The sequence below is a fragment of the Escherichia sp. KTE114 genome (genome assembly GCF_000407765.1).
In the GTDB taxonomy this organism is placed as follows: domain Bacteria; phylum Pseudomonadota; class Gammaproteobacteria; order Enterobacterales; family Enterobacteriaceae; genus Escherichia; species Escherichia ruysiae.
In genome coordinates, this window is sequence record NZ_KE136626.1 from 863,567 (window position 1) to 919,354 (window position 55,788).

The following is a 55,788-nucleotide window of genomic DNA, read 5'->3' on the forward strand; positions in this document are numbered from 1 at the left end:
TCTTTTCCTTTCAGAGTTGCACCAGCAATTTACGTTTTTCTTCCGGCAGCAAATTCACCGCTTGCTGATACGACGCATCGACCAGATAATAGATTTGCGAATCCGGCAACGATCCGTCGAGATATACGGTACTCCAGTGCGCTTTATTCAGATGTCGGCTGGGACGTACATCGCTGTGCTGCTGACGCAGAAGATCCGCCAGTTCCGGGCTGGTTTTCAGCGAAACTGCCGGGCGATTTTCCACTTCTTTCACCATCGCAAACAGCACATCTTCCACTTTGATTTGCGTCGCTTTCCAGTCGCTGTGAACGCTCTGTTCAGCGCCAGGTTTTGCCATGCAATATTGTAGCAACTCCGATATGGTCATTTTTTACTCCCCTTGTAGTGTCGCGATGATGCGACGCGATCCGCCGTGGACACGATGTTCCCCCAGCCAGATACCCTGCCAGGTGCCGGTCTGAATACGTCCTTTATGCACTGGCAAAACAAGCGATACTCCCAGCATGGAAGATTTGATATGTGAAGGCATATCGTCTGCCCCTTCATAATCATGCTCATAGTTTCCGTTATCGGGAACAGTGCGGAGGAAAAAACGCTCCATGTCCTGGCGTACCGTGGGGTCGCAATTCTCATTAAGTGTCAGAGAGGCGGAAGTGTGTTGCAGCAACAGGTGCAGTAAACCGACATTAACACGCGGCATATCAGCCAGTTGATTCAGAATTTCATCCGTTACCAGATGAAACCCACGAGATTTGGCGCTAAGCGTGAGCGTCTTTTGATACCACATGTGCTGCTCCTTGATAAAACTCTCTTATTCAGTTTGCAGCAAGACAGCGAAAGGATAAAGGTGTGATTAAAAAAACAGCATTCGGGAGAGTGAAACACTCTCCCGCACTATCAGTATTCTGAATTAACGATCACCTCTTCACCAAAAGCACCCGCTTGTGGCAAGGGTTTGTAGGTAGAGTTGGAGGCACGCAGAATACGGATACCACGAATGCCGACATCACGCGCGGCAGTCATATCATTATCGGAATCGCCATAAAACATTCGGATATTTTTATCCTGCAACCACTGCGTTTTCGTGTTTTGTCCCGGTTTATCACCCGCAAAAATTACCGGATTCATACTGCTTGCTGGAATGTGGAAATCATCGGCTAATGTTTTCGAAACCGTTTCTGTTTTCGTTGGGCTACGGCCAGTCACAAAAAAGATGGTATCGCCACGGCGGACATGTATATCAATTAGCTGACGTGCGACCTCTTTTGGAATGCTGAATTCATCCCAACCGTTGTTCATCTTTTCCCAGAATGCTGGGTTTTTCAGATAATCTTCGCTTTCTGGTGAGAATATTTTCTTGCCGCGCCAGAATCCGGGGCTGGAAAACAAAACGGTATCATCGATATCAAATCCAACCGCCATCGGTGGGCGACCGGCAAGGCTATTTTCAATTTGTGCGACTGATACCCAATGGACAGGTGCCTGTTCAGCGAGTCTGGCAACATTAGTGCCGGGATTAAGCGGTGAAGGTGAAGAGGCCAACGCAACAGCAGAACTGTTTAGAGCGAACAATAAGCAAACGGCACTCAATGCCTGTGTGATCTTGCGCATATTTTTCCCTAAATAGTCAGTAAGTTGAAACTTTTTATTATGAAGTTTGTTGAAAAAGCCATTTGACCATAACGCCAGCAGCAAGGGAAAGGAAGGATTATCTGCGGCTTTTGTGAAGAAAGGGAGAAGGATCACATGAGACCAGCCCGTGTGTTGTGACTATTTAATAACTTAATATATTTCCAGAGTATAAAAATGTTCGGAAATAAAACGCCTATTTTATTCACTTTTATAAGAAATAAGTCTTCATCTCCTTCGTACTATTTGCCTGGATAATACATAGCCCCCCTTATTTATAATAGAGCAGGCGGCTTTTCAACCGCCTGCTGGTTAACCTTACATCACGGCAGCAAACGCCTTTGCAACGCGCTGCACGTTCGCAGAGTTAAGCCCGGCAACACACATACGACCGCTGGCGATCAGGTAAACGCCAAACTCCTCGCGCAGGCGATCGACCTGGGCGGCGCTTAAGCCGGTATAGCTGAACATGCCGCGTTGCTTAAGCAGGTAATCAAAATTGCGCTCCGGCATCTCAGTGCTCAACACCTGTACCAGTTGCTGCCGCATTGCCAGAATACGGGTCCGCATTTCTTCTACTTCCGCCAGCCAACTGGCTTTCAACGCCTCATCGTTCAGCACCGTTGCCACTACCTGCGCACCAAAATTCGGCGGGCTGGAGTAAATACGGCGCACAGTAGCTTTCAGTTGCCCCAGCACGCGACCTGCGGCTTCAGCATCTTCACACACCACCGAAAGACCGCCGACACGCTCGCCGTACAGGGAGAAAATTTTTGAGAATGAATTGCTTACCAGTGCAGGTAATCCGGCGCTGGCAATGGCACGAATGGCGTAGGCATCTTCATCCATACCGGCACCAAATCCTTGATAGGCGATATCGAGGAATGGGATAAGCTCGCGTGCTTTGAGAATTTCAATGACCGCGTCCCATTGGTCGTTGGTGAGATCGGCGCCCGTTGGGTTATGACAGCACGGATGCAGCAGCACAATACTGCGGGCAGGCAATGTTTTCAGCGTCGCCAACAGATCGTCAAAGCGCACACCGTTGGTCGTTTCATCATACCAGGGGTAAGTGCTCACTTCGAATCCAGCCCCGGCGAATATTGCTACGTGGTTTTCCCAGGTGGGATCGCTGACCCACACACCTGAATCCGGGAAGTAGCGTTTCAGGAAGTCAGCCCCCACTTTCAATGCCCCTGAACCGCCAAGCGTTTGAATAGTCGCCACGCGCTGTTGTTGTAACACCGGATGATTAGCGCCAAACAGCAGTGGTGCAATAGCATGACGATAGCTGTTAAGCCCTTCCATCGGCAGATAAAGTGAAGCGCCATGAGGCTGCGCATTCAGGCGCGCTTGCGCTTCTGCGACGGCTTTTAATTGTGGAATAATCCCGTCTTCGTTGTAGTACAGACCGATACTCAAATTCACTTTGTCGCTGCGAGGGTCTTCTTTAAAACGCTCCATAAGCGAAAGAATCGGGTCGCCAGCGTAGGCGTCAACTTTTTGAAACACGCGATGGTTCTCCAGGTTTACGGGCAGGTGGTTAAAACACAATAAACCGGAAGATGGGGAAGATCGAGAGGATGTTTAACAACGAGCGGCAATTAATAACACTGCGAGGCTGATAAAAAGCGCAAAATCTCTAAAGACAAGAACGACAAGAGTGTATCAATTTATTGAATTTACATAGCTTTGCAGGCCGGATAAGGTTTTCACACCGCATCCGGCACAGACAATCAACTATTGCAGAACGATTAATCCACGTACTTCATCGCCACCCTTGACGTCAGGCGCGTGATAAGTTCGTAAGCACTCACTTTCGTCATTTCTGCGATACGCTCTACGGGCAGACCTTCGCCCCATAAAATGACCTGATCCCCGGCTTTATCCTGCGCCTGTGGACCTAAATCTACGCAGATCATATCCATCGCGACTCGCCCAACAATCGGCACTTCGCGACCGTTCACCAGCACTGGCGTACCGGACGGCGCGGCGCGCGGGTAGCCATCGCCATAGCCCATCGCCACCACGCCAAGGCGGGTATCGCGCTCGCTAATCCAGGTGCCGCCATAGCCTACCGGTTCACCTGCTTTATGCTCACGCACGGCAATCAGGCTGGAGGTCAGTGACATCACTGGCTGGCAACCGAAATCGGCACCGGTGGAGCCATCTTCCAGCGGCGACACGCCATAAAGAATGATGCCTGGGCGCACCCAATCAAAATGCGACTGCGGCCATAACAAAATTCCGCCCGATGCGGCGATTGAACGCTTGCCAGGTCTGCCTTCGCAAAAGGTATTGAAGATATCGAGTTGTTTCTCAGTCGCACCACATTTTGGCTCATCGGCACGAGCAAAGTGGCTGACAATATTCACCGGCTGGCGAACATTTTTACATTGCGTAAGACGTTGATAAAACGCCTCAGCTTGTTCCGGTAACACGCCCAGCCGGTGCATACCGGTATCGAGTTTCATCCAGACGGTAACTGGCTCCTCCAGATTGGCCTCTTCCAGAGCAGCAAGCTGTTCTTCGTTATGCACGGCGGTATGCAGATGTTCAGCGGAGATCGTCGGCAGATCGTCAGCTTCAAAAAAGCCTTCCAGTAACAAAATAGGTTGCGTGATGCCCCCCGCCCTAAGCCGCAGGGCTTCTTCGAGACGGGCAACGCCAAAGGCGTCGGCATCGGGGAGCGTTCGCGCGGTCTCAATCAGACCGTGACCGTAGGCGTTCGCTTTCACCACCGCAACCAGTTTACTGGCAGGTGCCAGTTCACGCAGACGTTGCAGGTTGTGTCGCAGAGCGCGGCGGTTAATCACAACAGTTGCCGCTTGCATTTGTGTTCCTTGATAAGTGTTTGCTTTAATTACCTAATTCATAAAATAATTATTATTCGTCGTCGTACTGTGGTCCCGCGTAGTTGTCGAAACGCGACCATTGACCGTTAAAGGTCAGGCGTACCGTCCCGATTGGGCCGTTACGTTGTTTACCGATAATAATTTCCGCGATGCCTTTTAAGTCACTGTTTTCGTGATAAACCTCATCACGATAGATAAACATGATCAAGTCCGCATCCTGCTCGATGGAGCCGGATTCACGCAGGTCGGAGTTGACCGGGCGTTTGTCGGCACGTTGTTCCAGAGAACGGTTCAACTGAGACAGCGCCACCACCGGCACATTCAGTTCTTTCGCCAGGGCTTTTAGCGAGCGGGAGATTTCTGCAATTTCCAGCGTACGGTTGTCTGAAAGCGCCGGTACGCGCATCAATTGCAGGTAGTCGATCATGATGAGTCCGATGCCACCGTGTTCTCGGGCAATACGGCGTGCGCGGGAGCGCACTTCCGTTGGCGTCAGACCGGAGGAGTCATCAATATAGATATTTCGTTTTTCGAGCAAAATGCCCATCGTGCCGGAAATGCGCGCCCAGTCTTCATCATCCAGTTGCCCGGTACGGATTTTAGTCTGGTCAACGCGCGACAACGATGCCAGAGAACGCATCATAATCTGTTCCGATGGCATCTCCAGCGAGAAGATCAATACTGGTTTATCCTGCAACATCGCCGCATTTTCAACGAGGTTCATCGCAAATGTCGTTTTACCCATCGACGGACGCGCGGCGACGATGATCAAATCCGACGGCTGCAAGCCAGCGGTTTTTTTGTTGAGATCGTCATAGCCGGTATTTACCCCGGTAACGCCATCGTGTGGCTGCTGAAACAACTGCTCAATACGCGCCACCGTGGCGTCGAGCACATCGGCGATGTTCTTCGGCCCTTCGTCTTTATTGGCACGGCTTTCGGCAATTTTAAAGACACGGGATTCAGCAAGGTCGAGCAAGTCTTCGCTGGTGCGCCCTTGCGGATCAAAACCGGCTTCGGCAATCTCATTCGCAACAGAGATCATCTCGCGGACAACGGCACGTTCGCGCACGATGTCGGCATAGGCACTGATGTTCGCTGCACTTGGCGTATTTTTTGACAGCTCCGCCAGATAAGCAAAACCACCAACACTATCAAGTTGCCCCTGACGTTCCAGCGATTCCGCCAGGGTGATCAGGTCAATTGGGCTACCGCTTTCCTGCAAACGCGCCATTTCGGTAAAGATATGGCGGTGCGGACGGGTGTAGAAATCATCTGCCACCACTCGCTCGGCCACATCGTCCCAGCGTTCGTTATCCAGCATTAAACCGCCCAACACCGACTGCTCCGCTTCGATCGAGTGCGGAGGCACTTTCAGCCCGGCAACTTGTGGATCGCGATCGCGGGGTTCAGCCTGCTGTTTGTTGAAGGGTTTATTTCCTGCCATAGTGAATGGAGTTACCGAGATAAAGAATGGGTCGAAACTTTACCATATGAAGCAGACCCTGACGATACGTTCTGGAGGACACATGGCAACACGAATTGAATTTCACAAGCACGGTGGCCCGGAAGTACTTCAGACTGTGGAATTTACTCCTGCCGATCCGGCAGAGAATGAAGTCCAGGTCGAAAATAAAGCCATTGGCATCAATTTTATCGACACGTATATCCGCAGCGGCCTTTATCCGCCGCCATCGCTACCCAGCGGATTAGGCACCGAAGCGGCTGGCATTGTGAGCAAAGTCGGCAGCGGCGTGAAACATATTAAAGCAGGCGATCGTGTGGTTTATGCGCAGTCAACGTTAGGGGCTTACAGCTCTGTGCATAACGTCAATGCCGATAAAGCGGCAATTCTGCCAGCGGCGATCTCTTTTGAGCAAGCTGCCGCGTCGTTCCTGAAAGGCTTAACGGTTTATTATCTGCTGCGCAAAACGTATGAAATCAAACCTGACGAACAGTTCCTGTTCCATGCGGCTGCTGGCGGCGTGGGCTTAATTGCCTGCCAGTGGGCAAAAGCCTTAGGTGCAAAACTTATTGGCACTGTGGGCAGCGCGCAAAAAGCGCAAAGTGCATTAAAAGCGGGAGCGTGGCAGGTAATTAACTATCGCGACGAAAATCTGGTCGAGCGATTAAAAGAGATCACCGACGGCAAGAAAGTGCGCGTGGTGTACGATTCCGTAGGCAAAGATACCTGGGAACGGTCGCTGGATTGCCTGCAACGTCGCGGTTTAATGGTCAGTTTTGGTAATTCATCAGGCGCGGTGACGGGGGTGAACTTAGGCATTCTCAATCAGAAAGGCTCGCTGTATGTGACACGCCCTTCCCTGCAAGGCTATATCACCACGCGGGATGAGTTAACCGAAGCCAGTAACGAACTGTTTTCATTGATTGCCAGCGGCGTGATTAAGGTCGATGTCGCAGAGCAACAGAAATATCCGCTGAAGGATGCGCGGCGTGCGCATGAGATTCTGGAAAGCCGGGCGACGCAGGGTTCCAGCTTACTGATCCCATAAAGAAATTGGGCTTCCACCTGGGAAGCCCTTTCTTTTATAGTTCGGCTGTATGTAGGGTACAGCACGATGAATCTGTTAGAGGCGCAATAGTGACAGATTTGATAATCAATTCCTATTTTGTTCTAAGGATAAAACCTTAGGTTGTGATCATCCGCACAATCCCTTAGTAACGCCAGCGGTCATAACGCTGATATTTCGGCACTTTTGGTGCTTTAATCGCCTTTATTACCCACACTACTGCAATCGCCAATAGCAGCCACGGCAGCAACTTGATCATCAACGCCAGCATACCACCGAGGAACATAATGGCCGTCGCCACAACCAGCGCGGCGATAATGCCCAGCAACGAAACGCCGGTGACCATCAACATGACAAAAAAGCCAATCACAAAAAGTAGTTCCAGCATGATGTTCTCCCAAAAATGAAATCTCTTGCAGCCATTACAAGAATCATGCCAAAACCTAACTTTATGATTTATAAAAAAATATGCCCCGCGACGGTGCGCAGGGCATAGTGAATTTGACTACTTTGTGGTGAAAAATTAACGCTTATCCGCCACCAGTTTGAGCGCATGTTCCAGCACGTTAATGTCAGCACCCGCTTTATGAGCATTTTCACTTAAATAACGACGCCACTGCCGCGCACCAGGAATACCCTGGAACAGACCCAGCATATGCCGGGTAATATGACCGAGATATGTCCCCTGGCTAAGCTCACGCTCAATGTATGGGTACATAGCACGCACCACCGCCACCGGATCGGCATCGGTATCCGAGGAACCAAAGATCTCTCGATCTACCGCCGCCAGAATCCCCGGATTCTGGTACGCCTCGCGTCCGACCATCACACCGTCCATATGTTGCAAATGCGCTTTAGCCTCTTCCAGCGACTTGATGCCACCGTTAATCGACATCGTCAGATGCGGAAAGTCACGCTTCAGTTGATAGACGCGCGGGTAATCGAGCGGCGGGATTTCACGGTTTTCTTTCGGACTTAACCCAGAAAGCCAGGCTTTACGCGCGTGGATGATAAACATCTCACATTCGCCTTTACCGGAAACGGTGTTGATGAAATCACAAAGAAATTCATAGCTGTCCTGGTCGTCAATACCAATACGCGTTTTCACCGTGACTGGAATCGACACTACATCGCGCATCGCTTTCACGCAGTCGGCTACCAGTTGTGCATTACCCATCAGGCACGCGCCAAACATCCCGTTCTGTACCCGGTCAGACGGGCAGCCGACATTCAGGTTGATTTCATCGTACCCGCGCGCTTCCGCCAGCTTCGCACACTGCGCCAGCGCCGCTGGATCGCTTCCACCCAGTTGCAACGCCACCGGATGCTCTTCTTCACTGTACGCCAGGTAATCACCTTTACCGTGAATAATTGCCCCCGTGGTCACCATTTCGGTATAGAGAAGCGTATTACGGGAAAGCAGACGCAGGAAATAACGGCAGTGTCTGTCCGTCCAGTCGAGCATCGGGGCAATGGAGAAACGGTATGCGGGATAAGCGGTTTGTGATTCTGCTGACATGGCGTTTTTTTAAGCACCTGGTGAATTGGGGGCGCTACTATAGCATAACAAATATGCGATCAGGCAATGCGGCAGCTATGACGCCCTGTTCTCGGCGTTTAAGTGAGAACTATGGTAAAGTAAGGACATTCTTAACCCCACTTTGAGGTGCCCAATGGAAAAGACCACAACGCAGGAGTTATTAGCGCAGGCTGAAAAACTCTGTGCGCAGCGTAATGTGCGCCTGACCCCGCAGCGCCTTGAAGTGTTGCGCCTGATGAGTCTGCAGGAAGGGGCAATCAGCGCCTACGATCTGCTTGATTTACTCCGTGAAGCAGAGCCGCAGGCCAAGCCGCCAACGGTTTATCGCGCGCTCGATTTTCTGCTTGAGCAAGGGTTTGTGCATAAAGTTGAGTCCACCAACAGCTATGTGCTCTGTCACCTGTTCGATCAACCAACGCATACTTCAGCTATGTTTATTTGCGATCGCTGCGGCGCAGTGAAAGAAGAATGTGCGGAAGGTGTGGAAGACATCATGCATACGCTGGCGGCAAAAATGGGTTTTGCCCTGCGGCATAATGTGATTGAAGCGCATGGATTATGTTCAGCATGTGTAGAAGTAGAAGCGTGTCGTCATCCTGAACAGTGCCATCATGACCACTCTATTCAGGTGAAAAAGAAACCTCGTTAAGAGGGCGTACATCCTTGTACACGTCGGGCAGGTGGGATTAATTACCAGCGGTATTCATTGCGGGTTTCCCAGTCCACGACCTCTTTCTCTGCCTGATCTTTCTGGTAACCGTAACGTTCCTGGATTTTACCCACTAACTGATCACGTTTACCTTCAATGACCGTCATATCATCATCGGTCAGTTTGCCCCATTGCTCTTTCACTTTACCTTTGAACTGTTTCCAGTTACCGCCGACTTCGTCTTTATTCATATTCAAGTCCTCATCGTTAGGTGGTGAATGAGAGTACGCTCGCTTTTCTTCTGAACGTGGGATTAAGTGTAGTCAGGAATTTGGCTTGGGATTATTTATTCAGAATATTTAACCGTCACGCTCCGGCAAACCAGGTTCCGTTGCGCCAGTGACGCCGCCAGATAGCCGCCAGAGAAAGCCCGCGCAGCGCCAGAAAGACGGTTAACGCCAGCCACAAACCATGATTACCCAACCACGGCAGCGTGAGGAGCGTAAGAGCAAACCCTGCTGCTGCCACCGCCATACTGTTTCGCATTTCGGCGGCGCGCGTTGCACCTATAAACATGCCGTCCAGTAGATAACACCAGACACCAACCAGCGGTAAAATGACCTGCCAGATAAGATAGCCATCGGCCAGCTGCTGAATCTGGGTTAATGACGTCAGCAACGCAATAATGTGTTCCCCTGCCAGCAAATAACTCACAGAAAACAGCAACGCTACGATCCCCGACTGGCGGCACGCTGCGCGCCAGACATCCAGTAACTGGCTCCCGTCGCGCGCACCGTACGCCTGACCTGAATGCGCTTCAACCGCGTAGGCAAAACCATCCAGCGCATAGGCGGTAAAGGTGAGTAGTGTCATCAGAACCGCATTAACGGCGATTATGTCACTCCCCAGTCGCGCGCCAAGTACCGTTATTGCACCAAAACAGAGTTGCAACAGCAGTGAGCGCAGCATGATGTCGCGGTTAAGCGCCAGCAAGCGACGGAAGTTCCCCCGCCAGGCTGTTTTCAGCATTTCGCCGGAAATACCGCGTAGTTTGAGGATTTTACGCACCATTAGCAGACCGATCAGCAACGTCGCATATTCTGCGATGACCGTTGCCAGCGCCGCGCCCTGCACGTTCATATGCAGCCCCATCACCAGCCAGACATCCAGCACAATGTTGAGGATATTACCCACCACTAACAGGACAACCGGCGCACGGGCATATTGCACGCCGAGCAACCAGCCAAGTAATACCAGGTTTGCCAGTGACGCCGGTGCGCTTAGCCAGCGAATTTCAAGAAAGCGCCGCGCCTGTTCCAGCACGGCTTCGCTGCCACCAACAATATGCAGCGCCAGATCGATAATCGGTGTACGCAATAGCGCAATTAACGCCCCAGCCCCCAGCGCCAGCAGCAACGGCTGCACCAGCGCACGGGCTAATGCCTGAGGATTTTTGGCACCATACGCCTGCGCAGTAAGCCCGGTGGTGCTCATGCGCAAAAATAGCAACAGCATAAAGAGAAAGCTGGTCGCCGTTGCGCCAACCGCCACGCCGCCCAGATAAACCGGACTGTCAAGATGACCAATGACCGCCGTATCAACCAACCCCAGCAACGGAACGGTGATATTGGAGAAAATCATAGGTAAGGCTAGATGCCAGAGAGCTTTATCAGATGAAGTGAGGAATGCCATGCAGACAAGCCTGATGAAGAGAGATGAAAAACAAACCGCGACGCCAGGCGGCATCGCGGTATCAGAGATATGTTACAGCCAGTCGCCGTTGCGAATAACCCCAACCGCCAGCCCTTCAATGGTGAAGCTCTGCTGACGAAGGTCAACGACAATCGGTTTAAACTCGCTGTTTTCTGGCAATAATTCGACTTTATTGCCCTGTTTTTTCAGACGTTTAACGGTAACTTCGTCATCAATACGTGCGACAACGACCTGACCATTACGTACATCCTGAGTTTTATGCACTGCCAGCAAGTCGCCATCCATAATGCCGATATCTTTCATCGACATTCCGCTGACGCGCAGCAGGAAATCGGCATTCGGCTTGAACAAGGAAGGATCGACCTGATAATGACCTTCAATATGCTGCTGCGCCAGAAGCGGTTCACCGGCAGCCACACGACCTACTAATGGCAACCCTTCTTCCTCTTCCTGCAACAGACGAATCCCACGCGATGCGCCGGAAACAATTTCAATTACGCCTTTGCGTGCCAACGCTTTCAGATGTTCTTCAGCCGCGTTTGGGGAACGGAACCCCAAACGCTGCGCGATTTCCGCACGCGTCGGCGGCATACCTGTCTGGCTGATGTGATCACGGATGAGATCAAACACCTCTTGTTGCCTGGCCGTTAACGCTTTCATTCCGCCCCCTGGGTGTATATACAGTTATGCTGTGAGTATATACAGCAAAAGGCGATTTTGGAACCATAAACTACACAATAAACCAGAGATTTATCGAATTCTGGAAGGGTTATCCAAAATGTGACCATAACAGAATGACCCAGGTTGCCACAGCGACGATAATCGCGATCAGCACCGCTGCGGACCCCATATCTTTTGCCCGCCCGGAAAGCTCGTGGTATTCAGAGCCAATACGATCAACCACCGCTTCGATGGCGCTATTGAGAATTTCCACAATCATCACCAACATAACGGAGCTAATAAGCAGTACGCGGGTAATCGCGTCCACATCCAGCCAGCAAGCGATGACCACCGCCAACAATACCGCCACGCCTTCCTGACGGAATGCCGCTTCGTTGATCCATGCAGCGCGTAAACCTTTCCAGGAATAGCCAGCGGCTTTGATAATTCGAGTGAATCCAGTGGTATTATTGGCCATTGAAAGAACCTTTTTACATTATGAGCGTCAATATCAGTGTACCGTTGAATCCGATGATTCCGGTAGCGTAGCGCCGCGCGAAACATAAGCGGATACAACAGAATTTCCCATGACTTTCTGCTATCCTTCCCGCGCATTTGCATTATTAACCAGAGGCTTTACATCGTTTATGTCCGGCTGGCCACGAATTTACTACAAATTACTGAATTTACCATTAAGCATCCTGGTAAAAAGCAAGTCTATTCCGGCAGATCCTGCCCCGGAATTGGGGCTCGATACCTCTCGTCCAATTATGTACGTTTTACCGTACAACTCAAAAGCGGATTTGCTGACGTTGCGCGCCCAGTGTCTGGCGCATGACCTGCCTGATCCATTAGAGCCGCTGGAGGTAGACGGCACGCTACTGCCGCGCTATGTGTTTATTCATGGCGGGCCGCGTGTTTTCACCTATTACACGCCGAAAGAAGAGTCTATCAAGCTGTTCCACGACTATCTCGATCTGCACCGTAGCAACCCAAATCTGGATGTGCAGATGGTGCCGGTATCGGTGATGTTTGGTCGTGCGCCAGGACGTGAAAAAGGCGAAGTAAACCCGCCACTACGTATGCTCAACGGCGTACAGAAATTTTTCGCCGTACTGTGGCTTGGTCGCGATAGCTTTGTGCGTTTCTCGCCGTCAGTTTCGCTACGCCGCATGGCTGATGAACACGGCACAGATAAAACTATCGCCCAAAAACTGGCGCGTGTGGCGCGTATGCACTTTGCCCGTCAGCGTCTTGCTGCCGTGGGTCCACGCTTGCCTGCTCGTCAGGATTTGTTCAATAAGCTGCTCGCCTCGCGTGCAATTGCCAAAGCGGTAGAAGATGAAGCACGCAGCAAAAAAATCTCCCATGAAAAAGCGCAGCAGAACGCGATTGCGCTGATGGAAGAGATTGCGGCGAATTTCTCTTACGAGATGATCCGCCTGACTGACCGTATTCTGGGCTTCACCTGGAACCGGCTCTATCAGGGCATCAACGTCCATAATGCCGAACGCGTTCGCCAGCTGGCTCATGACGGTCATGAGCTGGTGTATGTGCCATGCCACCGTAGCCACATGGACTACCTGCTGCTCTCCTACGTGTTGTATCACCAGGGGCTGGTGCCACCGCATATCGCCGCCGGGATCAACCTGAACTTCTGGCCTGCCGGGCCGATTTTCCGCCGTCTGGGTGCGTTCTTTATTCGCCGTACTTTTAAAGGCAATAAACTCTACTCTACTGTCTTCCGTGAATATCTCGGCGAACTGTTCAGCCGTGGTTATTCCGTTGAGTACTTTGTGGAAGGCGGTCGTTCGCGTACAGGGCGTTTGCTTGATCCGAAAACCGGCACGCTGTCGATGACCATTCAGGCGATGCTGCGTGGCGGTACACGTCCGATTACGTTGATTCCGATCTACATCGGTTATGAGCACGTCATGGAAGTGGGTACTTACGCCAAAGAGCTGCGCGGCGCGACGAAAGAGAAAGAGAGCCTGCCGCAGATGCTGCGCGGTTTAAGCAAGCTGCGTAATCTCGGTCAGGGGTATGTCAACTTCGGTGAACCGATGCCGTTGATGACCTATCTCAACCAGCACGTGCCAGACTGGCGTGAATCTATTGATCCCATCGAAGCTGTACGCCCGGCCTGGTTAACGCCGACAGTCAATAACATTGCTGCCGATCTGATGGTGCGTATTAACAACGCAGGCGCGGCTAACGCCATGAACCTGTGCTGTACTGCGCTGCTGGCGTCACGTCAGCGTTCACTCACTCGCGAGCAATTGACTGAGCAGCTTAATTGTTATCTCGATTTGATGCGCAACGTGCCTTACTCCACGGACTCTACCGTTCCTTCAGCCAGCGCCGGTGAGCTGATTGATCACGCGCTGCAAATGAACAAGTTTGAAGTCGAGAAAGACACCATCGGCGACATTATCATTCTGCCGCGCGAGCAAGCGGTGCTGATGACCTACTATCGCAACAATATTGCGCATATGTTGGTTCTGCCTTCGCTGATGGCAGCAATTGTCACCCAGCATCGGCACATCTCCCACGAAGTGTTGATGGAGCACGTCAATGTGCTTTACCCAATGCTAAAAGCGGAGCTGTTCCTGCGCTGGGAGCGTGACGAGTTGCCGGGCGTTATTGATGCGCTGGCGAATGAAATGCAACGCCAGGGGCTGATTACGCTACAAGATGATGAGTTGCATATCAATCCGGCGCACTCCCGCACGCTTCAGTTGCTTGCCGCAGGCGCACGCGAAACGCTGCAACGTTATGCGATTACCTTCTGGCTGTTGAGCGCCAACCCGTCGATCAATCGCGGTACGCTGGAGAAAGAGAGCCGCACTGTGGCACAACGTCTTTCCGTGCTGCACGGCATCAACGCGCCGGAGTTCTTCGACAAAGCGGTGTTCAGTTCTCTGGTGCTGACGCTGCGTGATGAAGGGTATATCAGCGACAGCGGCGACGCCGAACCGGCAGAAACGATGAAGGTTTATCAGTTGCTGGCGGAGTTGATTACGTCCGATGTGCGCTTAACGATTGAGAGTGCGACGCAGGGCGAAGGGTAACTGGTGAGCGTTGCCGGATGTATCCGGCCTACCATGACCTGCAAATTCAATAAATTGCGATGTGTTATGTAGGCCTGACAAGCGCAGCGCATCAGGCAGCTTTTTTGACTAGTCCTGATATAAGTTGACACTTTTCTGTCTGTAAAACGCCTGATGAACGTCATCGGGCGTTTTGTATTTCAGGGCCAGGTGTGGCCGCTCACAGTTATAAATTGTCACGGACTCTTTTACCATTTCCCGGGCTTGCATCAGGTCTGCAGGACGCGAGAGTAAAAACTCATTTTTCAGGATACCGTTTATTCGCTCAGCCAGTGCGTTCTGGTAGCAGTCATAACCATCAGTCATTGAACAGGTTATTCCGTTTTTCTCATGGACTGACTGATAAAGAGCTGAACAGTATTGCAACCCTCTGTCAGAGTGATGTACCAGAGGACCTGTCGTTTTTCTTCGCCTCAGAGCCTGTCTGAACGCTTTTACCACATTTTCTGTCTGCAGATTTCCCCCGACATGGTAACCCATGATTTTTCTGGAGCAGGCATCAGTGACCAGACTCAGATAAGCCATGCCGCTGAGCAGGGGAAGGTAAGTAATGTCGGCAACCCAGACCTGCTCTGGCTCAAGGGCGGTAACCTGCTCCGGGCCGGGTTTCAGCAGATTGGGATGCCGGTAAAAGCGGTGATGGCTGTTGGTAGTTTTGTGATATGCCCGCTTTACTGGCACCAGGAGCCGGTATTCATCCAGCAGGTTAAACAAACGGTCTCGTCCGATATTCAGCCTTTTATCGGCCTGCGTGTTCAGCAGATAGTGCAGTTTACGCGCACCGATTCGCGGCTGACGACATCTGATACGGGCAACAAAATTAAGAACCTGAGCATGATGTTCCTGCCGTTTTCTGCGCCTTGCGTTGTCCTGATACCATGCCTGTCTGCTGTGCCCCAGGAACTGACATGCACGCGTAACAGTTATTTTTGGGGCCGAACTCTGCGCGAGGACTTGCCGGGCCGCTTTTTTACGATACTCACCCCGTAATCATTTTTCAGGACATTGATAACCGACTCAAAAAACTCAGCTTTCTGGTTCGCCAGCTCAAGCTGCTCTTCAAGTTCTCTGATTCTTTGCTCGGGTGTGAGCGGGATAGTTGTCTGAGTCACAGGCAGTTTCCTCTTCACCAGATCAGGAAGTCCGGGACTCCAGTCAAGCCGGCCATATTTACGCAACCAGACAAGAACGGTGGAGCGCCCCTGAATGCCATACCGCTGCTGAGCCTGTTTATAGGTCATCTCGCCTTTTTCAACCTGCTCAACAACAGCTATTTTAAAGGATAGAGGATAATCACGTTGGGTGCGTTTGAACTCAGTCATCATCACGTTCTCCGGATTTAAGTCTGGAACGTGTCAACGCTATTCAGGACGGGTCATTTCCCAGAAAAAAGCCGGATGACCATGACCATCCGGCTTTTTTACATCATCAGAAATGCCAGTAACTCATTGCCAGCCCTAAAAACAGTACCAGGCCAACATAGTTATTATTCATAAACGCTTTAAAACAGGCTTCACGCTCGCGATTGGCAATCAGTTTTTGTTGATAAACAAACAGCGCGCCCGCGACCAGAATTGACCAGTAATATCCCCAGCCTAATCCATTTAACTCACCAATAATCGCCATCAGTACCAGTACGCCAACCTGCAAAATGCCAATAATCAATTTATCGTATTGACCAAACAGAATCGCAGTGGATTTAATGCCAATCTTCACGTCGTCGTCACGGTCAACCATCGCATACTGCGTGTCGTAAGCCACCGCCCACAGAATATTGGCGAGGAACATTAACCAGCAGCTTAACGGCACCGATTCACTCACAGCGGCAAAAGCCATTGGAATCGACCAACCAAACGCCGCCCCCAGCACTACTTGCGGTAGATGGGTGTAACGCTTCATAAACGGGTAAACCCACGCCAGCACCAGCGCGGCAATCGACAACAGAATAGTCATCGTATTCAGCGTCAGCACCAGTAAGAACGAAATTAGCACCAGCACGACAAACAGCGCGCGCGCCTCTTTCTCCGTCACCGCGCCACTGGGAAGCGGTCGGTTTGCCGTGCGCTTAACATGACCATCAAACTTACGGTCAGCATAGTCATTCACTACACAACCGGCGGCACGCATCAGCCAGACGCCAGCGACAAACACCGCCAGGATCCAGAGTTGAGGAACACCGGGGGTCGCCACCCATAGCGCCCATAAAGTTGGCCAGAGCAGCAGTAACGCACCAATTGGCTTATCCGTACGCATTAAGCGGTGAAACGCCAGCAGCTTATTTTGCGTCAGACTCCACTCCATATTTTTTTCCTCTTAGTACAACGGTGATGCCGGTAAAAACAGTTCGGTCAGCAGCAGCGGCTTACCGCTTAATCGCAGGCGGGAACGTCGCCCCCACAGTCCGGCATCACGGCCTATCTCAATAAAGTCCCGGGTTAATGTCGATGATGTGAACAGATAGCGACCTAACGGCGTTTTACCCAATTTTTGTAACGCCAGCTCAGGGCCGCTTAACGTTGACACAGGAACGACGGTACGCCCGGCGAGCCAGGGTTCTCCATCAGCGCATAACAAAATCTCACGTAACCAGTAACGGGATTCTTTCGGCAACAGCGGTAATTCTTCGGGGATTTCATTCTGCTCGACAAACCCTTCGCGGATCATCGTCACGCTCACCGTTTTTCCCTGCTGTTCAAAACGTTTGGTCATGGAATCTTCCAGCAACAACCAGTCGAGCAGTTGCGGTTCCAGCGCAGGGATCTCTGCAAAATAGCGCAGCGCACGCAGTTGCGTTAACGCGGGGTGTGACATGCCGAACTCTCCGTTACATAACGTAAAGGCATTGTATCGCAGAAAAGCGTTAACGGGAGATGTAAAGCATATTAAGTGATCTAATACGCAACAATAACGCAACAATCATAGGAAGGAGAGAAAAAAAGGTGCGCCCGAAGACGCACCAGTTGTTGCAAAATCAGCACTGTGGGGCGTAATTACCCCTTGCCTTTTACACTGCTGATAAAGGTGGAACGGGCAGATGTCGAGCCCAGGCGTTCAGCTTCATCAAGCAGTTTTAACGCCTTATCAACATCACCTTTCGCGACAGCGTTTTTAATCGCGGTATTAAAATAACTTTCCGTGTCGTTGAGCATAGGTTCACTTTTCTTCGCCGGTGCCGGAGCAGGTACGGCTGCGGCTGGTGCCGCCGTGTTGCCTACCGTAACCGGAGCCGGAGCGGAAGAACCAAATAGAGGCCCCACCAACACGCTGGAGCTGGAGTTGGTTTTCACTTTCAGTTTCAGCAGACCATCAGTGGTATGACGGGCAACCGGGTCTGGAATATCCGGCACCGAGTTACCGACGCCTTTGGCATAGGCTTTTACCGGATCGAGCAGTTGCGTCGTCTGCTGGAGATCTTTTTCAGTGGTAAAGACCAGTACATAAAGTTTCTGCTGCCCCAACGCCGGTGTCAGGCGCATAACGCCTTCCAGACGATCTGCACTCATCACACCAGGTTCCTGGTAGGTGAAATAACTGCTGGGAAAGAAGGCCGATGGTGTCATGTTCTGATCAAGAATCAGCACGTTCGGCGCAAATACGCTGGTTTGTTTGTTCACTTCACTGGTCAGAGTCAGAGTCAGCTCGCCAATGTTTGCCGGGACGCTGTATGCGGCAACCGGACCGCTGATGCCAGGGACGTTCAGTTGTTGCCCGCCAGTTGCCAATTGGGTGGTCTGGGTTTTAGATTGATCGACTGGCGTCCAGGTTAATTGTTGCAGCGCGGCAGATGGAATGGCTGGCGCATCGCTGGTGTTTTGCGGCACGTAGTTAACATCAGCAAGGCTGATTCCAGGCGCGCTTGCCAGCAACCCTGCTGATAAACAGAGGGCGATGAGACTTTTATTCATTTTCATTGTTTTCACCTCAAAATCTGGAGTTCAGCGGTAGCCAGGCAATAGCGCGCTTAACCCGATAATCAGAGGGGCTTACGCCCCTTATAGATAATGACAACCTGTTTTATGCCGGATGCGGCGTAAACGCCTTATCCGGCCTACACATTGCTATTACCACCAGATTTCCATCTGGGCACCGAAGGTCCACTCATCGCTATCACCGCGACCGAAGCTACCGCCTTCGAAATTCGCCGGAACAGCTTTGCCGTAGTTCGGGTTGGAAGAGGAGCTACCGTTGTAGTCATAACCCCATTTCTCATCCCACTTGGCGTAGGTTGCGAAGACACGAATAGCCGGGCGTGACCAGATGCTGTCGCCAGCCTGCCATTGTTGTGCGAGGGTGATTTTGTACTGATTGTTCTTGTCGCCAGTACGCTGGGATTCGACGTTGTCGTAGCCCACTTCCAGCAAGGTACTCATGATAGGCGTCCACTTGTACATTGGACGAATACCGACGGTCCACCATTTGGTGCCGTTGTCGTTATCCCAGTTGATATCCTGGTACATACCCACGTACATCATGTCCCAGTTGTCGCCCATGGAGATCGCACCGTGATCGAGGATACGCAGCAGGTGACCGTTATTGTTGATATTGTAGGCAAATTTTTCGTTATCAAACGCAACGCCAGAACCCTGCGACAGACCTTTACCCTGCGAGGTCATCGAGTCAGTAGCGTACTGAACAACAAACTTGTTGAAGCCTTTCAGAATGCTCTGGGTATGCTCGGCAGTGAACATCCAGCCATCTTTCGATGCGCCATCAACCAGACGATAGTTATCACGCAGGTTAGCGCGACCGTAGTCAACACCCAGCTCCAGGGTGCCGCCCGGGTTGATTTCCATCTGCGCTAAACGCACGTCGAAGACGTCGTTCGCTGTCTCGTTGGTATAGTCATAGATATTGTTGCTGGCGAAAGAAGAAGAACCGCCCGCTTCAGAAGAACGCGTTGCTGCCAGAGAAAGTTTACCGAAGCCAACGTCGATGTTTTCCAGACCGGCACCAGGACCAGAAATATCCCAGTAGTAGAAGTCGATCATATGAACGTCATGACGCTGATAGAAACGCTTACCGGCCCAAATGGTGGCACCAGGCAGCCATTCAATCAGGTTTTTCCCCTGCACGTTCGCTTCACGGAAGGCCGGATCGGTGGCTTCCCAGTCATTCTGTTGTGCTACGGAATAGGCCACGTTAGTGTCGAAATAGAAGCTCTTATCGCCCTCTTTCCACACTTCCTGACCCAATTTTAATTCAGCATAAGTTTCACATTCGTTGCCAAGACGGTATTTACTTTGAGCGCCAGTGGTCTGGAAACACTGTTGTTCACCGCCGCTCCCTGTCCAGCCGATCCCGGAACGAGCGTAACCGTGGAAATCCACGGCCATTGCCTGAGCAGACATTACGCCTGCTGCGACGGCAACCGCCAGAGGAAGTTTGCGCAGAGTAATCATCATTCTATCTCCTGAGTCATTGCTTTTCTTTTTTCACATCGCCTGTTACAGGCTTTGTGTCTTTTGTAGGGGTGCTTAAACGCCCGGCTCCTGATGCAGTCGACGACATGCAGTGCCATCCTCACGGAACAGATGGCAACGCTCTGGCGGCAGGCCGATAGCGAATGTGGCACCTTCTTCTACCAACACCACGTCAGACTGGCGGTACACCAGGTTTTGACGAATGGAAGGGATCTGGATATGAATTTGCGTTTCGTTGCCGAGCTGCTCGACCACCTGAACTTCACCCTCAAGGATGACGTCGGCGATATCGCTTGGCAGTAAATGTTCTGGGCGAATGCCCAGCGACATGTTGGCGCCGACCTGAACGTTATGGCTTTCAACCGGCAGCCAGACCTGTTGGAGGTTTGGCATCGGCAGCTCAACCTGGACTTGATCGATTGCAACGGCAGTTACTTTCACCGGCAAAAAGTTCATCTTCGGTGAACCGATAAAACCGGCGACAAAGCGGTCGGCCGGATAGTGATACAACTCAAGCGGCTTCCCGACCTGCGCCACGCGACCGGCGTCCAGCACCACGATTTTGTCGGCCAACGTCATCGCTTCGACCTGATCGTGGGTGACGTAAATCATCGTGCGCCCCAGGCGTTTATGCAGACGGGAAATTTCGATACGCATCTGTACACGCAGCGCAGCATCGAGGTTGGAAAGCGGTTCATCGAGTAAAAACACGCTTGGCTCGGCCACCAGCGTACGACCAATCGCCACACGTTGACGCTGTCCGCCGGAGAGCGCCTTCGGTTTGCGATCCAGCAAATGCGCCAGTTGCAGCACTTCCGCCACCTGGTTAACACGCTGGTTGATGACCTCTTTCTTCGCGCCTGCCAGTTTCAGGCCAAAAGACATATTTTCTGCCACAGACAGATGGGGATAGAGCGCATAGGACTGGAACACCATGCCGACGCCGCGTTCTGCTGGCGGGGTGTCATTCATTCGTTTTTCATCGATGAACAGGTCGCCGCTGGTGATCGTCTCAAGACCGGCAATCATGCGCAGTAAAGTAGATTTACCGCAGCCAGATGGTCCGACAAACACCACGAACTCACCTTCGTGGATGTCGAGGTTGATATCTTTCGATACCACCACATCCCCCCAGGCCTTCGTTACATTTTGTAGCTGTACGCTCGCCATGCCCTTCTCCCTTCGTTACAACCTGTCATCGACAGCAACATTCATGATGCAGTGACTATGCGTCATCGGAAGATGGCTTAAATCCTCCACCCCCTGGCTTTTTTATGGGGGAGGAGGCGGGAGGATGAGAAGATGGGGTCTGCATACTAATCCGAGGGAAAGTAAGGAAATTCGTGATATTGCTTGCAAAAAACATGGCAATTTTGTGTGCGCCTTCCCGCAATACTGCTGTTTCTGCGATGCAGATCACATAAAACGAAGGTGGGGCGTAGGGGCAAGGAGGATGGAAAGAGGTTGCCGTATAAAGAAACTAGAGTCCGTTCAGGCGTTTTCACAAGCACTTCACCAACAAGGACCAGAGATTATGAAAATAAAAACAGGTGCACGCATCCTCGCATTATCTGTTTTGACGACGATGATGTTTTCCGCCTCGGCTCTCGCCAAAATCGAAGAAGGTAAACTGGTAATCTGGATCAACGGCGATAAAGGCTACAACGGCCTCGCAGAAGTGGGTAAGAAATTCGAGAAAGATACCGGAATTAAAGTCACCGTTGAGCACCCAGATAAGCTGGAAGAGAAATTCCCTCAGGTTGCGGCCACTGGCGATGGTCCGGACATTATTTTCTGGGCGCACGACCGCTTTGGCGGCTATGCCCAATCTGGCCTGTTGGCTGAAATCTCCCCAGACAAAGCGTTACAGGACAAGCTGTATCCGTTTACCTGGGATGCTGTACGTTATAACGGCAAACTGATTGCTTATCCGATTGCCGTTGAAGCATTATCGCTGATTTATAACAAAGACCTGCTGCCGAACCCGCCAAAAACCTGGGAAGAAATCCCGGCGCTGGATAAAGAACTGAAAGCGAAAGGTAAGAGCGCGCTGATGTTCAACCTGCAAGAACCGTACTTCACCTGGCCGCTGATTGCTGCCGACGGTGGTTATGCGTTCAAGTATGAAAACGACAAATACAATGTGAAAGACGTTGGTGTGGATAACGCTGGCGCGAAAGCGGGTCTGACCTTCCTGGTTGATCTGGTTAAAAACAAACACATGAATGCGGATACTGATTACTCCATCGCAGAGGCGGCCTTTAACAAAGGTGAAACGGCGATGACCATCAACGGTCCGTGGGCATGGTCCAACATCGATACCAGCAAAGTGAACTACGGTGTGACGCTGCTGCCGACCTTCAAGGGACAACCTTCCAAACCGTTCGTTGGCGTTCTGAGTGCAGGCATCAACGCTGCCAGCCCGAACAAAGAACTGGCAAAAGAGTTCCTCGAAAACTACCTGCTGACTGACGAAGGGCTGGAAGCGGTAAATAAAGATAAACCGCTGGGTGCCGTGGCGCTGAAGTCTTACCAGGATCAGCTGGCGAAAGATCAACGCATTGCCGCCACTATGGATAACGCCAAGAACGGTGAAATCATGCCGAACATCCCGCAGATGTCCGCCTTCTGGTATGCCGTGCGTACCGCAGTGATCAACGCCGCCAGCGGTCGTCAGACTGTTGATGCCGCGCTGAAAGATGCACAGGGTCGTATCACCAAGTAATGCTGCTAAATGCCGGATGCGGCGTGAACGCCTTATCCGGCCTACGAAACCGAAACATATGTAGACCTGATAAGACGCCTCAGCGTCGCATCAGGCGGTTATTGTCGGGTACGGCGTAAATGCTTCATCCGACATACAAAACTAAATGCCGGATGCGGCGTGAACGCCTTATCCGGCCTACGAAACCGAAGCATATATAGGCCTGATAAGACGCGTCAGCATCGCATCAGGCGGTTATTGTCGGAGCGGCGTAATGCTTCATCCGACCTGGAAAAACGAACTGTACGTAAGCCTGATAAGACGCGCCAGCGCCGCATCAGGCAGTTGTTGCCGGATGCGGTGTAATCATTTATCCGTCCAGGAATGAGGAAGAACCCCATGGATGTCATTAAAAAGAAACATTGGTGGCAAAGCGACGCACTGAAATGGTCAGTGTTAGGTCTGCTTGGCCTGCTGGTGGGTTACCTTGTTGTTTTAATGTACGCACAAGGGGAGTACCTGTTCGCCATTACCACGCTGATTTTAAGTTCTGCGGGACTGTATATTTTCGCCAACCGGAAAGCCTACGCCTGGCGCTATGTTTATCCGGGAATGGCAGGAATGGGGCTGTTCGTGCTCTTCCCTCTGGTGTGTACCATCGCCATTGCTTTTACCAACTACAGCAGCACTAACCAGCTAACTTTTGAACGCGCCCAGGAAGTTCTGTTAGATCGTTCCTGGCAAGCGGGCAAAACCTATAACTTCGGGCTTTATCCGGCAGGTGATGAGTGGCAACTGGCGCTCACCGATGGCGAAACCGGTAAGCATTATCTCTCCGACGCCTTTAAATTTGGCGGCGAGCAAAAGCTGCAACTGAAAGAAAGCGCCACACAGCCTGAAGGCGAGCGCGCAAATCTGCGCGTGATTACCCAAAATCGTCAGGCACTGAGCAACATTACCGCTATCCTCCCGGATGACAACAAAGTGATGATGAGCTCCCTGCGCCAGTTCTCTGGCACACAACCGCTCTACACACTGGGCGATGACGGTACGCTGACCAATAACCAGAGTGGCGTAAAATATCGTCCGAATGACCAGATCGGCTTTTACCAGTCCATCACCGCCGATGGCAACTGGGGCGACGACAAACTCAGCCCCGGTTACACCGTGACTACCGGCTGGAAAAACTTTACCCGCGTCTTCACCGACGAAGGCATTCAGAAACCGTTCCTCGCGATTTTCGTCTGGACCGTGATGTTCTCACTGATCACTGTCTTTTTAACGGTTGCAGTCGGCATGGTGCTGGCCTGTCTGGTGCAATGGGAAGCGTTGCGCGGCAAAGCTATCTACCGCGTACTGCTGATTCTGCCCTACGCGGTGCCATCGTTTATTTCCATTTTGATTTTCAAAGGATTGTTCAACCAGAGCTTTGGTGAAATCAACATGATGCTGAGCGCGCTGTTTGGCGTGAAGCCCGCCTGGTTCAGCGACCCGACTACCGCACGGACGATGCTGATTATCGTCAACACCTGGCTGGGTTATCCGTACATGATGATCCTCTGCATGGGCTTGCTGAAAGCGATTCCTGACGATCTGTATGAAGCCTCAGCGATGGATGGCGCAGGTCCATTCCAGAACTTCTTTAAAATCACGCTGCCGCTGCTGATCAAGCCGCTGACGCCGCTGATGATCGCCAGCTTCGCCTTTAACTTTAACAACTTCGTGCTGATCCAACTGTTGACCAACGGTGGCCCGGATCGTCTTGGCACCACCACGCCAGCCGGTTATACCGACCTGCTCGTTAACTACACCTACCGTATCGCCTTTGAAGGCGGCGGAGGTCAGGACTTCGGTCTGGCGGCAGCAATTGCCACGCTGATCTTCCTGCTGGTAGGCGCGCTGGCGATAGTGAACCTGAAAGCCACGCGAATGAAGTTTGATTAAGGGAGATAACAAAAATGGCAATGGTCCAACCGAAATCACAAAAAGCACGTTTGTTTATTACTCACCTGCTACTGCTACTTTTTATCGCGGCGATTATGTTCCCGCTGCTGATGGTCGTCGCAATCTCGCTGCGCCAGGGAAACTTCGCGACAGGCAGCCTGATCCCGGAACAAATCTCGTGGGATCACTGGAAACTGGCGTTAGGCTTTAGCGTTGAACAGGCCGATGGTCGCATTACGCCACCGCCATTCCCGGTACTGCTGTGGCTGTGGAACTCGGTAAAGGTCGCCGGGATTTCCGCGATTGGTATCGTGGCGCTCTCCACCACCTGCGCCTACGCCTTCGCCCGTATGCGCTTCCCTGGCAAAGCGACGCTGCTGAAAGGAATGCTGATTTTCCAGATGTTCCCGGCGGTACTATCACTGGTGGCGTTGTATGCGTTGTTTGACCGTCTGGGTGAGTACATTCCGTTTATCGGTCTGAATACCCACGGCGGCGTTATCTTTGCTTACCTGGGCGGGATTGCGCTGCACGTCTGGACGATTAAAGGTTATTTCGAAACGATCGACGGCTCGCTGGAAGAAGCGGCGGCGCTGGACGGTGCGACACCGTGGCAGGCCTTCCACCTCGTACTGCTGCCGCTGTCAGTACCGATTCTGGCGGTGGTGTTCATCCTGTCGTTTATCGCTGCCATTACTGAAGTTCCGGTCGCGTCGTTGTTACTGCGTGACGTGAACAGCTACACCCTGGCCGTGGGAATGCAGCAATACCTCAACCCGCAAAACTACCTGTGGGGCGATTTTGCCGCCGCTGCCGTAATGTCTGCATTACCGATCACCATCGTCTTCTTGCTGGCTCAACGCTGGCTGGTCAACGGCCTGACGGCAGGTGGTGTGAAAGGTTAAAGATGTTGTTCTGCCAATGTTATGCCGCTGCACCCTCAACTTACGTTATCCCAACTTGTGACTGTTATTCGGCGCTCCCTGGAGCGCCTTTTTTTACTCCCGCTTCAGCCGTTTCGAATTACACAACCACAGGGTGATCACCAGTAGCAGGATCGCTGCCGAGTAGATCAACACATCCAGTGGCGATTTATGATCGACGATGATCAAGCGCACAATGGCGGTGATCCCGATATAGACAAAGTAACGTAGCGGGAAGTGAAAACCGGACTGGAAGTACTTCACAATCAGGGCGATAAATTCGAAATAGAGAAAGTAAACCACCAGCCCTTCCACCAGCTCATATTTGCTGGTTTGTTCTGGCGCGAACAGCACATCAGTCAGATGCACCGTTTCTTTGCCGAGGAAGACAACCAGAATCAGGCCGAGGCACAACAGGCCAAGATTGAGTACGGTCTGCAAAATGGTGGAGATAAACTCCACGCGCGGACGAGATAACGACGTCATAACAGCCCTCCAACTCAGTGGCGAGCTTCCTGTATAACGCAAAAATGTGACGGGGATCTATATTTTTTGTGTATGTTTTGTTCAACCTGGTGTTAGGACGCCCCCACCAACATCGGATGTGCCTACCCGTAGGCTGGATAAGCCGCGCCTGGCGGCGCATCCGGCAAGACAAACCGCACCATAGCCTGTACTGCAAAAATCACCCATTCAGGTGATTCCCAGCCACCAGCAATGCGCGAAAAATCGATAATGTTCCTCTGGAACAAATGAAACGTAACCTGATAAAGGTGTGACTAGTCCTGATATAAGTTGACACTTTTCTGTCTGTAAAACGCCTGATGAACGTCATCGGGCGTTTTGTATTTCAGGGCCAGGTGTGGCCGCTCACAGTTATAAATTGTCACGGACTCTTTTACCATTTCCCGGGCTTGCATCAGGTCTGCAGGACGCGAGAGTAAAAACTCATTTTTCAGGATACCGTTTATTCGCTCAGCCAGTGCGTTCTGGTAGCAGTCATAACCATCAGTCATTGAACAGGTTATTCCGTTTTTCTCATGGACTGACTGATAAAGAGCTGAACAGTATTGCAACCCTCTGTCAGAGTGATGTACCAGAGGACCTGTCGTTTTTCTTCGCCTCAGAGCCTGTCTGAACGCTTTTACCACATTTTCTGTCTGCAGATTTCCCCCGACATGGTAACCCATGATTTTTCTGGAGCAGGCATCAGTGACCAGACTCAGATAAGCCATGCCGCTGAGCAGGGGAAGGTAAGTAATGTCGGCAACCCAGACCTGCTCTGGCTCAAGGGCGGTAACCTGCTCCGGGCCGGGTTTCAGCAGATTGGGATGCCGGTAAAAGCGGTGATGGCTGTTGGTAGTTTTGTGATATGCCCGCTTTACTGGCACCAGGAGCCGGTATTCATCCAGCAGGTTAAACAAACGGTCTCGTCCGATATTCAGCCTTTTATCGGCCTGCGTGTTCAGCAGATAGTGCAGTTTACGCGCACCGATTCGCGGCTGACGACATCTGATACGGGCAACAAAATTAAGAACCTGAGCATGATGTTCCTGCCGTTTTCTGCGCCTTGCGTTGTCCTGATACCATGCCTGTCTGCTGTGCCCCAGGAACTGACATGCACGCGTAACAGTTATTTTTGGGGCCGAACTCTGCGCGAGGACTTGCCGGGCCGCTTTTTTACGATACTCACCCCGTAATCATTTTTCAGGACATTGATAACCGACTCAAAAAACTCAGCTTTCTGGTTCGCCAGCTCAAGCTGCTCTTCAAGTTCTCTGATTCTTTGCTCGGGTGTGAGCGGGATAGTTGTCTGAGTCACAGGCAGTTTCCTCTTCACCAGATCAGGAAGTCCGGGACTCCAGTCAAGCCGGCCATATTTACGCAACCAGACAAGAACGGTGGAGCGCCCCTGAATGCCATACCGCTGCTGAGCCTGTTTATAGGTCATCTCGCCTTTTTCAACCTGCTCAACAACAGCTATTTTAAAGGATAGAGGATAATCACGTTGGGTGCGTTTGAACTCAGTCATCATCACGTTCTCCGGATTTAAGTCTGGAACGTGTCAACGCTATTCAGGACGGGTCAGTGGTAAAAATGAAGCCTTATTTTGCTGCTTTGTTGTTATCAGTCTCTGTTCTTCCTGCTTTTGCCGGTCCGCTCGGTACTGCTGACAAATCCGACCTTCCGCAAAGCAATGTCTCCAGCCCAATGATGGCTCAGTCACTCAGGCAATCAGACCTGCAACCGATATCGACGGACAGGAAGACAGAATGTTTTCGCCTTTACACACCAGATCGCAAACCGGGGGTGAACTGCGTTCCTGATGGCTCAACAGGCCATTAAGAATGAGGGTGCCAGTGATTGCGAAAACTGGCACCTTTCCCATGATTTAGCGGAAATTGACGCTACGGTCGCTGGTCATATCATACAACTGGAACTTACGCCCAAGTTGCTGACCACCGTCACGCGTCAACGGCGTCCAGCCAATTGCCGCACGGCTGCGTGTCGGGCCAGACGAGAAGAGATCCAACGGTACAGAGACATACACGCCTTTGGTGAAGTCCCCTTCGCCGTACTCCTCTTTCGAAACATTCGTGATCGTGGCATAGCCCCCCACCACCACGCCGCTATCAAAGCGTTTGGCGATCTCCAGCGTGCCGCCTTTATCCCCTGCCAGATACTGCCCGACGCTGGCTTTCACTAACACATCCTGAGCGAAAGATGGCGTCCAGTATGCGGTCAGATGTCCGGTTTTCACGCTGTAATCAGTAAACTTCATCATATCTTTCGCACTACGCCAGTCGCGCTGTTTAACGTAGTTGGCATCCAGACCAAACGCCCAGTTGCTGTCCAGCGGGCGATACAATACTTCTGCCCCCGCACCGCCAAACATGGTTTCGAGATAACCGCCATAAACCTGCCCGTAGAAGCCGTTGCCCAGATGCTGGAAGTAGTTGGCTTGCAGGTTATTCACATAGACATCGTTCTGCACATACTCGCGCACATGGGTACGAACGCGCGGTAAGTGTGAGTCCTGCGGTGGATTGGTGTAGTTAAACTTGTCGTAATTGTTGGCAAGGTTAGCAAACAGGCTGCCGGTGGTGAGCAGATGGTCCGTCAGCCACAAATCCGCCGTTCCCATCACGCCCAGTTGGTACATGTAAAAGTTTTCCGGGCCACCGACTGACTGGTTCAGCACCGGATCGATATGGAAATCAAAGCGCGATTTGTCGATATACCAGCCCTGCTCGGTGGACTGCGGAACCACCGGCTCGACGCGTTTTTGCGCCAGCTTCGTTTCATGCCCAAGCGGCTCGCCGGCGAGATGGTTTTTCAGGCTGGCGACATCGGTTTCCGTCGTCACCTGCGGCATGTTAAGGCGATTTTCCGTAATGCGGATCGTTTTGATCCCATCCGGCAGATCGTTCATCACGATCCGATTAGCGCGAATGATCCCTTCGCGCGAATCACGATATTTCACCTGCTCGCCGGTAACATACAGCGTATCGCCTTTCGCCTGGATCTGCGGATCGGCCAGTCCGGCGTTATATTTCAACAGTGTTAGCTGATTCGCCACCACCGAATGCTGCAAAATGGCATCCTGTGGCTGCGGTTGATATTGCGGTCGGGCGTTATCGTTGTACGAAGGACGTAGATCGTTAAAGTTGGTGCGCAGCGTAACGCCAAACATAAAGGTGTTGCCACGTTCATAGCTAAGGTTAACGTCGGCCCAATCGGTAACGCGATAAATCGCCCCGACGTTAAACTTACTTTTTTGCTCCAGCTTCCCGGCAAAATCCTGCTGATAATTATTGCCTTCATACTCCAGTTTCAGGCGCAGCGGTTGCCAGGGCGTCTGGTATTCCACGCCGCCAAACAGTGAGGCAGGACCGTGGAACATCTGGCTACCGTCGATAGATCCCGCCTGTTTATAGCTGTTATCGCGATAGCAATATTTATCACTGGCTGAACAGAGCGGATTTTTCACATTACCGCTGGTGCCCAGATATCCCCAGCCCAGGCCGAGTGTAAAATCGAACGGCCCCCAGGCTTTGCTGGCGACCAGATATTCCGCATCAAACAGCCCCGTACCGCCGATATCCCGCGCACCAACCGCCACTTGCGGCAGCCAGTAACTCTCTTCCCACAAACGCAGTTTGAGATCGAAGGCTTTATCTTTATATGTTTGATCACCAGAGAACGCTTCGACGCTGCTGTACTGCCGGGTGCGCACGTCGGTGTAGCGCAGCGTTGTTTCCAGCCATGGGAAGAGTTGCACTGAAGCAGAGTAATAACGGTACTGATCGTTATCACGATAGTTCAAACTCAACTCCCCTTCCCGCGCCATGCGCGCGGTGGGCGTTTGTAACAGACCGACGCCGCCGAAGTCCGATTGCGATGGGCCAATAGGCGCAGGATACGTTTCGCCGTAGCAGGCCGTGCTAATGCCCAGCGCCAGTAAGCTAAGCAGATGTCTTTTTTTCATTATTGCGGTATCCGCTGCGTCAGAGTCTGAAGAATGTCGGCGTTCAGGGCATCAGGCGTCTTACTCCAGGCGGAGTCCGCCAGGCCAACATAAATAATGCTGCCGGGCATCGGCTCTACGTGACGCTTGTTCCAGTAAGCCACCGGCGCTTTTTGCGTGCGTCCATCCGGGTAAACCACCCACGCGTAGCTGCGATCTGCACTGCTAAGCAGCTTCTGACCGGAGAGATAGCTCGCCACATCGCGACCTGGAGTGAATGGCTGCTTGCCAGGACGGCTGATAAGCCCGAACAACGTTACCGTGGACGGCGCGGAACCCACCCACAGCGTGTAATTACCCTGCAACGGCGGGTTGCCGCGTTCGGCAACGCGGACGATATCGGGATCAAGATTGATTTTTTGCCTGCACGTCACTTTCAACGCCTGAATTTGCTGGCGTAAGGCGTTGATCGCGGCTGCATCGTCGGCGCTGGAATCTGCGGCCTGTTCTGCCAGCCGCGTCAACAACGCCTGCTGCTGCCGCAATGCTGCCGCCGTTGCCAGCTCTTCGCTAATCACCGCACCAGGCCACCAGCTATTCGCCAGTCGTGGTTGACCTACCAGATCGATTAAATGCTCTGCGCCCGTCAGCGTTTTGGCCTCACTGCTGCCATTGCTGAACACCTTGACGGTGCCTGCCGCAAAGACCGATGACGCTCCCACGCTCAAAAGCAACGCTGCAATTGTTAGTTTAATCATTGTCTTGCTGCCTTGATGAGAGTGGTTTTCACCGGGAAATAATCCGCGCCGAGATACTGTTCCGACTGGCGAATTTGCCCTTCGCTGTCGATCCAGTAGCGGTTATGCCAGTGCGCCTGGTCGGTGGAGACTTCTTCGTCCAGCACGCGAACCGGGGTTTCATCGCTGCCGACTTTGACGGTATCGGTGCCAGCCCATTTGAAGACCGAGCGTGCGGTGGCGTAGCGCACCTGCTGGTACTCGGTCCAGCCCATCGTGCGCGTCCAGGTTGCGCCATCAACGATTTGTGCGGGTTTAATCAGCGGATCGGCTGCAAGGTTATTCACTTCAATCAGGTTGTCGCCGCCGAGCAGAGTTTTCACCAGACGACCATGTTGTGTAACGAGAGTGGCCTGATCCTGAGTGACCCATTTTTGTTGTCCGTTTTCAGCGAAGGCCAGCACCACAAATAACTGCGGCCCGCCATTAAACTGCATGTACTGGCTGGCGTAGGGCATATTTTGAATATCATCGTCCGTCAGCTGTACGCCTGGCGTGCCGAACAGACTGTCCCACAGTGAATTGCCCAGCTCTTTAGTCGTGGCTGAACACGCCTGTAATAACAGGCAGATAAGAATGAGTGCAGGTCGCTTCACGACTCTTCTCCAGAGGGGCAGAATAACCACACCGGAGTGTGGTTATGGTAAATCCCTTCATACTTCAAGCCACAGATGCAATGACTCGAATTATTTTGGGGATACATACGTTATTACTGGGTACTGGTGGTCGTGGTTGTGGTGGTCCCGGTATTAGAACCATCGCCGCCACCGGTTGCCGCGAGCGCGACACCCACCGCCGAGCTTACGGTGCTAACGCTGGTCGCGGAGGAACTACCCGCCGAAACCGACGTTGCTGCCGACCCTGCCGCTTCGCCCACCTGTACAGGTGCAGCCCACGCAGAAGTCGCCGCAAGCGCAGATATGGCAAAAATGCCATACAGAACTTTTTTCATAACAATTTCCCTTCATTGAATGAATGGAGATTTACCCAAAAACATTTCGGGCGGAATCGAGTATACACAACTAAAGCATGTGGATTACGGCGTGGGGAATTAGTTATGGGGTTTTAGGATAATTGGAATGAATAGCAATTATATATTTTTTATTATATATAAATAATCATGTTAATCATGATGTTAAAATAAATACAAAAGCGATTAACCTGCGTATATTCCGAAATGATTACAGACTGAAAATCTATTTTAGGATTAACCTCACGGTATGATTTTCGTTAAATCACAGACAAGAGGATTTATCTGATAAAACAATGCCGACTTATAGTCGGCATTGTTATTAAGGTTATTTAATCAATCGTGCTATGTATTAATTGCCGAATACGATGTACATATCGGCATCGACCTGTAGGCCTGATAAGACGCGACCGCGTCGCATCAGGCACCGGTTGCCGGATGCGGCGTAAACGCCTTATCCGGCCTACGTAGCGACATCAGGTATGCACGATGATTAACCGCGCCACGCTTTATAGCGGTTAATCAGACCATTGGTCGAGCTATCGTGGCTGCTGATTTCTTTGTCATCTTTCAGCTCCGGCAGAATGCGGTTAGCCAGCTGTTTACCCAGCTCCACGCCCCACTGGTCAAAGGTGAAGATGTTCAGGATCACGCCCTGAGTAAAGATTTTGTGCTCATACAGCGCAATCAACGCCCCCAGGCTGAACGGGGTGATTTCGCGCAGCAGGATGGAGTTGGTCGGGCGGTTACCTTCGAACACTTTAAACGGCACCACGTAGTCAAGCGTTGCCGGATCTTTACCCTGATCGCGATATTCCTGCTCAACCACTTCGCGGGATTTACCAAACGCCAGCGCTTCGGTCTGGGCGAAGAAGTTAGACAGCAGTTTCTGGTGGTGATCAGAGAGCGGGTTATGGGTGATAGCTGGCGCGATGAAATCGCATGGCACCATTTTGGTTCCCTGGTGGATCAGCTGGTAGAACGCGTGCTGACCGTTAGTACCTGGCTCACCCCAGATAATCGGGCCAGTCTGGTAATCCACGACGTTACCGTTACGGTCAACGTATTTGCCGTTGGATTCCATATTGCCCTGCTGGAAGTACGCCGCAAAACGGTGCATATACTGGTCATACGGCAGAATCGCTTCAGTTTCTGCGCCAAAGAAATTGTTGTACCAGATGCCAATCAGCGCCAGCAATACAGGCAAGTTTTTCTCTGCTGGAGTAGTGGAGAAATGCTTGTCCATGGCATGTGCGCCAGAAAGCAGTTCAACGAAATTATCAAAGCCGATAGAGAGAACAATCGACAGGCCAATCGCTGACCACAAAGAGTAACGACCGCCGACCCAGTCCCAGAACTCGAACATGTTGGCGGTATCAATACCAAACTCGCCAACGGCTTTCGCATTGGTGGAAAGCGCCGCAAAGTGTTTCGCAACGTGCTTCTCATCACCTGCCGCTTTCAGGAACCAGTCACGCGCGCTATGGGCATTGGTCATGGTTTCCTGAGTGGTGAAGGTTTTAGACGCCACCAGGAACAGCGTCGTTTCCGGGTTCACTTTTTTCAGCACTTCTGCGATGTGAGTTCCGTCAACGTTAGAAACAAAGTGCATGTTCAGGTGATTTTTGTACGGACGCAGTGCCTCAGTCACCATGTACGGGCCGAGGTCAGAACCGCCGATCCCGATGTTCACCACGTCGGTGATTGCTTTGCCGGTATAACCCTTCCACTCACCGGAAATAATCGCTTGCGAGAAGGTTTTCATCTTCTCCAGCACCGCGTTGACTTCCGGCATTACGTCTTTGCCATCAACCAGAATCGGCGTATTGCTACGGTTACGCAGTGCCACGTGCAGCACGGCACGGTTTTCGGTGCGGTTGATCTTCTCGCCAGAGAACATCGACTTAATCGCGCCCGCCAGATCGCACTCTTTCGCCAGATCCTGCAATTTCGCCAGCGTTTCTTCGGTGATGCGGTTTTTGGAGTAATCCACCAGCATCTGATCGTCGAAGGTTGCGGAGAACTTAGAAAAACGATCGCCATCTTTAGCAAAAAGATCGGCGATCGTAACGTCTTTCATTTCATCGAAGTGTTTCTGTAGTGCCTGCCAGGCAGCGGTCTGCGTTGGATTGATGTTTTTCATTAGCAATACTCTTCTGATATTGAGAATTGTGACTGTGGAAGATTGTAGCGCCAGTCACAGAAAAATGTGATGGTTTTAGTGCCGTTAGCTCAGCTAACTACTGAAGAGGATAAAAAGTATAGACGTTATAAGCACAATTTCTGACCACGCCCGCTGCATGAATAATCCGCATAATCCCAGCGTTGACACACTCCCCTACACCTTTTATTTATAAATACGGTCTGCGCCTGCACCGGTTTCTATTTTGCCTTTGTGCCAAGGTCGCTTCTTTCATTCCCTGACACGAGGTTGTTATGCCCGATATTGTTGTCTCCAAATTTGGTGGTACTAGCGTGGCTGATTTCGACGCCATGAACCGCAGCGCCGACATTGTGCTTTCTGATGTGAATGTTCGTTTGGTTGTGCTCTCTGCTTCTGCGGGGATTACCAATCTGTTGGTTGCACTGGCTGAAGGTCTGGAACCGGTTGAGCGTTTCGAAAAACTCGATGCTATTCGCAATATTCAGTTCGCCATTCTGGAGCGTCTGCGTTACCCGAACGTCATCCGTGAAGAGATTGAACGTTTGTTGGAGAACATTACTGTTCTGGCCGAAGCGGCGGCACTGGCAACATCTCCGGCACTGACGGATGAACTGGTCAGCCACGGTGAACTGATGTCTACTCTGCTGTTTGTTGAAATCCTGCGCGAACGCGATGTCCAGGCGCAGTGGTTTGATGTGCGTAAAGTGATGCGCACCAACGACCGTTTTGGTCGTGCGGAGCCAGATGTTGTTGCACTGGCGGAACTGGCTGCGTTGCATCTGACTCCACGGCTCAGTGAAGGTTTAGTCATCACCCAGGGCTTTATTGGTAGCGAAAGTAAAGGGCGTACAACAACACTTGGACGTGGCGGCAGCGATTATACGGCAGCCTTGTTGGCGGAAGCCTTACACGCATCTCGCGTTGATATCTGGACTGACGTCCCTGGCATCTACACTACCGATCCACGCGTGGTGCCGGCAGCAAAACGCATTGATAGAATCGCTTTTGAAGAGGCCGCTGAAATGGCGACCTTTGGCGCGAAAGTGCTGCATCCAGCGACGTTGCTGCCCGCAGTGCGCAGCGATATTCCGGTGTTTGTCGGTTCCAGCAAAGACCCACGTGCTGGCGGTACGTTGGTGTGTAATAAAACCGAAAATCCACCGCTGTTTCGTGCACTGGCTCTGCGCCGTAAACAAACGCTATTAACCCTGCACAGCCTGAATATGCTGCATTCCCGTGGCTTCCTCGCGGAAGTTTTCGGTATCCTCGCGCGGCATAATATTTCGGTGGATTTAATTACTACGTCCGAAGTGAGCGTGGCATTAACTCTTGATACTACTGGTTCAACTTCTACCGGCGATACATTGTTGACGCAATCACTGCTGATGGAGCTTTCAGCACTGTGCCGTGTAGAAGTGGAAGAAGGCCTGGCGCTGGTGGCGCTGATTGGTAACGACCTGTCAAAAGCTTGCGGCGTCGGCAAAGAAGTATTTGGTGTGCTGGAACCGTTCAACATCCGCATGATTTGCTACGGCGCGTCCAGCAATAACCTGTGCTTCCTGGTGCCAGGTGCTGATGCGGAGCAGGTAGTGCAGAAATTGCATAGTAATTTGTTTGAGTAAAAACAGCGCGGCCCGGATGAAGTGCCCCGGGCCGTATTTATTTCCCCATTACCGTTTGATACAACAAACCATCCAGTTCCCTGACATCTCCCTCTCGACTATCCGGTAACATCGGTGGAATTTCCCCACGCGCCAGTTCCGCACGAATAAACGCATGTAGCAATGGACGGCGCGGACCATATTCCGCTTCTCCTGCGCGCTGTTTACGTTCCAGCAATTCGTCTATTTCTGCGCGTAACGGCGCATCAAGTTCGCTTCCCGCCAGTAGCTCGGCAAAGCGCATTGGCGGCACACCTTTACCCGATTCGACCCAGCGCACAGCCAATAGCGGGCGCAGTACGTAAAAGTATTTTTTCAGCCGAACTTCGTCGCCCTGCAAATAACCGCGAAAGTTTTTTCGCGCCATCGAATAATAATGCCAGCGCGCACGTAGCGGAGAAAACCACTTCGGCGTCATTGCTTTTAGCGCCGTTATCGTTTCTTCGTCTTGCTGATAGACCACCGGTGAGTCCAGCCATTCAATCAGCGTCGGGTTCGCGCCTTTCAATAATCCCAGCGCCTTACGCCACTCCCAGCCTGAAACATCCAACTCGTCGTCGATGGGCAGTTCGATAACATCGCGCGGTGACTCCACCCGCAGATACCATTCCAGCGGATGAACATACAAAAAACGCACATCATAATCGCTGTCTGGCGAAGCAAATCCCCAGCCGCGACTCCCTGATTCGCAGGCGTACAGCACTTTCACACCATACCGCCGTTCAATTTCCTTTAACTGTTGCGATACCCGTTCACGCATCGCAGCACTGACTCCATTTAAGGACATTTTGCTCATCCTTTGATATTAACTAACCCATGCTGCACCTGGTCAAGACCACCAAATACAGAGATGTTATCAATCCGCTCAGCCACTCTCTCCAGCGTTTCCAGCTCTTTTAAGCGCAACGCCACCGGGTTGTTTTCCATGACTTTGGCGGTATTCAGCAACGAACGCGTGGCGGCGGTTTCTTCACGCCGACGAATCACATTTGCCTGCGCGGATTTCTCCGCTTCAACCAGTTGCGCAAGAATATGTCAGTATCGCATCTCGGCCTTTAATAGCCCCTTTGCGCCGTGGCTGCAATACCGTGTTCATCACATCCGTTTGTATCTGGACTTGCTGCGTATTCATCCGTATCAGCGCCAAATCTGGTGTGCCAACGGGGTTAAATCCCCTGTATCATTCAGTATCAACGCGAAAGTTTTTTGCTAAAAGTGTGCCAAAAGTGAAATTTCACACTTAATTAATTGAATGATAAAGATTTAATTAAATTAGATAACTTGCCGGATAATAATATTCGTTAAATTTTTATCTTCATTTATCACTAATTATCGAGAGAGATAAATATTTAAGAGACAGCAAAATGAATATTATCAGTTCTGCTAGCAAATGAATTCCCGTACACTGAACCCTCTGGCTCACTGAGGGCACCATCATGGCACTCCCCCGTATTACACAAAAAGAAATGACCGAGCGTGAACAGCGCGAATTAAAGACGCTGCTGGATCGGGCGCGTATTGCGCATGGTCGCGTGTTGACCAATGCCGAAACCAACAGCATTAAAAAAGAGTACATTGATAAGCTGATGGTTGAGCGTGAGGCTGAAGCGAAAAAAGCCCGCCAGTTGAAGAAAAAGCAGGCTTATAAACCGGACCCCGAAGCGTCATTCAGTTGGTCGGCAAATACATCGACGCGCGGCAAACGCTGATTAGCGCCCTTTTTTCTTCCGCCCCGGCGAGGTGAAACGCTTACCGTTTGATGCCGGGCGACTACCTTTTTCCGCCGCCTTTTCCATCTTCACCACCGGGCGCTTGATACCCGCCGTTTTCGGTTTGGCCTTCGCTTTGGGTTTTGCCTCGGAAGAGGAATTTTCAATGAGCTTAAAGAGGTCGATTAACTCATCATCAGTTAAATCGCGCCACTCCCCCAGCGGAATGCCGCTTAAGCTGACGTTCATAATCCGTGTACGTTCCAGCTTCTTCACTTCGTAGCCAAAGTGCTCGCACATGCGACGAATCTGTCGGTTCAGCCCCTGCACCAGGGTAATGCAAAAGACAAATGGCGCTTCTTTTTTGACTTTGCATTTTTTGGTCACCGTCCCGAGGATCGGCACACCTGCGCCCATGCCACGAATAAATTCATCGGTAATCGGTTTATCCACCGTCACCAGATACTCTTTCTCATGGTCATTACCCGCACGGAGGATCTTATTCACCAGATCGCCGTGATTGGTGAGGAAAATCAGCCCCTGGGAGTCTTTATCAAGACGACCAATCGGGAAGACGCGTTTACTGTGGTTAACGAAATCGACAATGTTGTCACGCTCACCATCTTCGGTGGTACTGACAATCCCCACTGGCTTATTCAGGGCGATAAGCACTAAATCTTCGGCTTCCCGAGGCTCAATCAACTGACCGTTTACTTTCACAACGTCGCCGGGTTTCACCTGATCGCCAATGGTGGCACGCTTGCCATTAAGGAACACATTGCCTTGCTCGATATAGCGATCCGCTTCGCGGCGTGAGCAAATTCCGCTTTCGCTGATGTATTTATTTAAACGAACTGATGAGTCGGGCAGCATAAATTCTCCTGTAAAACGCGGAATATACCGTACCTCCTCCTCCCAAAAAACAGGATTTATGCGGGATGCGATAAGTTACGCGTCTGCATTAATAGCCGTTTAATAGAAAATCGATAGCATCACGCAGTACGATTCGCTGTTGACTAACGTTCTCCCAACTCTTTTAGCGGTATTCCTGTCATCATGTGTGCCATTACCATGTGATCCAGGCCTGCAATTGAAACCACCGGACAAACTTTTACCGGCGATCAAGCCTGACCGCCGGAGCAACAATGGTATGCTTTAATACATTGGCGACAGGATGCTGGAGATTGATGAGATAAGGATAAACGTGCCGCCCACTCCCCAGGTTCTCATAAGCACAATATTGATCCATTAGAATGACCTTTGGTAATCGCTAAATGAACCGTTCTCATCCACCCACTGATTAACCGCGTCGACAGATTCTTTGTTTTCTCGCAACCAGGTTTCTCTCTGATTCTGACGGATTTTTTCCAGTAACGCTTCGGTTAATACCGCCGAGAGATTGAGTTTGAGTTTGAGTTTGAGTTTGAGTTTGAGTTTACGAGCTTCTTCCAGAATCTCTGGTGGCAGCGAGACATTAACAGATTTTTTCACCTTCGATATTGTGCGCATAATTCCCTCCATCATGATGCGCATACTCTGTCTAAAAGTAGCGTAATTAACGAGCATTTTTCCTCCAGTTCCCTTAGAAATTTGTCGAAAAATACATCTACTACGAATACCTGTCACGCCTGATCATTCAAACTTGCGAGGCGCTTTCCAGAAGCAATACGCGACATCGTGAGCCATGTCAGTAAGCGGTTAAAATCACAGTGGTAGCATGGCTCCCGTGATTTCTTACTAACCGGAGAAGTAATGGAACTGCTTTTATTGAGTAACTCGACGCTGCCGGGAAAAGCCTGGCTGGAACATGCGCTGCCGCTGATTGCTGAACAGTTGCAGGGGCGCCGTTCAGCGGTGTTTATTCCTTTCGCTGGCGTAACGCAAACCTGGGATGATTACACCGCCAAAACGGCTGCGGTTCTCGCTCCGCTGGGTGTTTCTGTCACCGGTATTCATAGCGTTGCCGATCCAGTTGCCGCAATTGAAAATGCGGAAATCGTGATTGTCGGCGGTGGCAACACTTTCCAGTTACTGAAGGAATGCCGTGTGCGCGGTCTGCTGGCACCAATTGTTGACGTGGTGAAACGCGGCGCGCTGTACATTGGCTGGAGTGCAGGGGCTAACCTTGCCTGTCCGACTATCCGTACTACCAACGATATGCCAATTGTCGATCCACAAGGTTTCGATGCGCTGGATCTGTTCCCGCTGCAAATCAACCCGCACTTCACCAACGCGCTGCCGGAAGGCCATAAAGGTGAAACGCGCGAGCAGCGTATTCGCGAACTGCTGGTGGTCGCGCCAGAGTTGACGATTATTGGTCTGCCGGAAGGTAACTGGATCACGGTGAGTAAAGGTCACGCTACGCTGGGCGGCCCGAATACCACCTATGTGTTTAAGGCTGGTGAAGAAGCGGTTCCGCTGGAAGCCGGGCACCGTTTTTAAGTGAATTGCCGGATGCATTATCCGGCATCTTGTACACAATGCCTGATGCGACGCTTGACGCGTCTTATCAGGCCTACAGGGTCACGGTATTAATACTCGTCCCGTCCCTCATCTTCATCTGGTTGTTCCAGCACGCTGTAAGCGACTGAACAAAACAGCGAGTTCAGACGCTGCATATCTCCCAGCAAGCCTAAATGTAGCGAACTGGTTTCAATACTCTGCACGTTCTGCTGATGCAGGCGATCTACGTGAGCGTGGGAATAACGGCGATTAAGAATGCGAAAGCGATGCTTGCTGCGGCGTAAACGACGGGCGCTGGTGACATCGCCAGAGAAGAAAACCGACATTGCCAGTTTTAAATTACTGAGCAATTGCTCATAGAGCGCATCCAGTTCCTTCAACCCATCAATCGAAAATGCCCGCCGCGCTGCCAGCGATTTGTCAGCAATTTCACTACCCATACGCTCGACAATATCGGAAGCCTGTTCCAGATTGAGCGCCATTTCAATGATTTCCGCCCAGCGACGAGACTCTTCCTCCGCCAGTTCCTCTTTTGGCATCCGCGCCAGGTAAAGTTTAATCGCGGTATACAACACGTTGATATCATCCGCCAGCTTACGCAGCTCTTTCTCTTCACGAGGCGCGCCGTGCATCACTTTATTCAGCCCTTCCATCATCTGTTCCATAGCGTCACCGATGCGCAATGTTTCGCGGGCCGCATTGGCCAGAGCAAGCGTTGGCGTATCCAGCGCGCTAACGTCCAGATGTTTCGGTTTCAGATGGGCATCCAGTTCGGGTTCATCGCGAATAATCGTTTTGCAAAACCGCGCCATCGGGTCAACAAATGGCAGCATTACCAGACAGCGCACAAGGTTGTAGAAGACGTGGAAATAGATTACCAGTTCCGCTTTCGGCAAAGGCAGTTTATCCATGGATTCAGCCAGAATATGGACAAACGGCAGGATAATCAGGCTTCCCACCAGCTTAAACAGCAGGCTGCCCAGCGCCACGCGACGTGCAGCAGCATTGGCGGCACTGTTGTTAAGCATCGCCAGCAGGCCGGAGCCGAGGTTAGCACCAATCACCAGACAGAGCGCCACCGGGAAAGAGATAATGCCTGCGGCGGTCAGCGTGGCGGTCAGCAGTACTGCGGCAAGACTGGAGTAGCTGATAATGGCGAACATCGCGCCAATCAGCGCATCCAGTAAAATATCGCCAGTCAGCGAGGCAAAGATCACCTGAACGCCGTTAGCCTGGGTGATCGGCGTTACTGCCTGCACAATCAACTCCAGTGCCAGCAAAATCAGCCCAAGACCGATACCGACGCGCCCCAGTTGCCCGGCGCGCGACTGTTTGCGACCGAGGAAAAAAATCACGCCGATAAAAATAAGTAACGGTGACAGCCAGGATAAATCGAAGGTAAGAATACGCGCCATTAGCGCCGTCCCGACATCTGCCCCCAGCACAATCACCAGAGCCGGTGCGAGGGCAACCAGATCCTGAGCGACAAACGAGGTCACCAGCATGGTGGTAGCATTACTGCTCTGTACCAGTGCGGTAACGCCTATTCCCGCGCAAAAGGCGAGCGGCTTCTTTTCGACGCTCCGGCTAAGAACAGTACGCAGCCTTGCGCCGAAGACGCGCATCACGCCTGTGCGAACAATATGTGTCCCCCAGACCAGCAGGGCGACGGCAGAAAGCAGGTGAAGCAGTGTTAACACGAGTTCAGGTTCTCCTTATCGTTATATGCTCCTGAAACAGATACCGAAGGGGGCGAGCTGCACTTTTCCGGTCTGATATAAGACCAGTATAAGTGTTTCATATTAATAAAGAGACAGGGCACTCATTGAGCGCCCTGTTTGTTGTAAGGAAAAGTGACAGATTTGTGAATCAGTCCGCGTCATACCCCAGATTCGGCGCCAGCCAGCGTTCAACATCAGCAACGCTCATTCCTTTACGGCGGGCATAGTCTTCGACCTGGTCGCGCTGAATTTGCGCCACGGCGTAATACTTGCTATCCGGGTGGCTGAAATACCAACCCGAAACCGAAGCTCCAGGCCACATCGCGAAAGATTCCGTGAGTTTCATGCCGGTGTGTTTTTCCACTTCCAGCAGCTCCCAGATGGTGGCTTTTTCCGTATGTTCCGGGCAGGCCGGGTAGCCGGGCGCCGGGCGGATACCCTGATAGTTTTCGCGGATCAGCTCTTCATTGCTGAGATTCTCGTTCGGCGCATAGCCCCAGTAAACTTTACGTACCCGCTCATGGAGATACTCTGCAAAGGCTTCCGCCAGACGGTCGGCAAGGGCTTTCACCATGATTTTGTTGTAATCATCGTGCTGCGCTTCGAATGCATCAGCCAGCGCGTCTTCTTCCAGCCCGCCAGTCACGGCAAATGCGCCGATGTAATCCGCCTTGCCGGAGAGCTTCGGTGCCACGAAATCAGCAAGACAATAGTTGGCGAAGCCGGTTTTTTCCGTCTGTTGGCGTAGATGGTGGCTGACGTTGATCACATGGGTGCGCGTTTCGTCGCGGTAGATTTCAATGTCATCGCCCACACGGTTTGCCGGGAACAGACCAACCACACCGCGTGGATTCAGCGTTTTCTCGGCGCTTAATTTATCCAGCATGTCATTGGCGTCTTTAAACAGGCGCTTCGCCTCAACGCCTACCACTTCATCTTCCAGAATGCGCGGATACTTCCCGGCCAGCGACCAGGTCATAAAGAACGGCGTCCAGTCGATGTAATTACGCAGCGTTTCGATGCTGGCTTCGACTTCCTGCACGCCGAGACGGTGCGCCACCGGCGGCGTGTAAGCCTGCCAGTCAAAAGCGAAGTCGTTATCACGCGCCGCTTCCAGCGTGACCGGCGGTGTGCGCGGTTTCTTGCGCCCGTGCTGAATACGCACGGTTTCGTACTCTTTGCGGGTACGAGCGACAAAGTCGTCACGCTGAGTGTCGGAAAGCAGCGCCGCCACAACGCCAACGGTGCGCGAGGCGTTTTGTACATACACCGTCGGGCCACTGTAGTTCTGCTCTATTTTCACCGCCGTGTGCGCTTTTGAGGTGGTCGCACCGCCAATCAATAGCGGAATGGTAAAGCCCTGACGCTCCATCTCTTTCGCCACGTTAACCATTTCGTCCAGCGACGGCGTGATCAGCCCCGAAAGGCCAATCAAATCGGCATTCACTTCTTTGGCGGTGCGGAGAATTTTTTCCGCAGGCACCATAACGCCGAGATCGACAATTTCGTAGTTATTACATTGCAGCACCACGCCAACGATATTTTTACCGATATCGTGCACATCGCCCTTCACGGTGGCGATCACCATCTTGCCGTTGGTTTTGCCCTGCTCTTTGCTGGCTTCGATAAACGGTTCGAGATATGCCACCGCCTGCTTCATAACGCGTGCCGATTTCACTACCTGCGGCAGGAACATTTTCCCTTCGCCAAACAGATCGCCGACCACGTTCATGCCGTCCATCAGCGGGCCTTCAATCACTTCAATCGGGCGCGTAGCCTGCTGGCGGGCTTCTTCGGTATCCTGCTCGATAAACTCGGTAATGCCTTTAACCAGCGAGTACTCCAGCCGTTTTTTCACGTCCCACGAGCGCCACTCTGCCTGCTGGGCGTTAGCGGTGTCGTCTGTTTTACTACCGCGATATTTCTCGGCAAGCTCCAGTAAACGCTCGGTGCCATCGTCGCGCCGATTGAGGATCACATCTTCCACCGCGTCGCGCAGTTCAGCGGGCAGATCGTCGTAAATCGCCAGTTGCCCGGCGTTGACGATCCCCATATCCATACCGTTACGAATAGCGTAGTAGAGGAACACCGCGTGAATGGCTTCGCGCACCGGATCGTTGCCACGGAATGAGAAGGAAACGTTGGAAACGCCGCCGGAGATCAGCGCGTGCGGCAGTTCGCGTTTGATGTCTTCACACGCGCCAATAAAGTCCTGCGCGTAGTTGTTGTGCTCTTCAATACCAGTTGCGACCGCGAAGATGTTCGGGTCAAAAATGATATCTTCCGGCGGGAAACCAACCTCTTCGGTGAGGATTTTGTACGCCCGACGGCAAATCTCGATTTTCCGCGCGCGGGTATCGGCCTGGCCCTGTTCGTCAAAGGCCATTACCACCACTGCCGCGCCGTAACGACGCAACAATTTCGCGTGATGGATAAAGGCATCGACACCCTCTTTCATCGAGATAGAGTTAACAATGCCTTTGCCCTGAATACACTTCAGCCCTTTTTCAATGACGTCCCATTTTGAAGAGTCGATCATAATCGGCACGCGGGCAATATCCGGTTCACCCGCAATCAGGCTGAGGAAACGCACCATCGCCGCTTCGGCGTCGAGCATTCCTTCATCCATATTGATATCGATAATCTGCGCGCCGTTTTCCACCTGCTGACGCGCCACATCCAGCGCCTCGCTGTATTTCTCTTCTTTGATCAGGCGTTTGAACTTAGCGGAACCGGTGACGTTAGTCCGCTCACCGACGTTCACAAACAGGCTATCGTCGCCAATATTCAGCGGCTCCAGGCCGGATAAACGGCAGGCTATGGGGATCTCAGGCAGTTTGCGCGGCGCTAATCCTTCTACTGCACGGCTCATCGCCGCAATATGTTGTGGCGTGGTGCCGCAGCAACCGCCGACGATATTCAGGAAGCCCGCTTCCGCCCATTCGCGAATCTGTTTTGCCATCGTGTCGGCGTCGAGATCGTATTCACCAAAGGCGTTAGGCAGCCCGGCATTCGGGTGAGCGGTGACGTAGCATTCTGCTATTCGCGACAGCTCCTGCACATACTGGCGCAGTTCATCGGGCCCCAGCGCACAGTTGAGGCCGAAAGTCAGGGCTTCGGCATGGCGCAGAGAGTTGTAAAACGCTTCGGTGGTTTGCCCGGAGAGCGTGCGGCCGGAGGCGTCGGTGATGGTGCCGGAGATCATAATCGGCAATTCCACGCCCAAGGCTTCAAACTCCGTTTTCACCGCAAAGACCGCCGCTTTAGCGTTGAGGGTGTCGAAGACAGTTTCAATCAGAATCAGGTCTACACCGCCTTCCACCAGTGCTTTAGTGGATTCGCGATAGGCTGCCACCAGCTGATCAAAGGTAATGTTACGGAATGCCGGGTCGTTTACGTCCGGAAAAATAGATGCCGTGCGGTTGGTTGGGCCGAGAACACCAGCAACGTAGCGCGGTTTCTCTGGCGTGCGGGCGCTCCATTCGTCGGCACAGGCACGCGCCAGTTTCGCCGCCGCAAAGTTGATTTCCGCTGACAGGGATTCCATCTGGTAATCCGCCATCGCAATGGTCGTGGAGTTGAAGGTGTTGGTTTCGATGATATCCGCGCCCGCTTCAAAGTAAGCGTTGTGGATAGCAGCAATCACGTCCGGTTTACTGAGCACCAGCAGGTCATTGTTGCCTTTGAGATCGCACGGCCAGTCGGCAAAGCGTTCACCACGAAAATCGGCTTCGTTCAGTCGATAACTCTGGATCATGGTGCCCATTCCGCCGTCCAGCACCAGAATACGTTCATTTAACTGCGCACGCAGTTGTTCCACTTTGCTGCTCACACTTGCTCCCGACACGCTCAACCCAGATTTAATAAAAATTCAACAAACCATACTGGCATAAACGCATCTGTGGTAAAAGCGACCACTACGCAACATGAGATTTGTTCAACATTAACTCATCGGATCAGTGCAGCAGCTATTGCATTAGTTAACAATAAAAATGAAAATGATTTCCACGATACAGAAAAAGGAGGCTGTCATGGTCGCACCCATTCCCGCAAAACGCGGCAGAAAACCCGCCGTTGCCACCGCACCTGCGACCGGACAGGTTCAGTCTTTAACGCGTGGCCTGAAATTACTGGAGTGGATTGCCGAATCCAATGGCAGCGTAGCGTTAACCGAACTGGCGCAACAAGCCGGATTACCCAACTCTACCACCCACCGACTGCTAACCACGATGCAACAGCAGGGCTTCGTCCGTCAGGTTGGCGAACTGGGTCACTGGGCGATCGGCGCACATGCCTTTATGGTCGGTAGCAGCTTTCTCCAGAGCCGTAATTTTTTAGCCATTGTCCATCCTATTCTGCGCAACCTGATGGAAGAGTCTGGCGAAACGGTCAATATGGCGGTGCTGGATCAAAGCGATCACGAAGCGATTATTATCGACCAGGTACAGTGTACGCATCTGATGCGTATGTCCGCTCCTATCGGCGGTAAATTACCGATGCACGCTTCCGGTGCCGGTAAAGCCTTTTTAGCCCAACTGAGCGAAGAACAGGTGACGAAACTGCTGCATCGTAAAGGGTTACATGCCTATACCCACGCAACGCTGGTTTCTCCTGTGCATTTAAAAGAAGACCTCGCGCAAACGCGCAAGCGGGGTTATTCATTTGACGATGAGGAACATGCGCTGGGACTGCGTTGTCTCGCGGCGTGTATTTTCGATGAGCATCGCGAACCGTTTGCCGCAATTTCGATTTCCGGGCCGATTTCACGTATTACCGATGACCGCGTAACCGAGTTTGGCGCGATGGTGATTAAAGCGGCGAAAGAAGTCACGCTGGCGTATGGTGGAATGCGGTAACTTTTCGCCTCCGATTTATACAAACCGCACGCTAAACCGCTGCCTGCGCCGATACGCATAGACATCTTCCACATGCCCTTCACGGATACGGTTTTGTAGCGCGCGCCAGTAGTCGGCGCGGAACAGGTCAGCGTGCATTTCTTCAAACAGCGGGCCAATGCGCGGGTCAGCGCATAGCCAGTGACGGAACTCTTCCGGGAAAACATCGCCGGGCGAGACGCTGTACCAGGGTTCGCTGGCGAGCTCGTCTTCCGGGTAGCGCGGTGGCGGGATATCGCGGAAATTCACTTCCGTCATGTAGCAAATTTCATCGTAATCATAAAACACCACGCGCCCGTGACGGGTGACGCCAAAGTTTTTAAATAACATATCCCCAGGGAAGATATTGGCAGCGGCAAGCTGGCGAATGGCGTTGCCATACTCTTCAATAGCGTCGCGCAGTTGCTGCCCTTCAACTTGCTCAAGCCAGATATTGAGCGGCACCATTCGCCGTTCGATATAGAGATGGCGAATCACAATCTGTTCGCCGAGATCGGTAATTTTTTCCGGTGCTTCCTGGAGCAGTAATTCCATTAATGCCGGGGAAATATGCCGCTTCTCCAGTACAAAGTTTTCAAACTCCTGGGTATCTGCCATTCGCCCTACGCGATCGTGTTCCTTAACCAGTTGATAGCAGGCGCGGACGTGAGCAGCAGACATCTCTTTCTGCGGCGCGAACTTGTCTTTGATGACTTTGAATACCCGATCAAAGCCCGGCAGCGTGAACACCAGCATCACCATTCCACGAATGCCCGGAGCTTCAATAAACTGTTCATTACAGCCCTGTAGATAAACGAGATATTCGCGGTAACTTTCGGTTTTAGCGTGTTTCTGGCAGCCGATAGCCATATACAGTTCTGCGGTGGTTTTGCCCGGCAGAATTTCCCGTAACCACTCGACCAGCGCAGCTGGCAGCGGCGCGTAAACCATAAAATAGGATCGCGCAAAGCCAAAGACGATGCTCGCTTCGGCGGTCGTCGTCAGGCAGGTATCAATAAATAACTCGCCATTGTCCGTCTGATGGATCGGCAGCAAAAAGGGCAACGTGCCGGAAGGCGTGATCAGTTTGCCCACCAGCCAGGCGGCTTTATTGCGGTAAAACAATTCGTTCGCCACCTGTAAATGACTTTCGGCGAGGTTGTCTGTCCCCAGCGTCTCCGTCAGATGGCGAATGATGTAGTTGATATCGCGGCTTTTATTCTGCCAGCGCAGACGCAGCGGCAGGTCGCTGAGAACGCGCATCAGCAGAGATTCCCAGCCATGATCGGGATAAAAATCTTTTGCCAGCGGGCGCGGAATGGTACGAAAACGGCGCTCTGGCTGGGAGCTAAAGATAAAAAGCCGCTCGGGAGTAAGCGAGCGGTGGTCAAATAACCGACAGTATACGGAGTTGAAAAAACTCTCCGCAATCTCGAAGCGCGGGTAATCCGGCAACAGCCGGGTGTAATGTTCTTTGACGTGTAGTAAAAATGCGGCATCCGTGCTTTGACCGTTGGTAATGCAGCGCAGTTGCTCCACTACCAGCCCCACGTGATGATCATAAAGATGGATACGGTCTTTCATCGCCTGCTGGACAGCGTGCCAGTCGGCTTGTTCGAAACGCTGCTGCGCCCCGGAAGTCACTTCGAGGAATCGACCATACTGGGCGTCGAAACCTTGTAAAATGGTTTGTGCAATCAGTAATTCCAGGCCACGCGGCATTTGTTGCCCTCATCAGGAGCAGAGAATTGCCGGAAAAGACGCGTCAGCGTCGCATCAGGCGCTGATTGCCGGATGCGGCGTGAACGCCTTATCCGGCCTACAGTCAGCAACGTTTGTAGGTTGCTTAGAACTGCGATTCTTCGGTGGAGCCAGTCAGCGCAGTAACTGACGACGTGCCGCCCTGAATAATGGTTGTCACTTTATCGAAGTAACCCGTACCCACTTCCTGCTGATGAGAAACGAAGGTATAGCCATCTTTCGCAGCAGCAAATTCTGGCTGTTGCACTTTCTCAACATAATGCTTCATACCCTCGCCCTGGGCATAGGCGTTTGCCAGGTCGAACATGTTGAACCACATGCTGTGGATCCCCGCCAGGGTGATGAACTGGAATTTGTAGCCCATATCCGACAGCTGCTGCTGGAAGCTGGCGATAGTTTTGTCGTCGAGGTTTTTCTGCCAGTTGAACGATGGCGAGCAGTTATAGGCCAACAGTTTGCCCGGGTATTTCGCGTGGATAGCTTCCGCAAAGCGACGTGCCAGTTCCAGATCCGGTGTAGAAGTTTCACACCAGACCAGGTCGGCATACGGCGCATACGCCAGGCCACGGCTGATCGCTTGTTCAATGCCTGCGTGAGTACGGAAGAAGCCTTCGCTGGTACGCTCGCCGGTAATAAATTCGCTGTCATACGGATCGCAATCAGAGGTGATCAGGTCTGCTGCATCAGCATCGGTACGTGCAACCAGCAGAGTTGGAACGCCCGTCACGTCGGCTGCCAGACGCGCTGCGACCAGTTTCTGAATAGCTTCCTGAGTTGGCACCAGCACTTTGCCACCCATGTGACCACATTTCTTCACGGACGCGAGCTGATCTTCGAAGTGAACTGCCGCTGCACCGGCTTCAATCATCGCTTTCATCAGTTCAAAGGCATTCAAAACACCGCCAAAACCGGCTTCCGCATCGGCGACGATCGGCAGGAAGTAATCGACATAACGCGGATCGCCCGGTTCAATACCAGCAGACCACTGGATCTGATCGGCACGACGGAAGGTGTTGTTGATCCGTTCCACCACGGCTGGCACCGAGTTTGCCGGGTAGAGAGACTGATCCGGATACATGCTGGCCGCGAGGTTAGCGTCTGCCGCGACCTGCCAGCCAGACAAGTAAACCGCTTCAATACCCGCTTTCGCCTGTTGCAGTGCCTGACCGCCAGTCAGTGCACCGAGGCTGTTGATGTAGCCTTTTTTCGACTCACCGTGCAGCAGTCGCCACATTTTCGCCGCGCCCAGCTGCGCCAGCGTACATTCCGGATTGACCGAACCGCGTAATTTCACCACATCTTCCGCGCTGTACGGGCGAGTAATGCCTTCCCAACGCGGTTGAGTCCACTCTTTCTGTAATTCTTCAATTTGTTGTGTACGGGTTTTCATGTGCAGATGCTCCATAGTTATGTGGTGGTTTACGCTAACAGGCGGTAGCCTGGCAGGGTCAGGAAATCAATTAGTTCATCGGATGTGGTGATCTGTTCCATCAGGCGTGCGGCGTCGTCAAAACGCCCCTGGGAGAAACGTTCTTCGCCCAGTTCGCTGGCAATGACTTTCATCTCTTCGCCCAGCATCTGACGGAACAAGGCTTTGGTCACCGGTTTGCCATTACTCAACGTTTTTTGATGATGGATCCACTGCCAGATGGAGGTACGGGAAATTTCAGCCGTCGCCGCATCTTCCATCAGGCCATAAATCGGCACACAACCGTTGCCAGAGATCCACGCTTCGATGTACTGCACAGCCACGCGAATGTTGGCGCGCATACCTTCTTCGGTGCGTTCACCGTCACAAGGTGCCAGCAGCTGATCGGCAGTAATCGGCGCGTCTTGTTCGCGCATCACCTCAAGCTGATTTTTACGGGAACCGAGGATGTCGTTGAAAACCGCCATTGCCGTGTCAGCAAGGCCAGGATGGGCGATCCATGTGCCATCGTGACCGTTATTGGCTTCCAGCGATTTATCCGCTTTCACTTTGTTGAGCACCTGGTTATTGCGCTCTTCATCTTTGCTCGGAATAAACGCCGCCATGCCGCCCATCGCAAATGCGCCGCGTTTATGGCAGGTTTTGATTAACAGGCGTGAGTAGGCATTAAGGAACGGTTTGTCCATTGTCACAGCCTGGCGGTCTGGCAGGACACGGTCGGGATAATTTTTCAACGTTTTGATATAGCTGAAGATATAATCCCAGCGACCGCAGTTCAGACCAACAATATGGTCGCGCAACGCGTGAAGGATTTCGTCCATCTGGAACACAGCGGGCAGCGTTTCGATCAGCAACGTCGCCTTGATAGTGCCGCGCGGCAGATTAAAGCGATCTTCGGCATAGCTGAAAACTTCGCTCCACCATGCTGCTTCCTGCCAGGACTGGGTTTTCGGCAGATAGAAATAAGGGCCGCTGCCTTTTGCCAATAGGGCCTGGTAGTTGTGGAAAAAGTAGAGTGCAAAATCAAACAGGCTGCCAGGGATGGCTTCACCGCGCCAGGTGACATGTTTTTCCGGCAAGTGCAGACCGCGTACCCGACAAATCAAAACCGCCGGATTGGGTTTGAGTTGATAAATTTTGCCGGCTTCGTTGGTGTAACTGATGGTGCCGTTAACCGCATCGCGCAGATTAATTTGCCCGTCGATCACTTTGTTCCAGCCCGGAGCCAGTGAATCCTCAAAGTCAGCCATAAAGACTTTCACATTGGCGTTGAGCGCGTTGATCACCATCTTGCGCTCAACCGGCCCGGTAATCTCTACGCGGCGATCTTCTAAGTCCGCAGGAATCCCGCGAATTTTCCAATTGCCATCACGAATGGAAGCTGTTTCCGAAATAAAATCAGGCAACGTTCCGTTATCAATATCCTGCTGTTGCTGAATGCGCGCTGCCAGAAGTTTATTGCGTTGTGGCGTAAAATGCGTCACCAGTTCAGTCAGAAATTCTACCGCTTCGGCAGTAAGAATTTGCTTCTCCTGCTCGCCATACGGCCTTGTGAAAACCAGTTCATCGGTTGTTGTTGCCTGTTCAGTCATCGTGCAGCTCCTCGTCATGGATCCGAAAACTTCCCCACTGTGAACGAAGGATCGTTGTGCGCTTTTCGTTCAGCACAACTAAGACTACTCATTTAAAATGCAAAATCAAAAACAATTTCCATTTTTAATTTAAATTTAATTTAACTTATTGATAACAATGTGGATAAAATTTATTCACCTGTTGAGGTGTGTTTCGGAAATAAAAAAGGCACCCGAAGGTGCCTGATTCAAGGTGCTGAAACGCTTAACGATCCTTTGCCGCAGACGATTAATCCAGCGTTGGATTCATATGGCGTAGATCGTATGGAGTGATCTGATAGACGTAATAGTTGAGCCAGTTGGTAAATAGCAAGTTGCCGTGGCTGCGCCAGCTCGCTCGCGGTTTGTTTTGCGGATCGTTGTGCGGGAAATAGTTATACGGTACATCCGGGTTTAGCCCGGCTTCAACATCACGGAAATATTCCTGCGCCAGCGTTTGCGCATCGTATTCCGGATGCCCCGTTACAAAGGCAATACGCTTATCTTTGCTGGCAAACAGATATGCGTCCCCTTCTTCTGTCTCTGCCAGAATTTCCAGATCTGTGTAATCACGAATCAACGCTGCCGGAAAGTCAGCATAGCGCGAATGCGGTGCCAGGAATGAATCATCAAAGCCACGCGTCAGAAGCGCATGAGGATGGAGAATGTGATGCTCGTAAACGCCAGAGAGTTTGTCCGTGCGGGTTTGCTTAGGAATGCCGTAAAGAATATTGAGTGCGGCCTGAACCGCCCAACAGACAAACAGCGTTGAGGTGACGTGATCTTTCGACCACTCCAGCACCTGTTTGATTTGTGGCCAGTAAGCGACGTCATTAAACTCCACCAGACCCAGTGGCGCGCCAGTTACAATCAGACCATCGAAGTTCTGCTCCTGAATGTCTTCAAAGTTGCAGTAGAAGTTGTTCAGATGCTCTGCGGGCGTGTTGCGCGATTCGCGGGAATCGATGCGCAACAGCTGAATATCGACCTGCAAAGGCGAGTTTGAAAGCAGACGCAGAAACTGATTTTCAGTTTCAATCTTCTTCGGCATCAGGTTAAGGATCAGAACCTTAAGCGGACGAATTTCCTGACCAGACGCGCGAGAAGTTGTCATCACAAAGACGTTTTCTTCACGCAAGAAATTGACGGCGGGCAGCTCGTCCGGCACACGAATCGGCATAACCTGATTACCTCTTTACATACGCTTATACGTTTAGACATCCAGATAGCTGAAGATAACCAGAAAATTTGCCAATGTCGAGCCTGCATGTCGAAGGTGAGAAAGTTTCAAGGAAAAGATTGCGTTAGGATATAAGCACCAATAAAAGGAGAGAAAATGGTTATTAGTATTCGCCGCTCACGGCATGAGGAAGGGGAAGAGTTGGTTGCGATTTGGTGTCGTTCTGTCGATGCCACCCATGATTTTTTATCAGCAGAGTATCGGGCTGAACTGGAAGAGCTGGTACGTTCGTTTCTGCCGGAAGCGCCATTGTGGGTCGCGGTTAATGAGCGGGATCGGCCGGTTGGGTTTATGTTGCTAAGCGGGCAGCATATGGATGCGCTGTTTATCGATCCTTATGTGCGTGGCGCTGGCGTGGGTCGAATGCTGGTGAAACATGCGCTCTCAATGGCACCGGAACTGACAACCAACGTTAATGAGCAAAATACGCAGGCGGTTGGGTTCTATAAGAAGATGGGGTTTAAGGTTACAGGACGCTCTGAGGTGGACGATTTGGGGAAACCGTATCCGTTGCTGAATCTGGCGTATGTGGGGGAATAATGCGCTGTTGCCCCCTACCGTAACCCTGCGTAGGACGGATAAGATGCCCAAGCGTCGCATCCGGCATTCTTTCTGCAGCAACGCAAAAAGGCCATCCTTCCGGATGGCCTTTCGCTTTATCTGATGCCTGGCAGTTCCCTACTCTCGCATGGGGAGACCCCACACTACCATCGGCGCTACGGCGTTTCACTTCTGAGTTCGGCATGGGGTCAGGTGGGACCACCGCGCTACGGCCGCCAGGCAAATTCTGTTTTATCAACACGTCCTCTTCTGACCTGTCGATTTAATCTGTATCAGGCTGAAAATCTTCTCTCAATCCGCCAAAACACCTTCGGCGTTGTAAGGTTAAGCCTCACGGTTCATTAGTACCGGTTAGCTCAACGCATCGCTGCGCTTACACACCCGGCCTATCAACGTCGTCGTCTTCAACGTTCCTTCAGGACTCTCAAGGAGTCAGGGAGAACTCATCTCGGGGCAAGTTTCGTGCTTAGATGCTTTCAGCACTTATCTCTTCCGCATTTAGCTACCGGGCAGTGCCATTGGCATGACAACCCGAACACCAGTGATGCGTCCACTCCGGTCCTCTCGTACTAGGAGCAGCCCCCCTCAGTTCTCCAGCGCCCACGGCAGATAGGGACCGAACTGTCTCACGACGTTCTAAACCCAGCTCGCGTACCACTTTAAATGGCGAACAGCCATACCCTTGGGACCTACTTCAGCCCCAGGATGTGATGAGCCGACATCGAGGTGCCAAACACCGCCGTCGATATGAACTCTTGGGCGGTATCAGCCTGTTATCCCCGGAGTACCTTTTATCCGTTGAGCGATGGCCCTTCCATTCAGAACCACCGGATCACTATGACCTGCTTTCGCACCTGCTCGCGCCGTCACGCTCGCAGTCAAGCTGGCTTATGCCATTGCACTAACCTCCTGATGTCCGACCAGGATTAGCCAACCTTCGTGCTCCTCCGTTACTCTTTAGGAGGAGACCGCCCCAGTCAAACTACCCACCAGACACTGTCCGCAACCCGGATCACGGGTCCACGTTAGAACATCAAACATTAAAGGGTGGTATTTCAAGGTCGGCTCCACGCAGACTGGCGTCCACGCTTCAAAGCCTCCCACCTATCCTACACATCAAGGCTCAATGTTCAGTGTCAAGCTATAGTAAAGGTTCACGGGGTCTTTCCGTCTTGCCGCGGGTACACTGCATCTTCACAGCGAGTTCAATTTCACTGAGTCTCGGGTGGAGACAGCCTGGCCATCATTACGCCATTCGTGCAGGTCGGAACTTACCCGACAAGGAATTTCGCTACCTTAGGACCGTTATAGTTACGGCCGCCGTTTACCGGGGCTTCGATCAAGAGCTTCGCCTTGCGGCTGACCCCATCAATTAACCTTCCGGCACCGGGCAGGCGTCACACCGTATACGTCCACTTTCGTGTTTGCACAGTGCTGTGTTTTTAATAAACAGTTGCAGCCAGCTGGTATCTTCGACTGATTTCAGCTCCACGGGTAAACCGCTTCACCTACGCATCAGCGTGCCTTCTCCCGAAGTTACGGCACCATTTTGCCTAGTTCCTTCACCCGAGTTCTCTCAAGCGCCTTGGTATTCTCTACCTGACCACCTGTGTCGGTTTGGGGTACGATTTGATGTTACCTGATGCTTAGAGGCTTTTCCTGGAAGCAGGGCATTTGTTGCTTCAGCACCGTAGTGCCTCGTCATCACGCCTCAGCCTTGATTTTCCGGATTTGCCTGGAAAACCAGCCTACACGCTTAAACCGGGACAACCGTCGCCCGGCCAACATAGCCTTCTCCGTCCCCCCTTCGCAGTAACACCAAGTACAGGAATATTAACCTGTTTCCCATCGACTACGCCTTTCGGCCTCGCCTTAGGGGTCGACTCACCCTGCCCCGATTAACGTTGGACAGGAACCCTTGGTCTTCCGGCGAGCGGGCTTTTCACCCGCTTTATCGTTACTTATGTCAGCATTCGCACTTCTGATACCTCCAGCAACCCTCACAGGCCACCTTCACAGGCTTACAGAACGCTCCCCTACCCAACAACGCATAAGCGTCGCTGCCGCAGCTTCGGTGCATGGTTTAGCCCCGTTACATCTTCCGCGCAGGCCGACTCGACCAGTGAGCTATTACGCTTTCTTTAAATGATGGCTGCTTCTAAGCCAACATCCTGGCTGTCTGGGCCTTCCCACATCGTTTCCCACTTAACCATGACTTTGGGACCTTAGCTGGCGGTCTGGGTTGTTTCCCTCTTCACGACGGACGTTAGCCCCCGCCGTGTGTCTCCCGTGATAACATTCTCCGGTATTCGCAGTTTGCATCGGGTTGGTAAGTCGGGATGACCCCCTTGCCGAAACAGTGCTCTACCCCCGGAGATGAGTTCACGAGGCGCTACCTAAATAGCTTTCGGGGAGAACCAGCTATCTCCCGGTTTGATTGGCCTTTCCCCCCCAGCCACAAGTCATCCGCTAATTTTTCAACATTAGTCGGTTCGGTCCTCCAGTTAGTGTTACCCAACCTTCAACCTGCCCATGGCTAGATCACCGGGTTTCGGGTCTATACCCTGCAACTTAACGCCCAGTTAAGACTCGGTTTCCCTTCGGCTCCCCTATTCGGTTAACCTTGCTACAGAATATAAGTCGCTGACCCATTATACAAAAGGTACGCAGTCACCCCATAAA

At 52.0% G+C, this 55,788-nt stretch carries 46 protein-coding genes, 2 rRNA genes and 1 pseudogene; 12 read left to right on the top strand and 37 right to left on the bottom strand.

The features are described from left to right. Window positions 1-10: 10 nt before the first annotated feature. The 6 genes from WC5_RS16470 to dnaB all read right to left on the bottom strand — a co-directional run bounded on the left by WC5_RS16470 (window position 11) and on the right by dnaB (window position 5,931). Entirely contained in the window at window positions 11-367 is a 357-nt protein-coding gene (locus WC5_RS16470) for an MmcQ/YjbR family DNA-binding protein (RefSeq protein ID WP_000155671.1), read from the bottom strand. Between the two features lie 3 nt (window positions 368-370). Further along, a complete protein-coding gene (locus WC5_RS16465) occupies window positions 371-787 on the bottom strand; it encodes a secondary thiamine-phosphate synthase enzyme YjbQ (protein WP_000270381.1) in 417 nt (138 codons plus the stop codon). 110 nt (window positions 788-897) lie between these two features. After that, window positions 898-1,611: an acid phosphatase AphA gene (aphA, locus tag WC5_RS16460; protein ID WP_010344812.1), complete on the bottom strand. Its 714-nt coding sequence runs from the start codon at window positions 1,609-1,611 to the stop codon at window positions 898-900. A 336-nt stretch (window positions 1,612-1,947) separates the two neighbouring features. Continuing rightward, complete coding sequence (gene tyrB, locus WC5_RS16455) at window positions 1,948-3,141, bottom strand: aromatic amino acid transaminase (protein ID WP_000486926.1); 1,194 nt, start codon at window positions 3,139-3,141, stop codon at window positions 1,948-1,950. A gap of 242 nt (window positions 3,142-3,383) precedes the next feature. After that, window positions 3,384-4,463 (bottom strand): alanine racemase, encoded by a 1,080-nt coding sequence (gene alr, locus WC5_RS16450; protein WP_001147290.1) that lies wholly within the window; start codon window positions 4,461-4,463, stop codon window positions 3,384-3,386. A gap of 52 nt (window positions 4,464-4,515) precedes the next feature. Next, window positions 4,516-5,931: a replicative DNA helicase gene (gene dnaB / locus WC5_RS16445; protein WP_000918355.1), complete on the bottom strand. Its 1,416-nt coding sequence runs from the start codon at window positions 5,929-5,931 to the stop codon at window positions 4,516-4,518. Window positions 5,932-6,013: 82 nt separating this feature from the next. Between dnaB and WC5_RS16440 the strand changes: the two genes are divergently transcribed. Continuing rightward, the gene (locus WC5_RS16440) at window positions 6,014-6,997 is read left to right on the top strand and encodes a quinone oxidoreductase (protein ID WP_000235547.1); all 984 of its coding nucleotides are present in this window, start codon (window positions 6,014-6,016) and stop codon (window positions 6,995-6,997) included. A gap of 163 nt (window positions 6,998-7,160) precedes the next feature. On the opposite strand, the gene pspG is transcribed toward WC5_RS16440, so the two are convergent. Together pspG and dusA are read right to left on the bottom strand one after the other, a co-directional pair. Continuing rightward, window positions 7,161-7,403, bottom strand: coding sequence for an envelope stress response protein PspG (pspG, locus tag WC5_RS16435; protein ID WP_000891404.1), 243 nt, complete (start codon window positions 7,401-7,403; stop codon window positions 7,161-7,163). A 135-nt stretch (window positions 7,404-7,538) separates the two neighbouring features. Then, window positions 7,539-8,534: a tRNA dihydrouridine(20/20a) synthase DusA gene (gene dusA, locus WC5_RS16430; RefSeq protein ID WP_001272043.1), complete on the bottom strand. Its 996-nt coding sequence runs from the start codon at window positions 8,532-8,534 to the stop codon at window positions 7,539-7,541. A gap of 154 nt (window positions 8,535-8,688) precedes the next feature. On the opposite strand from dusA, the gene zur reads away from it, so the two are divergent. Next, entirely contained in the window at window positions 8,689-9,204 is a 516-nt protein-coding gene (gene zur, locus WC5_RS16425; RefSeq protein ID WP_000416266.1) for a zinc uptake transcriptional repressor Zur, read from the top strand. A 41-nt stretch (window positions 9,205-9,245) separates the two neighbouring features. Here the strand turns inward: zur and WC5_RS16420 are convergent, their stop codons facing one another. The 4 genes from WC5_RS16420 to dgkA form a co-directional block, all read right to left on the bottom strand. Continuing rightward, on the bottom strand, window positions 9,246-9,455 hold the full coding sequence (locus WC5_RS16420) for a CsbD family protein (RefSeq protein ID WP_001030603.1): 210 nt from the start codon (window positions 9,453-9,455) through the stop codon (window positions 9,246-9,248). A gap of 115 nt (window positions 9,456-9,570) precedes the next feature. Continuing rightward, entirely contained in the window at window positions 9,571-10,896 is a 1,326-nt protein-coding gene (dinF, locus tag WC5_RS16415; RefSeq protein WP_000874977.1) for an MATE family efflux transporter DinF, read from the bottom strand. A 72-nt stretch (window positions 10,897-10,968) separates the two neighbouring features. Continuing rightward, window positions 10,969-11,577 carry a transcriptional repressor LexA gene (gene lexA / locus WC5_RS16410; RefSeq protein WP_000646078.1) on the bottom strand — a complete coding sequence of 203 codons (609 nt, stop codon included), beginning with the start codon at window positions 11,575-11,577 and terminating at the stop codon, window positions 10,969-10,971. A 109-nt stretch (window positions 11,578-11,686) separates the two neighbouring features. Beyond that, the gene (gene dgkA, locus WC5_RS16405) at window positions 11,687-12,055 is read right to left on the bottom strand and encodes a diacylglycerol kinase (RefSeq protein WP_000002906.1); all 369 of its coding nucleotides are present in this window, start codon (window positions 12,053-12,055) and stop codon (window positions 11,687-11,689) included. Between the two features lie 169 nt (window positions 12,056-12,224). Between dgkA and plsB the strand changes: the two genes are divergently transcribed. Further along, window positions 12,225-14,648: a glycerol-3-phosphate 1-O-acyltransferase PlsB gene (gene plsB / locus WC5_RS16400; RefSeq protein WP_016231497.1), complete on the top strand. Its 2,424-nt coding sequence runs from the start codon at window positions 12,225-12,227 to the stop codon at window positions 14,646-14,648. A gap of 108 nt (window positions 14,649-14,756) precedes the next feature. Here the strand turns inward: plsB and WC5_RS24720 are convergent. The 6 genes from WC5_RS24720 to malK all read right to left on the bottom strand — a co-directional run bounded on the left by WC5_RS24720 (window position 14,757) and on the right by malK (window position 21,277). After that, a protein-coding gene (locus tag WC5_RS24720; RefSeq protein ID WP_107164610.1) for an IS3 family transposase occupies window positions 14,757-16,012 on the bottom strand; the annotation gives its coding sequence in 2 pieces (ribosomal slippage) (window positions 14,757-15,661 and window positions 15,661-16,012; 1,257 coding nt in all). Window positions 16,013-16,115: 103 nt separating this feature from the next. Then, window positions 16,116-16,988 (bottom strand): 4-hydroxybenzoate octaprenyltransferase, encoded by an 873-nt coding sequence (gene ubiA, locus WC5_RS16390; RefSeq protein ID WP_000455232.1) that lies wholly within the window; start codon window positions 16,986-16,988, stop codon window positions 16,116-16,118. A gap of 12 nt (window positions 16,989-17,000) precedes the next feature. Beyond that, window positions 17,001-17,498, bottom strand: coding sequence for a chorismate lyase (gene ubiC / locus WC5_RS16385; RefSeq protein ID WP_000019214.1), 498 nt, complete (start codon window positions 17,496-17,498; stop codon window positions 17,001-17,003). Between the two features lie 179 nt (window positions 17,499-17,677). Next, the gene (gene malM / locus WC5_RS16380; RefSeq protein WP_010352154.1) at window positions 17,678-18,598 is read right to left on the bottom strand and encodes a maltose operon protein MalM; all 921 of its coding nucleotides are present in this window, start codon (window positions 18,596-18,598) and stop codon (window positions 17,678-17,680) included. Window positions 18,599-18,748: 150 nt separating this feature from the next. Further along, window positions 18,749-20,089, bottom strand: a complete 1,341-nt coding sequence (gene lamB / locus WC5_RS16375) for a maltoporin LamB (protein ID WP_000973648.1) — start codon at window positions 20,087-20,089, stop codon at window positions 18,749-18,751. 72 nt (window positions 20,090-20,161) lie between these two features. After that, the gene (gene malK / locus WC5_RS16370; RefSeq protein WP_000179159.1) at window positions 20,162-21,277 is read right to left on the bottom strand and encodes a maltose/maltodextrin ABC transporter ATP-binding protein MalK; all 1,116 of its coding nucleotides are present in this window, start codon (window positions 21,275-21,277) and stop codon (window positions 20,162-20,164) included. 364 nt (window positions 21,278-21,641) lie between these two features. Between malK and malE the strand changes: the two genes are divergently transcribed. The 3 genes from malE (at window position 21,642) to malG (ending at window position 25,660) form a co-directional block, all read left to right on the top strand. Beyond that, window positions 21,642-22,832 carry a maltose/maltodextrin ABC transporter substrate-binding protein MalE gene (gene malE / locus WC5_RS16365; RefSeq protein WP_000695404.1) on the top strand — a complete coding sequence of 397 codons (1,191 nt, stop codon included), beginning with the start codon at window positions 21,642-21,644 and terminating at the stop codon, window positions 22,830-22,832. A gap of 378 nt (window positions 22,833-23,210) precedes the next feature. Further along, window positions 23,211-24,755 carry a maltose ABC transporter permease MalF gene (gene malF / locus WC5_RS16360; RefSeq protein WP_010352841.1) on the top strand — a complete coding sequence of 515 codons (1,545 nt, stop codon included), beginning with the start codon at window positions 23,211-23,213 and terminating at the stop codon, window positions 24,753-24,755. 14 nt (window positions 24,756-24,769) lie between these two features. Continuing rightward, complete coding sequence (malG, locus tag WC5_RS16355) at window positions 24,770-25,660, top strand: maltose ABC transporter permease MalG (protein ID WP_001252051.1); 891 nt, start codon at window positions 24,770-24,772, stop codon at window positions 25,658-25,660. 93 nt (window positions 25,661-25,753) lie between these two features. On the opposite strand, the gene psiE is transcribed toward malG, so the two are convergent. Further along, window positions 25,754-26,164, bottom strand: coding sequence for a phosphate-starvation-inducible protein PsiE (psiE, locus tag WC5_RS16350; RefSeq protein ID WP_016231498.1), 411 nt, complete (start codon window positions 26,162-26,164; stop codon window positions 25,754-25,756). A 293-nt stretch (window positions 26,165-26,457) separates the two neighbouring features. Then, window positions 26,458-27,713, bottom strand: a protein-coding gene (locus tag WC5_RS24725) for an IS3 family transposase (RefSeq protein ID WP_107164610.1) whose coding sequence is annotated in 2 segments (ribosomal slippage) — window positions 26,458-27,362 and window positions 27,362-27,713 — 1,257 coding nt in all. Because the reading frame shifts where the segments join, the coding sequence is not laid out codon by codon here. 62 nt (window positions 27,714-27,775) lie between these two features. On the opposite strand from WC5_RS24725, the gene WC5_RS24730 reads away from it, so the two are divergent. Then, window positions 27,776-28,024 (top strand): hypothetical protein, encoded by a 249-nt coding sequence (locus WC5_RS24730; protein ID WP_024257553.1) that lies wholly within the window; start codon window positions 27,776-27,778, stop codon window positions 28,022-28,024. A 46-nt stretch (window positions 28,025-28,070) separates the two neighbouring features. Here WC5_RS24730 and WC5_RS16340 read toward each other — a convergent pair whose 3' ends face one another. The 5 genes from WC5_RS16340 to pgi all read right to left on the bottom strand — a co-directional run bounded on the left by WC5_RS16340 (window position 28,071) and on the right by pgi (window position 34,056). Beyond that, window positions 28,071-30,167: a YjbH domain-containing protein gene (locus WC5_RS16340; RefSeq protein WP_000745771.1), complete on the bottom strand. Its 2,097-nt coding sequence runs from the start codon at window positions 30,165-30,167 to the stop codon at window positions 28,071-28,073. Then, window positions 30,167-30,904, bottom strand: a complete 738-nt coding sequence (locus WC5_RS16335; RefSeq protein WP_000594077.1) for a capsule biosynthesis GfcC family protein — start codon at window positions 30,902-30,904, stop codon at window positions 30,167-30,169. Before WC5_RS16335 ends, WC5_RS16340 begins: the two co-directional genes overlap by 1 nt. Beyond that, window positions 30,901-31,539 carry a YjbF family lipoprotein gene (locus tag WC5_RS16330; protein ID WP_010348933.1) on the bottom strand — a complete coding sequence of 213 codons (639 nt, stop codon included), beginning with the start codon at window positions 31,537-31,539 and terminating at the stop codon, window positions 30,901-30,903. Before WC5_RS16330 ends, WC5_RS16335 begins: the two co-directional genes overlap by 4 nt. 113 nt (window positions 31,540-31,652) lie before the next feature. Next, complete coding sequence (yjbE, locus tag WC5_RS16325; protein WP_000757333.1) at window positions 31,653-31,895, bottom strand: exopolysaccharide production protein YjbE; 243 nt, start codon at window positions 31,893-31,895, stop codon at window positions 31,653-31,655. Between the two features lie 511 nt (window positions 31,896-32,406). Continuing rightward, window positions 32,407-34,056 (bottom strand): glucose-6-phosphate isomerase, encoded by a 1,650-nt coding sequence (gene pgi / locus WC5_RS16320; RefSeq protein WP_000789996.1) that lies wholly within the window; start codon window positions 34,054-34,056, stop codon window positions 32,407-32,409. A gap of 293 nt (window positions 34,057-34,349) precedes the next feature. On the opposite strand from pgi, the gene lysC reads away from it, so the two are divergent. Continuing rightward, window positions 34,350-35,699, top strand: coding sequence for a lysine-sensitive aspartokinase 3 (gene lysC, locus WC5_RS16315; RefSeq protein ID WP_001112918.1), 1,350 nt, complete (start codon window positions 34,350-34,352; stop codon window positions 35,697-35,699). Window positions 35,700-35,736: 37 nt separating this feature from the next. On the opposite strand, the gene WC5_RS16310 is transcribed toward lysC, so the two are convergent. Both WC5_RS16310 and WC5_RS16305 read right to left on the bottom strand, forming a co-directional pair. Continuing rightward, window positions 35,737-36,525, bottom strand: a complete 789-nt coding sequence (locus tag WC5_RS16310; RefSeq protein WP_000055811.1) for a nucleotidyltransferase domain-containing protein — start codon at window positions 36,523-36,525, stop codon at window positions 35,737-35,739. 5 nt (window positions 36,526-36,530) lie between these two features. Next, window positions 36,531-36,773: pseudogene (locus WC5_RS16305) on the bottom strand (slipin family protein); the annotation flags it as partial. A gap of 401 nt (window positions 36,774-37,174) precedes the next feature. Here WC5_RS16305 and WC5_RS16300 point away from each other — a divergent pair. Then, window positions 37,175-37,447: a YjbD family protein gene (locus WC5_RS16300; RefSeq protein ID WP_001207629.1), complete on the top strand. Its 273-nt coding sequence runs from the start codon at window positions 37,175-37,177 to the stop codon at window positions 37,445-37,447. Here WC5_RS16300 and rluF read toward each other — a convergent pair whose 3' ends face one another. Beyond that, window positions 37,448-38,320, bottom strand: a complete 873-nt coding sequence (rluF, locus tag WC5_RS16295) for a 23S rRNA pseudouridine(2604) synthase RluF (RefSeq protein WP_000936356.1) — start codon at window positions 38,318-38,320, stop codon at window positions 37,448-37,450. Between the two features lie 375 nt (window positions 38,321-38,695). Next, the gene (locus tag WC5_RS16290; RefSeq protein ID WP_000960884.1) at window positions 38,696-39,013 is read right to left on the bottom strand and encodes a type II toxin-antitoxin system CcdA family antitoxin; all 318 of its coding nucleotides are present in this window, start codon (window positions 39,011-39,013) and stop codon (window positions 38,696-38,698) included. 186 nt (window positions 39,014-39,199) lie between these two features. Between WC5_RS16290 and pepE the strand changes: the two genes are divergently transcribed. Next, the gene (gene pepE, locus WC5_RS16285) at window positions 39,200-39,889 is read left to right on the top strand and encodes a dipeptidase PepE (protein WP_000421752.1); all 690 of its coding nucleotides are present in this window, start codon (window positions 39,200-39,202) and stop codon (window positions 39,887-39,889) included. A gap of 89 nt (window positions 39,890-39,978) precedes the next feature. Here the strand turns inward: pepE and WC5_RS16280 are convergent, their stop codons facing one another. Together WC5_RS16280 and metH are read right to left on the bottom strand one after the other, a co-directional pair. Beyond that, entirely contained in the window at window positions 39,979-41,610 is a 1,632-nt protein-coding gene (locus WC5_RS16280) for a Na/Pi cotransporter family protein (protein WP_000956821.1), read from the bottom strand. Window positions 41,611-41,779: 169 nt separating this feature from the next. Beyond that, on the bottom strand, window positions 41,780-45,463 hold the full coding sequence (gene metH, locus WC5_RS16275; protein WP_000095989.1) for a methionine synthase: 3,684 nt from the start codon (window positions 45,461-45,463) through the stop codon (window positions 41,780-41,782). Window positions 45,464-45,662: 199 nt separating this feature from the next. On the opposite strand from metH, the gene iclR reads away from it, so the two are divergent. Beyond that, window positions 45,663-46,487: a glyoxylate bypass operon transcriptional repressor IclR gene (iclR, locus tag WC5_RS16270; protein ID WP_000226398.1), complete on the top strand. Its 825-nt coding sequence runs from the start codon at window positions 45,663-45,665 to the stop codon at window positions 46,485-46,487. A 15-nt stretch (window positions 46,488-46,502) separates the two neighbouring features. Here the strand turns inward: iclR and aceK are convergent, their stop codons facing one another. From aceK to metA, 4 genes are all read right to left on the bottom strand, one after another. Beyond that, window positions 46,503-48,227 carry a bifunctional isocitrate dehydrogenase kinase/phosphatase gene (gene aceK, locus WC5_RS16265; protein WP_001137204.1) on the bottom strand — a complete coding sequence of 575 codons (1,725 nt, stop codon included), beginning with the start codon at window positions 48,225-48,227 and terminating at the stop codon, window positions 46,503-46,505. Between the two features lie 124 nt (window positions 48,228-48,351). Beyond that, window positions 48,352-49,656, bottom strand: coding sequence for an isocitrate lyase (aceA, locus tag WC5_RS16260; RefSeq protein ID WP_000857853.1), 1,305 nt, complete (start codon window positions 49,654-49,656; stop codon window positions 48,352-48,354). Window positions 49,657-49,685: 29 nt separating this feature from the next. Further along, entirely contained in the window at window positions 49,686-51,287 is a 1,602-nt protein-coding gene (aceB, locus tag WC5_RS16255; RefSeq protein WP_000138923.1) for a malate synthase A, read from the bottom strand. 268 nt (window positions 51,288-51,555) lie between these two features. Next, window positions 51,556-52,485: a homoserine O-acetyltransferase MetA gene (gene metA / locus WC5_RS16250; RefSeq protein WP_001122790.1), complete on the bottom strand. Its 930-nt coding sequence runs from the start codon at window positions 52,483-52,485 to the stop codon at window positions 51,556-51,558. Between the two features lie 156 nt (window positions 52,486-52,641). On the opposite strand from metA, the gene WC5_RS16245 reads away from it, so the two are divergent. After that, a complete protein-coding gene (locus WC5_RS16245; protein ID WP_000236992.1) occupies window positions 52,642-53,085 on the top strand; it encodes an acetyltransferase in 444 nt (147 codons plus the stop codon). A gap of 125 nt (window positions 53,086-53,210) precedes the next feature. Here WC5_RS16245 and rrf read toward each other — a convergent pair. Then, a 5S ribosomal RNA gene (gene rrf / locus WC5_RS16240) occupies window positions 53,211-53,326 on the bottom strand. A 100-nt stretch (window positions 53,327-53,426) separates the two neighbouring features. Continuing rightward, window positions 53,427-55,788: ribosomal RNA gene (locus WC5_RS23650) — 23S ribosomal RNA — on the bottom strand.

Excerpts from the sequence above, each read along its gene's own strand:
- WC5_RS16470 (WP_000155671.1), bottom strand. The coding sequence starts at position 367 with ATGACCATATCGGAGTTGCTACAATATTGCATGGCAAAACCTGGCGCT.
- WC5_RS16465 (WP_000270381.1), bottom strand. The coding sequence starts at position 787 with ATGTGGTATCAAAAGACGCTCACGCTTAGCGCCAAATCTCGTGGGTTT.
- aphA (WP_010344812.1), bottom strand. The coding sequence starts at position 1,611 with ATGCGCAAGATCACACAGGCATTGAGTGCCGTTTGCTTATTGTTCGCT.
- alr (WP_001147290.1), bottom strand. The coding sequence starts at position 4,463 with ATGCAAGCGGCAACTGTTGTGATTAACCGCCGCGCTCTGCGACACAAC.
- dnaB (WP_000918355.1), bottom strand. The coding sequence starts at position 5,931 with ATGGCAGGAAATAAACCCTTCAACAAACAGCAGGCTGAACCCCGCGAT.
- WC5_RS16440 (WP_000235547.1), top strand. The coding sequence starts at position 6,014 with ATGGCAACACGAATTGAATTTCACAAGCACGGTGGCCCGGAAGTACTT.
- pspG (WP_000891404.1), bottom strand. The coding sequence starts at position 7,403 with ATGCTGGAACTACTTTTTGTGATTGGCTTTTTTGTCATGTTGATGGTC.
- dusA (WP_001272043.1), bottom strand. The coding sequence starts at position 8,534 with ATGTCAGCAGAATCACAAACCGCTTATCCCGCATACCGTTTCTCCATT.
- zur (WP_000416266.1), top strand. The coding sequence starts at position 8,689 with ATGGAAAAGACCACAACGCAGGAGTTATTAGCGCAGGCTGAAAAACTC.
- WC5_RS16420 (WP_001030603.1), bottom strand. The coding sequence starts at position 9,455 with ATGAATAAAGACGAAGTCGGCGGTAACTGGAAACAGTTCAAAGGTAAA.
- dinF (WP_000874977.1), bottom strand. The coding sequence starts at position 10,896 with ATGGCATTCCTCACTTCATCTGATAAAGCTCTCTGGCATCTAGCCTTA.
- lexA (WP_000646078.1), bottom strand. The coding sequence starts at position 11,577 with ATGAAAGCGTTAACGGCCAGGCAACAAGAGGTGTTTGATCTCATCCGT.
- dgkA (WP_000002906.1), bottom strand. The coding sequence starts at position 12,055 with ATGGCCAATAATACCACTGGATTCACTCGAATTATCAAAGCCGCTGGC.
- plsB (WP_016231497.1), top strand. The coding sequence starts at position 12,225 with ATGTCCGGCTGGCCACGAATTTACTACAAATTACTGAATTTACCATTA.
- ubiA (WP_000455232.1), bottom strand. The coding sequence starts at position 16,988 with ATGGAGTGGAGTCTGACGCAAAATAAGCTGCTGGCGTTTCACCGCTTA.
- ubiC (WP_000019214.1), bottom strand. The coding sequence starts at position 17,498 with ATGTCACACCCCGCGTTAACGCAACTGCGTGCGCTGCGCTATTTTGCA.
- malM (WP_010352154.1), bottom strand. The coding sequence starts at position 18,598 with ATGAAAATGAATAAAAGTCTCATCGCCCTCTGTTTATCAGCAGGGTTG.
- lamB (WP_000973648.1), bottom strand. The coding sequence starts at position 20,089 with ATGATGATTACTCTGCGCAAACTTCCTCTGGCGGTTGCCGTCGCAGCA.
- malK (WP_000179159.1), bottom strand. The coding sequence starts at position 21,277 with ATGGCGAGCGTACAGCTACAAAATGTAACGAAGGCCTGGGGGGATGTG.
- malE (WP_000695404.1), top strand. The coding sequence starts at position 21,642 with ATGAAAATAAAAACAGGTGCACGCATCCTCGCATTATCTGTTTTGACG.
- malF (WP_010352841.1), top strand. The coding sequence starts at position 23,211 with ATGGATGTCATTAAAAAGAAACATTGGTGGCAAAGCGACGCACTGAAA.
- malG (WP_001252051.1), top strand. The coding sequence starts at position 24,770 with ATGGCAATGGTCCAACCGAAATCACAAAAAGCACGTTTGTTTATTACT.
- psiE (WP_016231498.1), bottom strand. The coding sequence starts at position 26,164 with ATGACGTCGTTATCTCGTCCGCGCGTGGAGTTTATCTCCACCATTTTG.
- WC5_RS24730 (WP_024257553.1), top strand. The coding sequence starts at position 27,776 with ATGAAGCCTTATTTTGCTGCTTTGTTGTTATCAGTCTCTGTTCTTCCT.
- WC5_RS16340 (WP_000745771.1), bottom strand. The coding sequence starts at position 30,167 with ATGAAAAAAAGACATCTGCTTAGCTTACTGGCGCTGGGCATTAGCACG.
- WC5_RS16335 (WP_000594077.1), bottom strand. The coding sequence starts at position 30,904 with ATGATTAAACTAACAATTGCAGCGTTGCTTTTGAGCGTGGGAGCGTCA.
- yjbE (WP_000757333.1), bottom strand. The coding sequence starts at position 31,895 with ATGAAAAAAGTTCTGTATGGCATTTTTGCCATATCTGCGCTTGCGGCG.
- pgi (WP_000789996.1), bottom strand. The coding sequence starts at position 34,056 with ATGAAAAACATCAATCCAACGCAGACCGCTGCCTGGCAGGCACTACAG.
- lysC (WP_001112918.1), top strand. The coding sequence starts at position 34,350 with ATGCCCGATATTGTTGTCTCCAAATTTGGTGGTACTAGCGTGGCTGAT.
- WC5_RS16310 (WP_000055811.1), bottom strand. The coding sequence starts at position 36,525 with ATGTCCTTAAATGGAGTCAGTGCTGCGATGCGTGAACGGGTATCGCAA.
- WC5_RS16300 (WP_001207629.1), top strand. The coding sequence starts at position 37,175 with ATGGCACTCCCCCGTATTACACAAAAAGAAATGACCGAGCGTGAACAG.
- rluF (WP_000936356.1), bottom strand. The coding sequence starts at position 38,320 with ATGCTGCCCGACTCATCAGTTCGTTTAAATAAATACATCAGCGAAAGC.
- WC5_RS16290 (WP_000960884.1), bottom strand. The coding sequence starts at position 39,013 with ATGCTCGTTAATTACGCTACTTTTAGACAGAGTATGCGCATCATGATG.
- pepE (WP_000421752.1), top strand. The coding sequence starts at position 39,200 with ATGGAACTGCTTTTATTGAGTAACTCGACGCTGCCGGGAAAAGCCTGG.
- iclR (WP_000226398.1), top strand. The coding sequence starts at position 45,663 with ATGGTCGCACCCATTCCCGCAAAACGCGGCAGAAAACCCGCCGTTGCC.
- aceK (WP_001137204.1), bottom strand. The coding sequence starts at position 48,227 with ATGCCGCGTGGCCTGGAATTACTGATTGCACAAACCATTTTACAAGGT.
- aceA (WP_000857853.1), bottom strand. The coding sequence starts at position 49,656 with ATGAAAACCCGTACACAACAAATTGAAGAATTACAGAAAGAGTGGACT.
- aceB (WP_000138923.1), bottom strand. The coding sequence starts at position 51,287 with ATGACTGAACAGGCAACAACAACCGATGAACTGGTTTTCACAAGGCCG.
- metA (WP_001122790.1), bottom strand. The coding sequence starts at position 52,485 with ATGCCGATTCGTGTGCCGGACGAGCTGCCCGCCGTCAATTTCTTGCGT.
- WC5_RS16245 (WP_000236992.1), top strand. The coding sequence starts at position 52,642 with ATGGTTATTAGTATTCGCCGCTCACGGCATGAGGAAGGGGAAGAGTTG.